The sequence below is a fragment of the Buchnera sp. (in: enterobacteria) genome (assembly GCF_056343165.1).
In genome coordinates this window covers 1-57,671 of sequence record NZ_JBWHTS010000002.1, presented here as the reverse complement: position 1 = coordinate 57,671, position 57,671 = coordinate 1, and the positions used below count along the sequence as shown (strand labels likewise).

The 57,671-nt window shown below is 25.4% G+C and carries 58 protein-coding genes and 3 tRNA genes (1 of these 61 running past the window's edge); 37 read left to right on the top strand and 24 right to left on the bottom strand.

Annotated elements, in window-relative coordinates; all coding sequences use genetic code 11:
* Positions 1-849: the 3' portion of a 6-phosphofructokinase gene (gene pfkA, locus ACTP5B_RS01930; RefSeq protein ID WP_464829519.1), read on the top strand. The gene continues 114 nt to the left of window position 1, outside the view; 849 of the gene's 963 nt are visible here — the last part of the coding sequence; its start codon lies beyond the left edge, outside the window; it ends in the stop codon at positions 847-849.
* 67 nt (positions 850-916) lie between these two features.
* Positions 917-1,708: an MIP/aquaporin family protein gene (locus ACTP5B_RS01925; RefSeq protein ID WP_464829517.1), complete on the top strand. Its 792-nt coding sequence runs from the start codon at positions 917-919 to the stop codon at positions 1,706-1,708.
* 10 nt (positions 1,709-1,718) lie between these two features.
* On the opposite strand, the gene tpiA is transcribed toward ACTP5B_RS01925, so the two are convergent.
* The 8 genes from tpiA to serS all read right to left on the bottom strand — a co-directional run bounded on the left by tpiA (position 1,719) and on the right by serS (position 9,234).
* Entirely contained in the window at positions 1,719-2,483 is a 765-nt protein-coding gene (gene tpiA, locus ACTP5B_RS01920; protein WP_464829515.1) for a triose-phosphate isomerase, read from the bottom strand.
* 105 nt (positions 2,484-2,588) lie between these two features.
* Complete coding sequence (gene ihfB, locus ACTP5B_RS01915; RefSeq protein WP_464829513.1) at positions 2,589-2,873, bottom strand: integration host factor subunit beta; 285 nt, start codon at positions 2,871-2,873, stop codon at positions 2,589-2,591.
* Between the two features lie 94 nt (positions 2,874-2,967).
* Positions 2,968-4,641, bottom strand: a complete 1,674-nt coding sequence (gene rpsA / locus ACTP5B_RS01910) for a 30S ribosomal protein S1 (RefSeq protein ID WP_464829511.1) — start codon at positions 4,639-4,641, stop codon at positions 2,968-2,970.
* Between the two features lie 129 nt (positions 4,642-4,770).
* Positions 4,771-5,157, bottom strand: a complete 387-nt coding sequence (locus ACTP5B_RS01905; protein ID WP_464829624.1) for a (d)CMP kinase — start codon at positions 5,155-5,157, stop codon at positions 4,771-4,773.
* Between the two features lie 8 nt (positions 5,158-5,165).
* Complete coding sequence (locus ACTP5B_RS01900) at positions 5,166-5,426, bottom strand: (d)CMP kinase (protein WP_464829509.1); 261 nt, start codon at positions 5,424-5,426, stop codon at positions 5,166-5,168.
* A 52-nt stretch (positions 5,427-5,478) separates the two neighbouring features.
* A complete protein-coding gene (aroA, locus tag ACTP5B_RS01895) occupies positions 5,479-6,762 on the bottom strand; it encodes a 3-phosphoshikimate 1-carboxyvinyltransferase (RefSeq protein ID WP_464829507.1) in 1,284 nt (427 codons plus the stop codon).
* A 65-nt stretch (positions 6,763-6,827) separates the two neighbouring features.
* The gene (gene serC, locus ACTP5B_RS01890; protein WP_464829505.1) at positions 6,828-7,913 is read right to left on the bottom strand and encodes a phosphoserine transaminase; all 1,086 of its coding nucleotides are present in this window, start codon (positions 7,911-7,913) and stop codon (positions 6,828-6,830) included.
* A gap of 37 nt (positions 7,914-7,950) precedes the next feature.
* A complete protein-coding gene (gene serS, locus ACTP5B_RS01885) occupies positions 7,951-9,234 on the bottom strand; it encodes a serine--tRNA ligase (protein ID WP_464829503.1) in 1,284 nt (427 codons plus the stop codon).
* Positions 9,235-9,588: 354 nt separating this feature from the next.
* Between serS and trxB the strand changes: the two genes are divergently transcribed.
* The 3 genes from trxB (at position 9,589) to aspS (ending at position 12,794) form a co-directional block, all read left to right on the top strand.
* Positions 9,589-10,548: a thioredoxin-disulfide reductase gene (gene trxB, locus ACTP5B_RS01880; protein WP_464829501.1), complete on the top strand. Its 960-nt coding sequence runs from the start codon at positions 9,589-9,591 to the stop codon at positions 10,546-10,548.
* Positions 10,549-10,649: 101 nt separating this feature from the next.
* Positions 10,650-10,868: a translation initiation factor IF-1 gene (infA, locus tag ACTP5B_RS01875; RefSeq protein WP_158338428.1), complete on the top strand. Its 219-nt coding sequence runs from the start codon at positions 10,650-10,652 to the stop codon at positions 10,866-10,868.
* A gap of 159 nt (positions 10,869-11,027) precedes the next feature.
* Positions 11,028-12,794: an aspartate--tRNA ligase gene (gene aspS / locus ACTP5B_RS01870; protein ID WP_464829499.1), complete on the top strand. Its 1,767-nt coding sequence runs from the start codon at positions 11,028-11,030 to the stop codon at positions 12,792-12,794.
* A gap of 5 nt (positions 12,795-12,799) precedes the next feature.
* Here the strand turns inward: aspS and znuB are convergent, their stop codons facing one another.
* The 3 genes from znuB to pyk all read right to left on the bottom strand — a co-directional run bounded on the left by znuB (position 12,800) and on the right by pyk (position 16,641).
* The gene (gene znuB, locus ACTP5B_RS01865) at positions 12,800-13,594 is read right to left on the bottom strand and encodes a zinc ABC transporter permease subunit ZnuB (protein ID WP_464829498.1); all 795 of its coding nucleotides are present in this window, start codon (positions 13,592-13,594) and stop codon (positions 12,800-12,802) included.
* Between the two features lie 33 nt (positions 13,595-13,627).
* Positions 13,628-14,344: a zinc ABC transporter ATP-binding protein ZnuC gene (gene znuC, locus ACTP5B_RS01860; protein ID WP_464829622.1), complete on the bottom strand. Its 717-nt coding sequence runs from the start codon at positions 14,342-14,344 to the stop codon at positions 13,628-13,630.
* Between the two features lie 854 nt (positions 14,345-15,198).
* A complete protein-coding gene (gene pyk / locus ACTP5B_RS01855) occupies positions 15,199-16,641 on the bottom strand; it encodes a pyruvate kinase (RefSeq protein WP_464829496.1) in 1,443 nt (480 codons plus the stop codon).
* A gap of 303 nt (positions 16,642-16,944) precedes the next feature.
* On the opposite strand from pyk, the gene zwf reads away from it, so the two are divergent.
* From zwf to tsaB, 5 genes are all read left to right on the top strand, one after another.
* Positions 16,945-18,420 carry a glucose-6-phosphate dehydrogenase gene (gene zwf, locus ACTP5B_RS01850; protein ID WP_464829494.1) on the top strand — a complete coding sequence of 492 codons (1,476 nt, stop codon included), beginning with the start codon at positions 16,945-16,947 and terminating at the stop codon, positions 18,418-18,420.
* A gap of 199 nt (positions 18,421-18,619) precedes the next feature.
* A complete protein-coding gene (htpX, locus tag ACTP5B_RS01845; RefSeq protein ID WP_464829492.1) occupies positions 18,620-19,498 on the top strand; it encodes a protease HtpX in 879 nt (292 codons plus the stop codon).
* Between the two features lie 339 nt (positions 19,499-19,837).
* Positions 19,838-20,047, top strand: coding sequence for a transcription antiterminator/RNA stability regulator CspE (gene cspE / locus ACTP5B_RS01840; protein WP_464829491.1), 210 nt, complete (start codon positions 19,838-19,840; stop codon positions 20,045-20,047).
* Between the two features lie 266 nt (positions 20,048-20,313).
* Positions 20,314-21,894, top strand: a complete 1,581-nt coding sequence (locus ACTP5B_RS01835) for a TerC family protein (RefSeq protein ID WP_464829489.1) — start codon at positions 20,314-20,316, stop codon at positions 21,892-21,894.
* A gap of 64 nt (positions 21,895-21,958) precedes the next feature.
* Entirely contained in the window at positions 21,959-22,624 is a 666-nt protein-coding gene (gene tsaB, locus ACTP5B_RS01830; RefSeq protein ID WP_464829487.1) for a tRNA (adenosine(37)-N6)-threonylcarbamoyltransferase complex dimerization subunit type 1 TsaB, read from the top strand.
* A 139-nt stretch (positions 22,625-22,763) separates the two neighbouring features.
* On the opposite strand, the gene minE is transcribed toward tsaB, so the two are convergent.
* The 3 genes from minE to minC are packed head-to-tail and all read right to left on the bottom strand — an operon-like array spanning position 22,764 to position 24,559.
* Positions 22,764-23,015 (bottom strand): cell division topological specificity factor MinE, encoded by a 252-nt coding sequence (gene minE, locus ACTP5B_RS01825; protein WP_464829485.1) that lies wholly within the window; start codon positions 23,013-23,015, stop codon positions 22,764-22,766.
* A gap of 2 nt (positions 23,016-23,017) precedes the next feature.
* Positions 23,018-23,830: a septum site-determining protein MinD gene (minD, locus tag ACTP5B_RS01820; RefSeq protein WP_464829483.1), complete on the bottom strand. Its 813-nt coding sequence runs from the start codon at positions 23,828-23,830 to the stop codon at positions 23,018-23,020.
* A gap of 27 nt (positions 23,831-23,857) precedes the next feature.
* Positions 23,858-24,559 carry a septum site-determining protein MinC gene (gene minC, locus ACTP5B_RS01815; RefSeq protein WP_464829481.1) on the bottom strand — a complete coding sequence of 234 codons (702 nt, stop codon included), beginning with the start codon at positions 24,557-24,559 and terminating at the stop codon, positions 23,858-23,860.
* Between the two features lie 280 nt (positions 24,560-24,839).
* Here minC and ACTP5B_RS01810 point away from each other — a divergent pair, with 280 nt between their 5' ends.
* Together ACTP5B_RS01810 and rsmC are read left to right on the top strand one after the other, a co-directional pair.
* On the top strand, positions 24,840-25,046 hold the full coding sequence (locus ACTP5B_RS01810; protein ID WP_464829479.1) for a hypothetical protein: 207 nt from the start codon (positions 24,840-24,842) through the stop codon (positions 25,044-25,046).
* A complete protein-coding gene (rsmC, locus tag ACTP5B_RS01805) occupies positions 24,980-25,852 on the top strand; it encodes a 16S rRNA (guanine(1207)-N(2))-methyltransferase RsmC (protein ID WP_464829620.1) in 873 nt (290 codons plus the stop codon). Before ACTP5B_RS01810 ends, rsmC begins: the two co-directional genes overlap by 67 nt.
* 23 nt (positions 25,853-25,875) lie before the next feature.
* Here rsmC and ACTP5B_RS01800 read toward each other — a convergent pair.
* Positions 25,876-25,959: transfer RNA gene (locus ACTP5B_RS01800), tRNA-Leu, on the bottom strand.
* A gap of 9 nt (positions 25,960-25,968) precedes the next feature.
* Positions 25,969-26,039, bottom strand: a tRNA-Cys gene (locus tag ACTP5B_RS01795).
* 176 nt (positions 26,040-26,215) lie between these two features.
* On the opposite strand from ACTP5B_RS01795, the gene ACTP5B_RS01790 reads away from it, so the two are divergent.
* Positions 26,216-26,300 (top strand) — tRNA-Ser (locus ACTP5B_RS01790).
* A 61-nt stretch (positions 26,301-26,361) separates the two neighbouring features.
* On the opposite strand, the gene ACTP5B_RS01785 is transcribed toward ACTP5B_RS01790, so the two are convergent.
* Positions 26,362-27,408 (bottom strand): OmpA family protein, encoded by a 1,047-nt coding sequence (locus tag ACTP5B_RS01785; RefSeq protein ID WP_464829477.1) that lies wholly within the window; start codon positions 27,406-27,408, stop codon positions 26,362-26,364.
* Between the two features lie 118 nt (positions 27,409-27,526).
* Positions 27,527-29,068, bottom strand: coding sequence for a murein biosynthesis integral membrane protein MurJ (gene murJ / locus ACTP5B_RS01780; RefSeq protein ID WP_464829476.1), 1,542 nt, complete (start codon positions 29,066-29,068; stop codon positions 27,527-27,529).
* A gap of 282 nt (positions 29,069-29,350) precedes the next feature.
* Here murJ and pyrC point away from each other — a divergent pair, with 282 nt between their 5' ends.
* Positions 29,351-30,409 carry a dihydroorotase gene (pyrC, locus tag ACTP5B_RS01775; RefSeq protein ID WP_464829474.1) on the top strand — a complete coding sequence of 353 codons (1,059 nt, stop codon included), beginning with the start codon at positions 29,351-29,353 and terminating at the stop codon, positions 30,407-30,409.
* Positions 30,410-30,423: 14 nt separating this feature from the next.
* Here pyrC and flgN read toward each other — a convergent pair whose 3' ends face one another.
* Positions 30,424-30,840 (bottom strand): flagellar export chaperone FlgN, encoded by a 417-nt coding sequence (gene flgN / locus ACTP5B_RS01770; protein ID WP_464829472.1) that lies wholly within the window; start codon positions 30,838-30,840, stop codon positions 30,424-30,426.
* Between the two features lie 87 nt (positions 30,841-30,927).
* Complete coding sequence (flgA, locus tag ACTP5B_RS01765; RefSeq protein ID WP_464829470.1) at positions 30,928-31,608, bottom strand: flagellar basal body P-ring formation chaperone FlgA; 681 nt, start codon at positions 31,606-31,608, stop codon at positions 30,928-30,930.
* 272 nt (positions 31,609-31,880) lie between these two features.
* On the opposite strand from flgA, the gene flgB reads away from it, so the two are divergent.
* The 10 genes from flgB to ACTP5B_RS01715 all read left to right on the top strand — a co-directional run bounded on the left by flgB (position 31,881) and on the right by ACTP5B_RS01715 (position 40,389).
* Positions 31,881-32,282, top strand: a complete 402-nt coding sequence (flgB, locus tag ACTP5B_RS01760; RefSeq protein ID WP_464829469.1) for a flagellar basal body rod protein FlgB — start codon at positions 31,881-31,883, stop codon at positions 32,280-32,282.
* Positions 32,283-32,290: 8 nt separating this feature from the next.
* Positions 32,291-32,701, top strand: a complete 411-nt coding sequence (flgC, locus tag ACTP5B_RS01755; RefSeq protein ID WP_464829468.1) for a flagellar basal body rod protein FlgC — start codon at positions 32,291-32,293, stop codon at positions 32,699-32,701.
* Positions 32,702-32,710: 9 nt separating this feature from the next.
* Complete coding sequence (locus ACTP5B_RS01750) at positions 32,711-33,400, top strand: flagellar hook assembly protein FlgD (protein ID WP_464829466.1); 690 nt, start codon at positions 32,711-32,713, stop codon at positions 33,398-33,400.
* Between the two features lie 32 nt (positions 33,401-33,432).
* Positions 33,433-34,659 (top strand): flagellar hook protein FlgE, encoded by a 1,227-nt coding sequence (locus ACTP5B_RS01745; protein ID WP_464829465.1) that lies wholly within the window; start codon positions 33,433-33,435, stop codon positions 34,657-34,659.
* Between the two features lie 27 nt (positions 34,660-34,686).
* Positions 34,687-35,424 carry a flagellar basal-body rod protein FlgF gene (gene flgF, locus ACTP5B_RS01740; protein WP_464829463.1) on the top strand — a complete coding sequence of 246 codons (738 nt, stop codon included), beginning with the start codon at positions 34,687-34,689 and terminating at the stop codon, positions 35,422-35,424.
* Between the two features lie 19 nt (positions 35,425-35,443).
* Positions 35,444-36,226 (top strand): flagellar basal-body rod protein FlgG, encoded by a 783-nt coding sequence (gene flgG / locus ACTP5B_RS01735; protein ID WP_464829462.1) that lies wholly within the window; start codon positions 35,444-35,446, stop codon positions 36,224-36,226.
* 88 nt (positions 36,227-36,314) lie between these two features.
* Positions 36,315-37,031: a flagellar basal body L-ring protein FlgH gene (locus tag ACTP5B_RS01730; RefSeq protein ID WP_464829460.1), complete on the top strand. Its 717-nt coding sequence runs from the start codon at positions 36,315-36,317 to the stop codon at positions 37,029-37,031.
* Between the two features lie 198 nt (positions 37,032-37,229).
* On the top strand, positions 37,230-38,348 hold the full coding sequence (locus tag ACTP5B_RS01725) for a flagellar basal body P-ring protein FlgI (protein WP_464829459.1): 1,119 nt from the start codon (positions 37,230-37,232) through the stop codon (positions 38,346-38,348).
* Positions 38,348-38,647 (top strand): rod-binding protein, encoded by a 300-nt coding sequence (locus ACTP5B_RS01720; RefSeq protein ID WP_464829458.1) that lies wholly within the window; start codon positions 38,348-38,350, stop codon positions 38,645-38,647. Before ACTP5B_RS01725 ends, ACTP5B_RS01720 begins: the two co-directional genes overlap by 1 nt.
* A gap of 110 nt (positions 38,648-38,757) precedes the next feature.
* Complete coding sequence (locus ACTP5B_RS01715) at positions 38,758-40,389, top strand: FlgK family flagellar hook-associated protein (protein WP_464829456.1); 1,632 nt, start codon at positions 38,758-38,760, stop codon at positions 40,387-40,389.
* A 92-nt stretch (positions 40,390-40,481) separates the two neighbouring features.
* Here ACTP5B_RS01715 and rne read toward each other — a convergent pair whose 3' ends face one another.
* Entirely contained in the window at positions 40,482-43,283 is a 2,802-nt protein-coding gene (gene rne / locus ACTP5B_RS01710; RefSeq protein ID WP_464829454.1) for a ribonuclease E, read from the bottom strand.
* Positions 43,284-43,626: 343 nt separating this feature from the next.
* Here rne and rluC point away from each other — a divergent pair, with 343 nt between their 5' ends.
* The 12 genes from rluC to ACTP5B_RS01650 all read left to right on the top strand — a co-directional run bounded on the left by rluC (position 43,627) and on the right by ACTP5B_RS01650 (position 52,238).
* Positions 43,627-44,571 carry a 23S rRNA pseudouridine(955/2504/2580) synthase RluC gene (gene rluC, locus ACTP5B_RS01705; protein WP_464829453.1) on the top strand — a complete coding sequence of 315 codons (945 nt, stop codon included), beginning with the start codon at positions 43,627-43,629 and terminating at the stop codon, positions 44,569-44,571.
* 75 nt (positions 44,572-44,646) lie between these two features.
* Positions 44,647-44,811, top strand: a complete 165-nt coding sequence (gene rpmF / locus ACTP5B_RS01700; RefSeq protein ID WP_464829451.1) for a 50S ribosomal protein L32 — start codon at positions 44,647-44,649, stop codon at positions 44,809-44,811.
* 362 nt (positions 44,812-45,173) lie between these two features.
* Positions 45,174-45,662, top strand: a complete 489-nt coding sequence (locus ACTP5B_RS01695; RefSeq protein ID WP_464829450.1) for an ACP S-malonyltransferase — start codon at positions 45,174-45,176, stop codon at positions 45,660-45,662.
* Positions 45,659-46,132, top strand: coding sequence for an ACP S-malonyltransferase (locus tag ACTP5B_RS01690; protein WP_464829448.1), 474 nt, complete (start codon positions 45,659-45,661; stop codon positions 46,130-46,132). The genes ACTP5B_RS01695 and ACTP5B_RS01690 overlap by 4 nt, the downstream gene beginning before the upstream one ends.
* On the top strand, positions 46,119-46,853 hold the full coding sequence (fabG, locus tag ACTP5B_RS01685) for a 3-oxoacyl-[acyl-carrier-protein] reductase (RefSeq protein WP_464829446.1): 735 nt from the start codon (positions 46,119-46,121) through the stop codon (positions 46,851-46,853). The genes ACTP5B_RS01690 and fabG overlap by 14 nt, the downstream gene beginning before the upstream one ends.
* 87 nt (positions 46,854-46,940) lie before the next feature.
* Entirely contained in the window at positions 46,941-47,183 is a 243-nt protein-coding gene (gene acpP / locus ACTP5B_RS01680) for an acyl carrier protein (RefSeq protein ID WP_464829444.1), read from the top strand.
* A gap of 114 nt (positions 47,184-47,297) precedes the next feature.
* The gene (tmk, locus tag ACTP5B_RS01675) at positions 47,298-47,936 is read left to right on the top strand and encodes a dTMP kinase (RefSeq protein ID WP_464829442.1); all 639 of its coding nucleotides are present in this window, start codon (positions 47,298-47,300) and stop codon (positions 47,934-47,936) included.
* Positions 47,937-47,982: 46 nt separating this feature from the next.
* Positions 47,983-48,915: a DNA polymerase III subunit delta' C-terminal domain-containing protein gene (locus ACTP5B_RS01670; RefSeq protein ID WP_464829618.1), complete on the top strand. Its 933-nt coding sequence runs from the start codon at positions 47,983-47,985 to the stop codon at positions 48,913-48,915.
* 26 nt (positions 48,916-48,941) lie between these two features.
* Positions 48,942-49,736 (top strand): TatD family hydrolase, encoded by a 795-nt coding sequence (locus tag ACTP5B_RS01665; RefSeq protein ID WP_464829440.1) that lies wholly within the window; start codon positions 48,942-48,944, stop codon positions 49,734-49,736.
* Positions 49,737-49,831: 95 nt separating this feature from the next.
* A complete protein-coding gene (gene ptsG, locus ACTP5B_RS01660; protein WP_464829438.1) occupies positions 49,832-51,265 on the top strand; it encodes a PTS glucose transporter subunit IIBC in 1,434 nt (477 codons plus the stop codon).
* An 18-nt stretch (positions 51,266-51,283) separates the two neighbouring features.
* On the top strand, positions 51,284-51,628 hold the full coding sequence (locus ACTP5B_RS01655; RefSeq protein ID WP_464829437.1) for a histidine triad nucleotide-binding protein: 345 nt from the start codon (positions 51,284-51,286) through the stop codon (positions 51,626-51,628).
* Between the two features lie 58 nt (positions 51,629-51,686).
* Entirely contained in the window at positions 51,687-52,238 is a 552-nt protein-coding gene (locus ACTP5B_RS01650; RefSeq protein ID WP_464829436.1) for a hypothetical protein, read from the top strand.
* A 259-nt stretch (positions 52,239-52,497) separates the two neighbouring features.
* Here the strand turns inward: ACTP5B_RS01650 and ACTP5B_RS01645 are convergent, their stop codons facing one another.
* The 3 genes from ACTP5B_RS01645 to pncB form a co-directional block, all read right to left on the bottom strand.
* Complete coding sequence (locus ACTP5B_RS01645) at positions 52,498-53,643, bottom strand: porin (RefSeq protein WP_464829434.1); 1,146 nt, start codon at positions 53,641-53,643, stop codon at positions 52,498-52,500.
* Positions 53,644-53,782: 139 nt separating this feature from the next.
* Positions 53,783-55,183 carry an asparagine--tRNA ligase gene (gene asnS / locus ACTP5B_RS01640; protein ID WP_464829433.1) on the bottom strand — a complete coding sequence of 467 codons (1,401 nt, stop codon included), beginning with the start codon at positions 55,181-55,183 and terminating at the stop codon, positions 53,783-53,785.
* A gap of 177 nt (positions 55,184-55,360) precedes the next feature.
* Positions 55,361-56,560, bottom strand: coding sequence for a nicotinate phosphoribosyltransferase (gene pncB, locus ACTP5B_RS01635; RefSeq protein WP_464829431.1), 1,200 nt, complete (start codon positions 56,558-56,560; stop codon positions 55,361-55,363).
* A 260-nt stretch (positions 56,561-56,820) separates the two neighbouring features.
* Here pncB and pyrD point away from each other — a divergent pair.
* The coding region (pyrD, locus tag ACTP5B_RS01630) for a quinone-dependent dihydroorotate dehydrogenase (RefSeq protein WP_464829430.1) at positions 56,821-57,671 on the top strand (851 nt) is incomplete at its 3' end.

Below are 57,671 nucleotides of genomic sequence, written 5' to 3'. Positions count from 1 at the left end.
TATGATGGATATTTAGGTTTATACGAAAATCGAATGGTAAAACTCGATAGATATAGTGTATCTGACATGATTAATAGAGGTGGAACATTTTTGGGATCTGCTAGATTTTCTCGTTTTTGTAAAAATGAAATACGTTCTATTGCAGTACAAAATATAAAAAAAAGACAAATAGATGCTCTTATTGTGATTGGAGGAGACGGATCTTATATAGGAGCTCAAAAATTAACAGAAATGGGTATTCCGTGTATCAGCATTCCAGGAACTATAGATAACGACGTTTCAGGTACTGATTATACTATAGGTTATTTTACAGCTTTACAAACAGTAGTTGAAGCTATTGATCGATTACGTGATACCTCTTCTTCTCATCAACGCATTTCTATTGTAGAAGTAATGGGGAGATATTGTGGAGATTTGACATTAGCTGCTGCTATTGCAGGTGGATGTGAGTTTATTGTATTGCCAGAAATTGATTATAAAAAAGAAGAATTACTTATTGAAATTCAGGCGGGGATCGCTAGAGGTAAAAAACATGCTATTGTCGCAATAACAGAATATATTTGTGATGTGGAAAAATTGGCACAATACATTGAAAAAAAAACAAATCGAGAAACTAGAGCCACAATCCTTGGACATATTCAAAGAGGTGGCGCACCTGTAGTATATGATCGTATATTAGCTTCAAGAATGGGTGCATATTCAGTTGAATTATTAATAAAAGGATATCAGGGGAAATGTGTTGGAATACAAAATGATAAGATGGTTTTTAATGATATACAAAATGCATTAAAAAACATGAAACGTGCTTTTAAAAAAGATTGGTTACTTACTGCTAAAAAATTATATTAATATAAAATTAGTGCCGGTTTTTTACCGGCGCTCTATTTTTTAAATACAAAAATATGGGTTTTTAAAAATGAACATTGATAGGAAAAAAAATATTATAAAAAAATGTTTTTTTGAATTTTTCGGAACGGGTTTAGCTATATTTTTTGGTATAGGATGTTTAGCCGCTTCAAAATTAACTAATATTCATTTAAACCAATTTGAAATTAGTTGTATTTGGGGTTTTGGAGTTGCTATATCAATGTATTTTAGTTCCTCAGTATCTGGAGCTCATTTAAACCCAGCTATTACTATTTTCTTTTGGCTGTCTTCTAACTTTAGCAAAAAAAAAGTATTGCCTTATATCATATCTCAGATATTTGGTACTTTTTTTTTTACAATGTTAATATATTATCTTTATAATAATTTGTTAGTTTCATTTGAAAGTGCAAATAATATCATCCGAGGAACAGAAGAAAGTCTTAATTCAGCTTCTATTTTTTGTGTTTATCCCAATTATCATAATAGTTTTATTTGTGATTTTACAATAGAAATGTTTTCAACTTCACTATTCATGATAATTTTATTAGAGTTTAACAATAGAAATAATAATTACTTTTTGCATAATAAATCTATAGTGCCTATTTTAATAGGATTGTTAATATGTATGATTAATTTAATTATAAATCCCTTGAGTAATATAAGTTTAAATCCTGCACGAGATTTAGGTCCTAAAATATTTCTAAGTTTAAATGGATGGGGTCTTTTATCTTTTACTGGAGGTAATAATAATGTTTTATATTGTTTAATTCCTATAATAGGTCCAATTCTAGGTGCTTATCTAGGTGGTCGAATGCATAAACTATTAATTAACAATAGTTAATTGTTTAAATTTAAATAATATAATTAGCTATTTTTATAATTTTTAAAAATTCTTCAGGACTCAAAGATGAGTTTCCAATTAATAAACCATTAATATCAGGTTGTTCAATAAATCTTTTTGCATTAACCTGATTAATAGATCCACCATATTGAACTCTTATATCTTCTATATCAATTTGATCATATTTTTCAATATAATTTTTTATAAATTTATGTGTTAATTGAACCTCTTCTGGATTAGCTGATAAACCTGTTCCAATAGCCCAAATGGGTTCATAAGCAATTATTGTATTTTTAAAAGCTGACTTTCCTATTTTTTTAAATATCAAATCTAATTGTTCTGTAATAACTTTTTGAGTTTGACCATTTTTTTTATCTATTGCTGTTTCGCCTATACACAAAATAGGTATTAAGTTTAATTCTTTAATCAAATGAAACTTTTTTGCGATAATATAATTGCTTTCATGATGTAGCAAACGTCTTTCAGAATGTCCAATGATAACATATTTTACTCCTATATCTTGCAGCATTAAAATAGATGTTTCACCAGTAAAAGCTCCTTCTAAATTAATATCTACATTTTGCGCGCTAAGAAAAATATTTTTTTTATTTATTTCTTTATATACTCTTTCTAAATATATAGTAGGAGGAGCAATAATAATAATGTTTTTTTCTAAATTAATTGATGAATTCAGTTTGAAATTTTTAAAAAAACTAGAAATCATTTTTTTGTTTTTATTCAATTTCCAATTAGCGACAATAAAGAATTTTTTCATTTATAACCTTAAAAAAAATATTATGTTTTTAAATTATAGAAACTAAGCTTTTTATAAAAAATTATATATAAACTTAGTTTCTATTGTGAAAAATATTAAAAGATATTACTTACACATATTAGCTCGATCTCGTAATTTTTTCCCTGGTTTAAAATAAGGAACATATTTTTCATTTAATTTAACGGTTCTTCCAGTTTTTGGATTTCGACCAATCCGAGAAGAACGATAATGTAAAGAAAAACTGCCAAATCCTCGAATTTCAATCCTTTGTCCCTTTGCTAACGATGAAGTCATATGTTCTAGCATTTCTTTCGTGGCACGCTCTATCATTTTGTGTGAAATATGAATTTTCTGTTTAGCAATTCTTTCGAACAATTCTGACTTAGTCATAAATCCTCTACATTTGTAAACATGAAAAATTTATTTATTTTTTTATATTTGAGGAATAGTTATATTAATCGAAAACATTTCTTATAAAAATTAATTATTCAGTATTTTTAGCTGCTTTAAAAGCTTCTGTCATAACGTTAGAAAAAGCATCATCATTTATTTTATTATTAGCAGAAGTGGTTGAATCTTTTTTTTCATTTTCATCTATATGTATTAAAAGGTAAATTATTCTATTTTTTCGATCAAAACTAGATAATTTAACTAAAATTTCATCTTCTATTTTTAATTTGTTTATTGTTTTTTCAGAATGTACACGAGAAATATCAGATAATTTTATAGTTCCTTCTAAGTTTTCTGGTAATTTTACAACAATATTTTTTTTATCTATAGATTTAATTTTTCCCGTAATAATTGTACCTTTTTTATGATTACTAATATATACGTTGAAAGGATCTTCTTCTAATTGTTTAATCCCTAAAGATATGCGTTCTCGCTCAGCATCTACTTGAAGAACTACAGCGGATATTTCATCATTTTTTTTATATTTCTTAACTGCTTCTTCACCTGGTGTTATCCAAGAGATATCAGATAGATGAACTAATCCGTCAATACCTCCATTTAAACCAATAAAAATACCAAAATCTGTAATAGATTTTATTTTTCCAACAACACGAACACCTTTTTTATGAGTTTCAGAAAACTCTTTCCATGGATTAATTTTGCATTGTTTTAAACCAAGAGAAATACGACGACGTTCTTCATCTATATCTAAAACCATAACTTCAACTACATCATTAACAATAACAACTTTTGATGGATGAATATTTTTGTTAGTCCAGTCCATTTCCGATACATGTACAAGACCTTCTACTCCTTCTTCAATTTCTACAAAACAACCGTAATCGGTTAAATTTGTCACGCGTCCACGTAATTTAGTTTCTTCTGGATAACGTTTGGAAATTGCTATCCATGGATCTTCACCTAATTGTTTTAATCCTAGTGATACACGTGTTCTTTCTCTATCAAATTTTAAAATTTTAATTTGAATTTCATCACCTACACTTACTATTTCACTTGGATGTTTAACTCTTTTCCAAGCCATATCAGTAATATGCAAAAGACCGTCTACACCACCTAAATCTACAAAAGCTCCATAATCTGTTAAATTTTTTACAATACCCTTAACATGCATCCCTTCCTGTAAATTTTCTAATAATTGATCTCTTTCAGCACTATTTTCAGATTCGATTACAGCACGACGCGAAACAACAACATTATTACGTTTTTGATCTAATTTTATTACTTTAAACTCTAATTCTTTTCCTTCGAGATGTATTGTATCTCGTACCGGACGAACATCTACTAAAGATCCTGGTAAAAATGCACGTATATCATTTAATTCGACAGTAAAACCACCCTTAACTTTACCATTAATAATTCCAATAACTGTTTCTGATTTTTCATGAGCTTGCTCTAATATCAACCATGCTTCATGGCGTTTTGCTTTTTCACGAGATAAAAGTGTTTCCCCAAATCCATCTTCAATAGCATCTAAAGCAACATCAATTTGATCGCCGACATTAATATCTAAAATACCTTGAGAATTTTTAAATTGTTCAGCAGGAATCGCAGATTCAGATTTAAGACCTGCATCAACTAAAACTATGTCTTTTTCTATAGAAACGATAGTACCGCGAATAATTGAACCAGGACGGGTTTTAATTTCTTTTAACGATTCTTCAAATAATTGAGCAAAAGATTCATTCATATTGATAATTTTAAAAAATTTTTATTAAACATTCATTTTAACTTCATGCTAAAATGAGTTTGTTTGATGTATCTTATAATAATCCTTATTAAAGAGTTTAGTTTTTAAAATATTGAATTAATTTTTTATTTATATTTTTATTCTCTGAGTAATATATTCCATTAAAGTTTTCACTACTTCTGATAAACTCATATAAGTAGAATCTAATATTATAGCATTTTTTGCTATGCATAAAGGAGAAATTAATCGATTTTGATCGCGTTCATCACGATTCTTCATTTGTCTAAACAATTTTTGAAAATTAATGTCATGACCATTTTTTTTTAATTCTAAAATCCTTCTATTTGTGCGAACTTCTAAATCAGCATCTAAAAAAAACTTAAGTATAGCATCTGGAAACACTACTGTACCCATATCACGTCCTTCTGCTATTAAACCAGGCCAACATTTCATTAATCTTTGTTTTTTCAATAAAATTTTTCTGATACGAGGATAAGTTGATAATTGCGAAGAAATATTGCTAATTATTTCAAGATTTTTTGATTCATAAAAACAATTAATAGTTTTTTTTTAATTAATGAATAATCTAAATTCTCTAATAATTTAACGATATTTTTCTCAAAAATAGAAACATTTTTATTTAATGCTAGAAATGCTACTAATCGATAAATTTTTCCTGATTCTAAAAGTGACCAATTTAATTTATTTGCTATTATTTTCGAAATTGTACTTTTACCGACACCACTAGGACCATCAATAGTAATAACAGGGATTTTATTTATCATGTTTTGTCTTTAAGATATAAAAAATTTTATTAAAGAATTTTTATTAAGTTTATCAAAAATTGCTGATAGATAAAAAATCTTTAAAATAAGATGGAAAAGTTTTTGAAATACAATTTGGATTAAGTATATTTACACCTATTTCGGACAAAGATATGAGCGAAAAACACATAGCCATACGATGATCGTTATAAGTTTCAATGTCAGAATATTTAAAAAAAATAGGAGGAGAAATTGATAAAAAATCTCTTCCCTCTTCAACTATAGCACCAACTTTCCTCAACTCTATAGTCATAGCAGATAAACGATCAGTTTCCTTGACTCGCCAATTATATATATTCCTAATAATTGTAGTACCTTTCGAAAACAGCGCTACAATTGCTACTGTCATTGCTGCATCAGGAATATGATTCATATCCAAATCTATTGCATTTAATTCATTACGCGTGCAAGTGATAGAATAGTCTTCCCAATGAATTATGGCTCCCATTTTTTCTAAAATATTTGCAAAATCTATATCACCTTGGATGCTTTTTTTTCCAACACCAGTCACTTTTACTGACCCCCCTTTAATAGCAGCGGCAGCTAAAAAATACGAAGCTGAAGAAGCATCTCCTTCAATCATATAGTTTCCAGGTGTTTTATATTCTTGTTGACCTTTTATATAAAATATATTATAAGAATCATGTTTAATATTAACTCCAAAAGATCTGATTAAATTAAGTGTGATTTCAATGTACGGTTTAGAAACTAAATTTCCTTTGATAAAAATAGTTGTGTTTTTTGGAGCAAGCGGAGCACTCATTAACAATGACGTTAAAAATTGACTGGAAATATTGCCATTTAAAAAAATTGACCCTCCCATAAAACCGCCTTTAGTGCGTACAGGAGGATATCCTTGATTTTTTTCGTATTCTATAACAGCCCCTCCTTGTTTTAAAGCATCAACAAGATGTTCAATAGGTCTTTCATGCATTCTGTTATCTCCACTTAATAAAATATTATTATTGTGTAAAGATAATATAGCAAGAAGAGGTCGCATAGCAGTTCCTGCATTTCCTAGATATAACGAAATTGATTTATTTATATAAAATGCTTGGTTAATCCCTTTAACATGACATGTTTTTCTATCATTAGACAAATCATATTTAACACCTAATTTTTTTAAAGCATGTAACATATATTGAGTATCATGACTATCTAATAAATTAGTTAAACATGTTGTACCTTTAGCTATTGAAGAAAGTAATAAAACCCGATTTGAAATACTTTTTGAACCTGGTAAACAAACAGTTCCATTAATATAAGATATTGGTTTTAAATCAAATGAATTTTGCATGATCAATATACGCTCTATTTAATTGAAATTAAAATAGTATTTTAAAAAATAAAACTATAGATAATTTATCCATATCGATTTTCAAAATATGACATAAATCTAATTAAAGATCTAATACCTTCTAATGGCATAGCATTGTAAATAGATGCACGCATACCACCTACCAAACTGTGTCCTCTTAAATAATTTAAACCTAATGCAGAAGCTTCTTCTAAAAAAATTGGATCTAATTTAGAATTAGTCAAATGAAACACAACATTCATTTGCGATCTATTTTTTTTATCTACTTTATTTATGTAAAAACTACTATTATCTATTTTTTCATATAACAAATCTGATTTTTTTTTATTTAATTTTTCGATTTTTTTTAAACCACCCTGTTTTTTTAACCATTTAAAAACTAATCCTGATAAATACCAAGCAAATGTAGGAGGTGTGTTAAACATAGATCTATGTTCTGATAATATCTGATAATCTAAAATAGAAGGGGATATACCAGATGAATATCCTATAAGTGTATCTCGAATAATAATTATTGTTATACCCGAAGGACCAATATTTTTTTGAGCTCCTGCATAAATAAGATCATAATTTTCAATATTAATTGAACGTGATAAGATAAAAGAAGAAAAGTCTCCCACAATAATTTTTTTTTCAAAATCTGGTTCTTCATAAATAGATAATCCATCTATTGTTTCATTGGGACAATAATGAACATATGCTGAGTTTTTATTGATATTCCATTTACTCATTGGTAAAAGAGATTCTTTTTCATTAAAAGTATTTCGAATCAATATAGATTGAGGGACGCAATATTTTTTAGCTTCTATAAATGCACAATTTGACCAATAACCACTATTTATATAATCTGCTGTTTGTAATTTTTTTAGCAAATTCATAGGAATAGCGGAAAATTGTCCTCTAGCACCACCTTGACAAAATAATACTTTAAAATAATTAGGTATATTCAACAAATCTCTTAAATCTTGTTCAGCTTCTAAAGCTACTTGCATAAAATTCTCGCTACGATGACTAATTTCCATTATAGAAGAACCTGATTTTTTCCAATTTTGAAGCTCTTCTTTAGCTTGACAAAGAACCTCTTTCGGAATCATAGCTGGACCAGCGCTAAAGTTATACACTTCATTCATTATTTCACCAATTATATTTTTAAAATATAATAATCAATTAGTTTATAAATTTTAATCCCTGCATATATTTTTCTTGAAGAATTTTAGGGATTTCTACACGACCATCAGAATGTTGATAATTTTCTAAAATGGCTGCTAATGTTCTACCTATTGCCAAACCCGAACCATTTAATGTGTGCACAAAAAAATTTTTTTGTTCAGATTTTTTTTTATATCGAGTTTTCATTCGACGAGATTGGAAATCATTCATATTAGAACAAGAAGAAACTTCTCTGTATTTTTTTTGAGAAGGAAACCAAACTTCTAAATCATAAGTTTTTGCAGCTGCAAAACCCATTTCGCCAGTACATAAAAGAATTTTTCTATACGGCAAATCTAAAAGTTTTAAAACTTGTTCAGCATGGTTAGTTAATTTTTCAAGTGCTTCCATAGATTTTTCTGGTGCTACAATTTGTACTAATTCCACTTTGTCAAATTGATGTAATCGAATTAATCCTTTAGTATCACGTCCATAAGAAGATGCTTCTGATCGAAAACAAGGAGTATGAGCAGTAAACATAATAGGTAAATCTTTTTCATCTATAATTTGATTAGAAACCAAATTAGTTAAAGGAACTTCTCCAGTAGGAATTAATATATATTTTTTTTTATCTGAAAAATTTATATGAAATAAATCTTGACTGAATTTTGGTAATTGTCCTGTTCCATATAAAGCTTTAGGGTGAACTAAATACGGGACATAAATTTCTACGTAACCATGATTTACAGTATGCAAATCTAACATAAATTGACTAAGAGCACGATGTAAAAGAGCAATTTTCCCTTTCATAACAACAAACCGCGATCCTGACATTTGTACAGAAGATTTCCAGTCTAATTCATTAAATTTCTTTCCTATTTCTATATGATCTTGAACTATAAAATCGTGCCGTCTTTTTTGACCCCAATATTTTATCTCTTTATTATCAATTGATGTCTTTCCTACTGGGACGTCATCAGAAGGAACATTGGGTATACACATAGAAAAATGATATATTTTTTCTTTTAAAGAATTGAGTTCGATTTTAGAAGCGTTTAAATTTTTACTTGACTGTATAACCTTATTTTTTAATGATTGATTTTCATTTTGAATAATCTTAGCTTCTCTAACCATATTTGATAAAGAATTATGATTAAATTGTAAATTCTCAGTTTCAATCTGTAATTTTTTTCTTTTTTCTTCCATGGCAGATATTGCAAAAACATCTAATTTATAATTTTTTTTTAATAGTTTTTTAGCTGTTGAATGCAATTTATTTCTTAATAAATAAGGGTCTAACATAGCGTGTTTTGCTCTTGTAAATTATCAATAAAAATTATTAATTTAATATAACTATAAAATATTTTATCAATTAATAAAAAACAGTAAAAATTAATTTTTTATTAAAACATATATTTTTTAATTAAATCATGCAATTAATATATTCAAAATTAATTTATATCGTAAACATGAACATAATAGTATTTATATTAAAATTTTTATAAAAAATAAAGTTACTTATTTTAATTTGATTAAATAAAATTTTTTTATTTTTATACAAAAAAATAATTGAGTCAGTAATATATGAAAACTATAATATTTATTATGTTCTCAATCAACTTAATTAAAGATATATTTATTCTAAGGATATTGAAAATGAATGATATCAAACATAGTAAAATAATTATTTTAGGCTCTGGACCTGCAGGATATACTGCAGCTATATATTCCTCTAGAGCTAATTTAAACCCTTCTTTAATTACGGGATTAAACCCAGGAGGGCAATTAATGAATACCAGCGAAATCGAAAATTGGCCCGGAGATGCTAATAGAATAAGTGGCTCAGAATTGATGAAACGGATGCATAAACATGCTGTTCAACTCAATACTAAAGTGATCTCTGATAATATAATTTCCGTTGATTTTAAAAAACAACCATTTTATTTAGAAGGCGAAAACAATAAATATAGCGCTGATTCAGTGATTATTGCTACAGGAGCAAATCCTCGCTATTTAGGATTAAAATCAGAGGATATTTTTAAAGGAAAGGGTGTTTCAACATGTGCAGTATGTGATGGTTTCTTTTATAAGAATAAAGAAGTTGCAGTTGTAGGTGGAGGAAATACTGCTATAGAAGAAACATTGTATTTATCTAATTTTGTCAAAAAAGTTTATTTAATACATCGTGGAATTAATTTTAGAGCTGAAAAAATTTTATTAGATAGATTAATAAAAAAAATAAAAAATCAAAAAGTAATAATTTATTTGAATTCTACTGTGAAAGACATATTAGGAAATTCTTCTGGAGTTACTAGTTTATTAATTCAGCAAAAAAACTTAAAAGAAAAAAAAGAATTGAAAATCTATCTTGCCGGATTATTTATTGCAATCGGATATACTCCTAATACAAGTATATTCATGAATAAATTAAAAATGAAAGATGGTTATATTGAAGTAATGCGTCAAACGCATGGAAATTATACCCAAACGAGTGTTCCTGGTATTTTTGCTGCAGGAGACGTAATAGATCATGTTTATAGACAAGCGATTACATCATCCGCCAGTGGTTGTATGGCTGCATTAGATAGCGAACGTTATCTTAATTCGTTAGCGTAAAAAACAATTTTACTAAAACCATTAAATACTAGTCAAAATGACTAGTATCTGATATAATTTTTTAACTAATATAAATAATATTAATCAAATATGAGAAAAAAATGTCTAAAGAAGAAAATATCGAAATGCAAGGAGTTGTAATAGATACTTTACCTAATACTATGTTTCGCGTTGAACTGGAAAACAAACATATCATTACCGCACATATTTCAGGAAAAATGAGAAAAAATTACATTAGAATATTAACAGGAGACAAAGTTACTGTAGAATTAACACCTTATGACTTAACTAAAGGAAGAATTATTTTTAGAAGTCGTTAAACATAGTTTAAAAAATAAATTTATAAAAAATATAAAAATCAATTATTTTCTAATATAGCGGTCATTTCCTAGAAACTTATCTGTTTAAAAAATCTTATAAAAATAAAATATAATAAATTTTTTTATTATTAAAAAATAAATAAATTTTAAAGAGAGTTTATGCGTACTAAATATTGCGGAAATCTTGGAATTATTCATTTAAATAAAACAGTAAAATTATGTGGTTGGGTACATAAAATAAGAAATTTTAATCAATTTATTTTTATTGATTTAAGAGATTGTACTGGTCTCGTTCAGATTATTTTTGAATCAGAAAATCATAAAATTTTTCAACAAGCTTTAAATTTAAGAAATGAATTTTGCATTCAAGTTTCTGGTACAGTTCAAAAAAGAGATCAAAAAAATAAAAATTTAAAAATGAAAACGGGAGAAATAGAAATATTAGCAAATATATTAAAAATTTTAAATCCTTCAAAACCATTACCGTTGAACTACACAGAAAAAAACAATGATGAATCAAGATTAAAATATCGATATTTAGATCTGCGTTCCTTAAATATTTTAGAAAACCTAAAAGTAAGAAATGAAATAACTTATTTAATAAGAACTTTCATGAAAAAAAATAATTTTTTAGATATTGAAACCCCTATACTTACAAAATCTACACCAGAAGGTGCTAGAGACTATTTAATACCTAGTCGAAATCATTATGGGAAATTTTATGCATTGCCTCAATCGCCTCAACTGTTTAAACAAATGCTAATGATTTCTGGTGTAGATAGATACTATCAAATAGCAAAATGTTTTCGTGACGAAGATTTACGTTCAGATCGACAACCTGAATTTACACAAATTGATATTGAAGTATCTTTTATGAGTGCTCAAAAAGTTTGTAATTTTATAGAAAAACTTATAATAAAAATTTGGTCGAAAATAATAAATTTTAATTTAAACAAGTTTCCCAAAATATCTTTTGATCAATCAATGAAAAAATACGGATCAGATAAACCTGATTTACGAAATCCTATCGAAATAATTGACGTATCTAATATTTTTAAACATGAAAAATTTATATTATTTTTTAATTTAGACACCAGTAAAAATAATCGTATAGCATTATTATGCATTCCGAACGGTTCTGATATTAGTCGAAAAAAAATTGATATTTATACTAAATATATAAAAAAATTTAATGCGAAAAAATTATTTTACATAAAAATAATTGAAAATAATATTCAATTCATAAATGTTTATAGTTCTATCAAAAAAATTTTAGATGAAATTATTTTAAAAAAAATAATAAAGAAGAGCAAAGCTAAAAATGGAGATATACTATTTTTAATGGCCGATCAAGAAGACATTGTTAATAAATCTCTTGGTATGTTGCGTTTAAAATTAGGCATTGATCTTAATATTACTGAAAAAAATAGCTGGAAACCGGTATGGATAGTCAATTTTCCTATGTTTAGCAAGGACATATTAGGTAATTTTTCTGCTGTTCATCATCCATTTACCTCGATGAAAAATTTAGATATAAAAAAATTAAAAAATTCACCTGAATTAGCTGTTTCAGATAGTTATGATCTCGTAATAAATGGCTATGAAATTGGTGGAGGTTCAGTACGTATTCATGATGTCAGTTTACAGGAAAAAATATTTGATATTATTGGAATAAAAAAATCAGTACAATATGAAAAATTTGGATTTTTAATGGAAGGATTGAAATACGGTGCTCCGCCACATGCAGGGATAGCTTTAGGATTAGATAGAATAGTTATGCTTCTAACTAACAGTAAAAATATCAGAGATGTGATTGCTTTCCCGAAAACTACATCGGCTACCTGTTTAATGACTGGTTCTCCTGGTAGAGTAGAAAATTCAATACTAAAAGAATTATCTATAAAAATTTTAAAAAATAAGTTTTAATATTTTCACACTTTATAAAAATATTTTTTTATATTGCTCAACAAACATAATACAGAAGAAAATAAAACAATGAATGGACTAGATGGTGTATTATAAAAAACAGATAAAAATATTCCTCCTGTAACCGATAAAATGCTTACTATGATAGCAATAATAACCATTTTTTCCGGAGATCCTGAAAAATGTTGTGCAGTTGCAGGTGGAATAATAAGTAAAGATGTAATTAGTAGTGCACCGACAAATTTAATAGCTATAGAAATAGTAAAAGCAGTCATTAACATGATGGTTAAACGAGCATAAAAGACATTTATACCGTCTATTTGAGCTAATTCCTCATTAATAGTTGCAGATAAAATAACATTCCATCGAAAAAGTAAAATAATAAGTATTATTATACTGCTTATTGAAATCACGATTAAATCGTATTCTGTGACAGATAATAAATCACCAAACAAATAATTTGTAATGTTTATGTTTTTATTAGTAGACATTAAGCTGATAAAAACCATTCCTAAAGATAGTGAACTATGTGATATTATAGTCAGTATAGTTTCTAATGAAACAGGCAATAATTTTTCTAACCACGCCAAAACAATTGCAATTAAAATCATAATAAAAAAAAGAGAATAGAACGAATTAATATTAAATGCAATAGATACCGCTATACCCAGCAAAGAAGAATGTGATAAAGTATCGCCAAAAGATGACATACGACGCCAAACTATAAATGAACCTAATGGACCAGTCGTTAAAGCCAGTATAACACCTGCTAACCATCCAGGAAAAATTAATTCAAACATAAAAACCACTCTTGTAATTACATGAATTTATATTTAAAAATTATGCGTATGATTGTGATTATGATAATAAATTGCTAATTCTTGTACACGTTTAGATCCGAATATAGAAATAAATTCTAAATTATTACAAACAGTTTCTGGTGTTCCAGAACAACAAATATGATTATTTAAACAAATTACATCATCTGTCTTGGCCATAACAAAATTTAAATCATGAGAAACTATTAAAATAGAACATTTTAACTCGTATCGAATTTCATTAATTAATTTATATAAAGCTAATTGACCCATCATATCAACTCCTTGAGTGGGTTCATCTAAAACTAATAAATTAGGATTTTTTAATAGCGCCTTAGCTAAAAGAATTCGCTGCATTTCTCCACCAGATAACTTTTGCAACTGGCAAAATCTCAAGGATTCTGCTTTTACACGTTTTAATATTTCTGATATTTTAAAATGATTGGTTCTTTGCGAAAGTTTTATAAATCGTTCTACCGTAATAGGTAATAAAGTATTAATATTCAATTTTTGCGGCACATAACCAATAGATAAATTATATGAACGCATGACTGTGCCTGAACTCGGTTTTATTAATCCTAAAATTACACGTACTAAAGTAGATTTGCCAGCCCCATTAGGACCAATTAAAGTAAGAACACGATTAGGAATCAAAGAAAATGATATATTAGTAAGAATAGAACGATTAGATAAATTTACACAAACATTTTTTAGTTTTATAAATTCAACCATAGTTTTATAAGTTATTTTTTTTAAAGCAATATTATAAAGCATATCTTTAAAGATGAAAATTAATATTATGATAAAAAATATTATAATGATTATTTAAAAACATGATTATAATAAATCATTGATAAAATATTATTTTTAAAGTTTTAACATGATTTATATGTTATACAAAAAAATTTTATTTTATTAAATTCTAAGATAAAATTTTACTTATTAAAAATATTTCATTCTCTCAAAATGAATTTAAAAATATTTTAAATATTCTCAATAATATATGACTGATATTTCCTATAAATAAAATATTTTTACTTAAATACAAAATTTAATTTTTTGTGTAAAACTTAATTGAAAAATTTTTTATATCTTTTATCTTTAATTATAAAAAAAAATATTAAATAGTATATATTTTAAAAAATTTACAATCAATAGTTACTTGACTGTGATCTTTTACTCTAATTATTCAAATATTAGTATAAATTGTAAATTTAAAAATCTTGAAAATGATCTTATGTATTAAAAATAATTATCGGTTATAAAATTAATCATTTATTTTTTAATTTTTATATTTTGAATTCATCATTTTAGTCAGTCTTAAAAATAACAAAATGTTTATTTTTTATCTTATTATTAAGAAAAATGAATTTAATTCAATATTTTAAAAATATTAAAGATATTATTTTAAGTCAGATAATCAGATTACAACGAGAAAATAACTGTTTTTAGATTATCTTGATCAAACTATTAGTTTAGTCCTTTGAAATAAATTATAAAAAAATTAATAAATCATTTTATCAATCCTAAAAAAAATAAAAATCATGAAAAAAGTTTTTTGTAAAATATTCAATGTCAAAAAAAAATTATATAACTTTTAAAATTCTACTAGTATTAGTTTTTCCTACTTTTCCCATAACATCACCTTGAGTTATAATGACTAGCTCTCCACTAGATAAAAATCCTTTATCACGCAAAAGAATAATTGCTTCATTAGCAGATTGAAAACCGCTATTTTTACTATTAAAATATACAGGAGTAACGCCTCTATAAAGAGCTGCTAAATTTAAAGTTTTTTTATTTTTTGACAAGGCAAAAATGGGTAATCCCGATGTAATTCTAGATGTCATGAGTGCAGTTTTACCTGATTCTGTCATCGTTATAATTGCCGTGATTCCTTTTAAATGATTAGCAACATACATTGCTGACATAGCAATAGATTCTTCAATATCATTAAATTTTGCATTAAGACGATGTCTAGAAACATTAATACTGGGTACTTTTTCAGCACCTTTGCAAATCTTAGCCATTTTGATAACAGTTTCAGATGGATATTTACCAGATGCTGTTTCAGCTGAAAGCATGACTGCATCGCTACCATCTAAGACAGCATTAGCTACATCCATCACTTCTGCACGAGTAGGCAATGGATTTTCAATCATAGATTCCATCATCTGTGTTGCAGTAATTACTATTCTATTTAATTGTCTAGCAGTTCTAATTAATTTTTTTTGAATACCTGCTAATTCAGAATCCCCAATTTCTACACCCAAATCACCTCTTGCTATCATAATCGCATCTGATGATAATACGATATCTTCTATAGTGTTTTGATTTATTACGGCTTCAGCCCGCTCTATTTTTGCGATAATTTTAGCATTGCTTCCAGATTTTTTAGCTAATTTTCTTGCTTTTTTTAAGTCATCGCTGCATCTAGGAAAAGATACAGCTAAATAGTCTACATCAATTTCAGCAGCAAGAATTATATCTTTTTTGTCTTTTTCAGTTAATGCCTTTGCAGATAGACCGCCTCCTAATTTATTAATACCTTTGTTATTAGAAAGAATTCCACCTATAATAACTTTTGTTAATATCTCGTAATGATTTGATTTTATAACTTTTAACTGTATTCTTCCATCATCTAATAACAATACATCTCCTACTTTTAAATCATATGGCAATTCTTTGTAATCAATACCTACTCGTTCTTTAGTTCCATTGTTTTCTCCTAAGTTAGAATCTAGTATAAAAAAATCACCAATATTTAAAAAAATATTATTATTTTCAAATTTAGAAATGCGAATTTTAGGACCTTGTAAATCGCCTAGCAGTGCAATATGATAGTTTAAATTTCTCATTATTTCTCTTGCTTTATTTGCTCTTAATTTGTGCTCTTTTTCTGAACCATGAGAAAAATTAAATCTAAGAACATTTGCTCCAGAACGAATAATTTTTTCTAGATTATTATTAATATCTGTAGAAGGTCCTAAAGTAGCTACAATTTTTGTTCTTCTTAAACGATTTAACATAAAAATACACCTTTTAAAAAATTTTTAAAAAAATTTAAACTTTAATTTAAATATTAGTAAATGTGAAATATTTATTTCTATTTATTAAGTTATTCAGTAAAATTAATTAAAATAATTTAATTATAGATAATATATTACAAAAATAAAAAATCTTAAAATAATATATTTTAAAAAAAAATAATATATTTTAAAAATTTTTATGCATATCTTAAAAAATTATAAAACTTTTATAACAATACTATTGTTAAAATTATTGCATTAAAAATTAAAATTTTATATGTAAATTTTTAAAAAGAGAAGATTATGATCATAGAAAACAATCAAGCTTGCGATTTAGTGATTTTTGGAGCCAAAGGAGATTTAACAAAAAGAAAATTGTTACCTGCTTTATATAAATTAGAGAAATCTAAAAAAATACATCAATGCACACGCATAATTGCTGCTGGACGTGCTGATTGGAGCAAAGAAGATTATATTAAAAACTTTAAAATAGAAATAAAAAATTTTTTAAACGAAAAAATTGATAATTCAATCTGGAATCAACTCAGTTCACGCATATTTTTTTGTAATATTGATGTTGATAAAAAATTACATTTTTTTAGATTAAAAGAAATACTACATGAAAAAAAAAATATAATTATTTATTATTGCGCAGTTCCTCCTAATACACTAAATTCTATATTTATAGGTTTAGCAAATGCAAATTTAAATCAGATCTCATCTCGTATAATTTTAGAAAAACCATTGGGAATTTCTTTAAAAACATCAACAATAATTAACGATCAAATTTCTAAATATTTTTTAGAATCGCAAATTTTTCGTATTGATCATTATTTAGGTAAAGAATCCATATTGAATCTTCTCGCTTTACGATTTGCTAATTCTTTTTTTTTCCACAATTGGAATAAAAAAACGATTGATCATATTCAAATTACTGTATCCGAAGAAATAGGAATAGAAGGTAGATGGAATTATTTTGATGCAATGGGTCAAATGAGAGATATGGTGCAAAATCATATTTTGCAAATATTAACTATTCTTGCAATGGATCAACCTAAAAACATGAATTCTGAAAGTATTCGAGATGAAAAAGTTAAAATACTCCGTACTCTAAATCCTATTAATATTGATAATGTAAATGAAAAAACTATTCGAGGGCAATATTCTTCTGGATTTATTGGAAAAAAACGAGTACCTTCTTATTTAGAAGAGAAAGGTGCAAATAAAAATAGTCAAACTGAAACATTTATTGCTATAAAAGTTGAACTTAATCATGAAAAATGGTCTGGCGTTCCATTTTATATAAGAACAGGAAAACGCTTAGCTCATAAATATTCTGAAATAGTAGTTTTTTTTAAAAAAATGCCTATAAACTTATTTCAAACTGCAGAATCAGAACGATTACAAAGTAAATTAATTATACGTTTAGAACCAAATGCAAATATTAAATTTGATTTTATGAATAAAACACCGGGATTAACGCAAGAATATAAGTTAGAGCTTTCTCAATTAATATCTAATAATCTCTATCAAAAACATTCTAAAAATTTAATTGATGCTTACGAAAGATTATTATTCGAAAGCATGAGAGGTACACAATCGTTATTCGTATGCCGAAATGAAGTAGAAGAAGCATGGAAATGGATAGATCCAATTATAAATGGATGGGAAAAAAATAAAAATAATACTCCTCAATTATATGCATCTGGGACTTGGGGGCCTAAAAATGCAGATTTACTTGTTTCTTATGATAATCGTTATTGGTATGAATTTAATTAAAAAAATCTTAAAAAATTTATCGATCTTGACTTAATTAAGATAACTATGGTAGCTTAAAATTAATTTTTTAATATTTTTATAAATAAAGAAACGAAATAAAAAAATTTATATATTTTGATGTGAAAATTTGATATGAAAATATTTCATCTTAAAAATTTATGTAAACATCCATTTTGCTAATCGAGGAAGATAATATCTTATGATACGTATTATTCTTTTCTTATTAACTAATTTAGCAGTTATGTTAATATTTGGTTTGATTCTAATTTTAACCGGTATTCAGTCTAACAATATTTACAGTTTATTAATTACGTCAGGATTATTTGGTTTCAGTGGTTCTGTTTTATCATTAATTCTATCAAAATGGATTGCTTTGCGATCTGTTAATGGTGAGATTATAACCCATGCTCGAAATGAAATAGAAAATTGGCTTATTAATACTGTTCGTAAACAATCTATTCAAAAAGGCATTATTATGCCCCAAATCGCAGTATACCATGCAGCTGATATTAATGCATTTGCAACTGGTGCACGTCGAAATTCTGCTTTAATTGCTGTCTCTACAGGATTATTAGAAAATATGACTCATCATGAAGCCGAAGCAGTAATTGCTCATGAAATCAGTCATATTGCAAATGGTGATATGATCACTATGACTTTAGTTCAAGGTGTTGTTAATACTTTTGTTATTTTTATATCCCGTATTTTATCGCAAATCATAAGTAATGTTATATCAAGTAATCGGAATGAAAATAATACAGAAGAAAAACATCCAATTATATATTTTTTAATTTCTACTTTTTTAGAGTTAATGTTTGGTATTTTAGCTAGTATTATTACAATGTGGTTTTCTAGACATCGTGAATTTTATGCTGATGCTAGTTCCGCAAAAATGGTGGGTCGTGAAAAAATGATTTCAGCTTTAAATCGTTTAAAAACAAGTCATGAACCTCAAGAACCTGATAGTATGATTGCATTTTGCATCAATGGTAAATCCAAATCTTTTTTAAAATTGTTTGCATCTCATCCTTCTCTAGAAAAAAGAATACAAGCATTACATAATAAAGAATACATGTAAAAATACAAAGTTCTCTTAATAGAAATATTTTTTCATATTTCTATTAAGAAAATTGAAAATATATAAAACTATTTTTTCAAATTAATTTAAACTTGTATTTTTTATATGAAAATGATATTATATAAAAATATTAAGTTTTTTGTTATTAATTAAATTTTTTTAGGTAAAAATAAGTTACAATCCTGTTATGCATAGAATATTAAATTTAAAAAATTTAGATTCAAGACGTTGATAAAGCTTCTCTTGACAAATCTTAAATTCATGCCGCATACAGTAATGTTTCTGTTTTTTAATAAATTAGCAAAAGACTTACAAATATTTTTAAGGAAAAGTCACAAAATGGCTAAGATTAAAGGTCAAGTTAAGTGGTTCAATGAATCTAAAGGATTTGGTTTTATCACACCATCAGATGGAAGCAAAGATGTTTTTGTTCATTTTTCTTCAATTCAAAGCAATGGATTTAAAACATTAACTGAAGGACAAAATGTTGAATTTGAAATTCAAGATGGACAAAAAGGCCCTGCAGCAGTAAATGTTTATTCTATATAAAATAAAACGCATGAATTAATAAAAAAATTTTAAAAGCCCTCTGTCAAAAAATCAGAGGACTTCGTTTTAGATCAAAATAACACGGTTGTATAAAAATATTTTTTAACCTCTAAAATTTATAATTCAATATAATTTTAAATAAATATTAACTTCATCAATTAGTTCTTCAAAATATATTCATTCACATGACCTGTTTTTATCAAAAATATTTTTAATCTTCTAGATGTAATAAATCGATACATCCTATTTTTTTATGGAGTTTTCTGATGGAGTTTTTTTTAGACCCGTCAACTTGGGCCGGCTTATTAACGCTAGTTATACTAGAAGTGGTATTAGGAATTGATAATTTGATATTTGTAGCAATTTTATCAGAAAAATTGCCTCCTAATCAAAGAGATAAAGCACGTTTGATCGGATTAGGATTAGCATTGTTAATGCGTTTAGCATTACTATCATTAATATCTTGGATTGTAACACTTAATTCACCTATTATTCATAATAAATTTTTTTCATTATCAATACGTGATATCATTCTTTTATTTGGTGGTTTTTTTTTACTATTTAAAACTACAATGGAATTACACGAGAGATTAGAAAATAATCAGCATGAAAACTCAGAAAATAAAAATTATGCAGGTTTTTGGGCTGTAGTAATTCAAATAGTAGTTTTAGATGCAGTTTTCTCTTTAGATGCAATAATAACAGCTGTGGGCATGGTAAATCAATTATTAATTATGATGATAGCAGTTATATTAGCAACACTGCTCATGTTGTTCGCATCAAAAGCATTGACTAACTTTATTAATCTTCATCAAACAGTAGTAGTACTTTGTCTTAGCTTTTTATTAATGATTGGTTTTAGCTTAGTGACAGAAGCATTAAGATTTTGTATTCCAAAAGGGTATTTATATGCTGCAATAGGATTTTCAATCCTAATCGAAATTTTTAATCAAATAGCACGTCACAATTTTATGAAAAATCAATCTCGAAGACCTATGAGACAAAGAGCAGCTGAAGCTATCCTGCGTTTAATGGTAGGAGAACAAAATAAAAAAGAAAAAATAAAAAAAATCGAAAAAAATAATAAAAAAAATACTTCTGTTCAATCTTCAAAAGAAATGGAAACATTTAAAGACGAAGAAAAATACATGATTAACGGTGTACTTACATTAGCTGGACGATCTATTAGAAGCATCATGACTCCACGAAGCAATATTTCATGGGTAAATACAGAAAAAAGTACTGAAGAAATTCGAATACAATTACTAGATACACCACATAGTTTATTCCCTGTATGTAAAGGAGAACTAGATGAAATCATCGGTATCGTACGTGCTAAAGAATTATTAGTAGCCATTGAAAAGAAAATAGATGTATCTACGTTTGCTAAAAAAATATTACCTATTATTATACCCGATACACTAGATCCTATCAAACTGCTTGGTGTACTTCGTCGTGCTCAAGGCAGTTTTGTAATTGTAAGTAATGAATTTGGAGTAGTTCAAGGGTTAATTACTCCCTTAGATGTTTTAGAAGCTATAGCAGGAGAATTCCCAGATGCTGATGAAACACCTGATATCATAAAAGAAAATAATAGCTGGTTAGTTAAAGGTGAAACCGATTTGCATTCATTGCAACAATTACTAAATACTGAAGAATTAATCAAAGAAAACAATTATGCTTCTTTAGGAGGGTTGTTAATTGCTCAAAAGGGTCAACTACCCCTTCCAGGAGAAATAATTTATATTTATCCTTTTCACTTTCATATTGTTAAAGCAACAGAGTATCGAATTGATTTAGTAAGAATTATTAAAAATCAAGATGAAAATCTTGATATATTTAAATGATTTTTGCGATCACTTAAAAAGTTATACAATTTTTTAATAAAAAAACTAATTTTTTGAGAAAAGTATGTCTAATATAATTCTAGCAATTGAAAGCTCAACTGATTGTTGTTCAGTTGCTATATACAAAAAAAATTACATTTATTCTTTATTAGAGAAATGTGAAAAAAAACATGCTATACAAATATTACCAATGGTTCAAAAGATATTATTTCAAACAGAAACAAAATTTAAAGAATTAGATTATGTTTCTTTTTCGAAGGGACCAGGAAATTTTACAAGTATACGTATTGCGGCAAGTATTGCGCAAAGCTTATCTCTCAGCTTGCAAATCCCTGTAATTGGAATTTCTACTTTAAAAATTATGGCTGAAAAAGCATGGCGAAAATATAAACAAAAAAAAATCATAGTAGCAATCAACGCAAAAAAGACAGAAGTATATTGGGCTGAATACATTAGAAACGACAAATCTATTTGGATAGGAGAATATAGTGAATCTTTGCTAAAAAAAAAATTCATTGCTAATAAAATTAACAATTTAAAAAATCAATGGGCTTTTGTTAGTAACAAATGTCAATTGATTGAATTTAAAAATTTTTTACATATAAACAAAAATTATATTTTTCTTCCTAACGCAAAAGATATCATTCCCTTCGCTCTATTAAAAATAAAAAATAAAAAATATTTCTCATCGCAAGAGAATAATATTAATTATTTATATAATAAATTTTAAAAAAATATTTTTTTATATAAAATATAACAATCAATGCTGAAATATTAATTATACTTCAGTATTGATTGAATCAAATTAGTAAAAAATTTTTACATACAAATTTACATTGTTTTATTTAGAAAAAATATTTTTTAATAACTTAATCAGGTAAAACAATGTTTAATTCCAATATAGAAATATCTTGATTTTTTTGTTCTAACTGAACAGTTATCATATTTGGTTCTATGTTTACATATTTACAAATTACAGATAATATTTCGCGTTTTAATTGCGGGAAATAATCTGGTTCATTATTATATTTTCTTTGTTCTGCAACAATAATTTGCAATCTCTCTTTTGCAATATTAGCAGTATTTTTGTTCCGGGATAAAAAAAAATCCAATAAAGCCATACCTATCTCCCGAATAAACGTTGTAAAAAACTTTTTTTTTCTTCTTTAATAAAGCGAAATTGATGTTTTTCACCTAACAGACGATTTACAGTGTCACTATAAGCAAGTCCTGCATTTGAATTAATATCTAATATTATAGATTCGCCTTGATTAGACGCACGAAGAACAGATGTATCTTCAGGTATCACACCTATTATGGGTATTTGAAGAATATCTAAAACATCTTTCATGCTTAACATTTCTCCTTTTTCGACACGTCTAGGATTATAACGAGTTAATAAAAGATACTCTTTAATAGGAGTTATATTTTGTTCAGCTCTTTTTGATTTAGATGAAATTATTCCTAAAATTCGATCGGAATCTCGTACTGAAGAAACTTCAGGATTAGTAGTAATAATAGCTTCATCTGCAAAATATATTGCTAAAATAGCACCTGTTTCAATTCCTGCCGGTGAATCACAAATAATAAAGTCAAATTCTTTTTTTATAAGTTCTGTTAAAATCTTTTCAACTCCGATAAGTGTTAAAGCATCTTTATCTCGAGTTTGTGATGCAGGGAGGATAAATAGATTATTTGTTCTTTTATCTTTAATAATAGCTTGATTAAGCGTCGCATCACCTTGAATCACATTAATAAAATCATATACTACTCTACGTTCACATCCCATAATTAAATCTAAATTTCGCAATCCTATATCAAAATCTATAACAATCGTTTTTTTACCTCTTTGCGCTAATCCAGTTGCAATAGCTGCGCTTGAAGTAGTTTTACCTACACCCCCCTTCCCCGAAGTTACTACAATAATCCGTGACATATATAAAATATCCTTAAAAAAACACACTTAACTGAGAGAATTGATAGTTAAAAATTTATTTTTTAAGTAAATTTGAGCTGATTTTCCAATAAATTCAGTAGGTATCTGGTCTGATAACCAATATTCTCCAGATATAGAAACTAATTCTGCGAACAATCCAGTGCAAAATATTTTTCTTGATGTATCTCCATTAGCACCTGCAAGAACTCGGCCTCGAACTGTACCGTAAATATGAATGTTTCCGTCTGCTACTAATTCAGCACCAGCACTGACATTATTAATAACTATTAAATCGGCATGTTTAGCATAAATTTTCTGACCTGAACGTACAGGTATATCAACAATATGAGTTTTTTCTACTCTTTTAATTATTTCTTTTTTTTTGTTTTTTATGGAATTTATACAAAAATTAAATTTATTCTTTTTTCTTTCCGATAAAATAGGTAATCCTGAATCAATAATATTTTTTTTTAATATATTATCTTGACAACCACTTACTCCTACAACAAAAAAACCATGAGAAATAACAATTTCCTGTATTTTCTTCCAATTTACTGTATTACATAATTTTGATACATTAATAACGATAGGTGCATGCTTAAAAAATTTTGGACATTCTTGAGTTTTTTTATATAATGATTGATTAATCAAATCTATATTCTGATTATTTAAATAGAGTACTAACAGTGTAAAATTACCACTTTTAAGTTCGATAGATTTTTTTTGCATATTTATTATTGCTCAATAATATTGACTTATATGCACATAAATTTATATTTACATATAAATTTTATTTTTATTTTTTTATAAAAATTAAAAAAATTTTATATAATTAAATTATAATATAAATACTATATAATATAAATACTATATGATAACAATTTCTATTTTTAATATAAAAATTTTAATATAAAAATAAAAGATATATAAAAAAATATTATTAAAAATAAATCTTAATAAATACAGTTATAAAGTATATCCATTAAATTTTATAAGGAACAATATTATTTTGTTACTATCCAAAAACAGTCAACTTATATTACGTCACAGTCAAATTTTTCAAACAAAAAAAGTTTTTTTTTCAGGAAATATACAAGATAATTTTCCGTTATATTTAAAAACTATTATAACTAAAATAAATATACAAAAATACAATATTTATATCAATTTAAAAAAAAAAATATTAAAAATATCAATATTTACAATAAATTATTAGTTTCTAAGGAAATGATCAAAAATTGTAATACGATAATTTATTATTGGCCAAAAGACAAATCTGAAGCAAAATTTCAATTAATGAATATCATTTCGCATATGCCTATTAATAGTGAAATATTTATTGTAGGAAAAAATTCTAGCGGAGTCAAAAGTGCTCTATTAATTTTTAATAAATGGATGAAATTAACTAAAATAGATAATGCAAAACATTCTATTTTAATTTCAGGTTTTACTAAAGAAAAAATAATTTTTATATTAGAAGATTTTTTTAAAACACATACATGGAAGAAATTAATTATAAAATCACTACCAGGTGTTTTTGGTCACAAAAAGATAGATCTAGGTAGCGAATTGCTTGCCTCTACTTTTTCTGATCAGATAACTGGAAAGGTATTAGATTTGGGCTGTGGAACAGGATTTTTATCAGCAGCGCTATTACATTCTTCACCTAATGCAACGTTAACATTAGCCGATAATAATCTATCTGCATTAAGATCTAGCAAATGCACATTTGATTATAATAACTTAAAAGGAGAGATAATACGCAGTGATTTATATTCTAATATTTTTAAAAAATTTGATTTAATTATTTCTAATCCACCTTTTCATTATGACTTAAAAATTAATTTTAATATAATAGAAAAAATAATATTTTTTTCTAGAAATTATTTAAAAAGTCAAGGAGAATTAAGGTTTGTAACAAATAGTTATATTAATCAGGAAATATTATTAAAAAAAATTTTTAAAAAATATTTTATACTAAAGGAAACAAGTAAATATAAAGTGTATCAAGCTTTTATGTAAATATTTTCTAATTTTTTATTTTATACCCGGAGCGGGACTTGAACCCGCAAAGCTATAAAGCCGAGGGATTTTAAGTCCCTTGTGTTTACCAATTTCACCATCCGGGCATAATTTAGAGGCGTATCCCGGAATCGAACCGGGCTATACGGATTTGCAATCCGCTACATATCCAATCTGTCAACACGCCTTTAACATTATTATAAAAAAAAAAAATAAAAATTACAAATAAAAAATAAATTATTTTGAATAAATTTCCCTATATAAAAAAATAAAATAAAATTACCTTTGCAATAAATAATATAATGATTTATTATAAAGTTAATATTTTGTTAAAATTATTTTTTATATTTCTATATTTCTATCGGAGAGGTGGCCGAGCGGTTTAAGGCAGCGGTCTTGAAAACCGCCGACGAGAAATCGTCCGAGAGTTCGAATCTCTCTCTCTCCGAAAATTAAAAAATTACAGAATTTTATAAAAAAATTTTAAAAATTTGATTTTTAAATAAAATTTATTGAATATCAGATAATACTTCAATTTCTACACGACGATCCGGGGCTAAACAACTAACTAGTAAAGGTTTATTTTTTATATCTTTACATACTTGATTAGTTAATGGATATAAATTTGATAAACCCTTCACAATTATCTTATCTCTAGAAAAACCGCGAGACGTTAAATAATTTTTAATACTATAAGCACGATCTTCAGATAATTTTTGATTATATTCTTCGCCACCTATTTTATCAGAATGTCCTAAGAGGATAATAGAGATATTTTTTAATTTCATATCTTTTATATCATCCTCTAATTTATTCAGTTTATCGTAAGAAATAGGTTTTAATTCTGTACTATTAAAGGGAAAGTTTATATTTTCATTCAACACACTATATTGTGTATTTAATAATTCAGGATTATCAGATGAAAAAATATCACTTATATTCGATTTTCCAAACTTCCATCCAATAGATAAAACTGCATCTCCAAGAGAAGGCTTGATAGATGAATGCAATATGTTTTTAACGCTGTTTTTCCAATTATAATCTAATCTAGTAATCAATTTTCCATCGAAAACATATTCTGCACCTAAAGACAAGCTAGCAAATAATGAACTGTCTTCAGTAAAAAGATTTTTAAAAGTGTTTTTAGAAACTAGATCATCCCATAGAACTATTCCTCCTAATCTGGTATATAAATGAAAATCATCTGTTATTGGATACGATAATTTAGTCGCTAATTGCACGCTATTAGATTGCATGTGTTCTTTTTTTTGTTGCAACATCAAATGTGGGAAAAAACCATTAGTATTATTTTCTATTTCGAAACCAAGGTATGGATTGAATTCATATCCTAAAAATAATCCAACAATCGGAGCACTAAAATTTTCCATTAGGAAATCATTTTTGCTTGATTGCAGATTATTAATATCATATTTTAATGGATTAAAATGTGACCATCCCAGTTTTGTACCTAGATACCATCCATTTTGTTCTTCAGCTTGAACAGAGGTAACTAAGCTTGCTAATAAAAATACGATAGCAAGAGCTCGTTTTTTCATTTGAAACTCCATTGTTTTTAGATCAATTATTAAGAAACATGAAAAATATTATATAATAAATATTATATTAATCATATATTAATGATGATATATCATTGATATATGATTGATAACATATTTATATTGAAGAATTTTTATAAGAAAAATTTAATAGACATATCCCTAAAATATTTAACATGAATAAATATGTAATCCCTGAAACCAATAAAATAAAAATTAAACGAATAATTTTATTAAAAAATGAACCAATATCCCAAATCGGCATCATATTTAATATAAAAAATAAAATTAAAATCATTACTAATGTTGATAATATGATATTAATCAAAAAAATTAATTCGCTATATTTAAAATATATAATTTTTTTTTGATATAACTTCCAATAAAGCAATAAAAAATTTATCCAACCAGATATACTCATAGACAAAGCAAGACCAGCATGTTGAAAATAAAAAATTAAAATTGGATTCATTAATTGATTTAAAAAAAGTGTTAATAAAGAAATCTTCACAGGAATATTTATTTCTTCACAAGCATAAAAAGCAGAAGAAAGAATCTTCACTAAGATAAAAGAAATTAAACCAAAAGAATATAATTTTAATACTTTTGCTGTCATTAAAACATCAAAATTTGTAAATTTACCATATTGGAAAAGAACTGTAATTATCGGTTTTGCAAGAAAAAAAAGTATTGCCGAACTTGGTAAAGATAAAATTAAACTAATACGGAAACCCCAATTGAGTAATTTTTTATATTCTGATTTTATTTTATTCTTATAGTGTTTTGCAAGAGATGTAAATAAAATTGTACTTAATGAAACTCCTAATATACCTACTGGAAATTCTGTCAACCGATCAGCATAATATATCCAAGATATTGATCCAGAATGAAGTAATGAACTAAAAATAGTATTAATCATCAAAGAAAATTGGTTAGCAGAAGCTCCTAAGATAGCACTTCCCATTTTTTTTAAAATTTTTATGAGACCAATATTATTCCAATTAAAATGAGGAATCACCAACATATTTATTTTATATAAAAATGGAAGTTGATAAAAAAATTGAATAAAACCACCTATAATAACTGCCCACGCCAAAGACATAATATGAGGATCAAAAACAGAACTAAAAAAAATAGAAAAAATGATAATACTAATATTTAAAAATATTGGACAAAAAGCCGGAACAGAAAAATAGTTCCAACTATTTAAAATAGACGAGAATAATGAAGATAAAGAGATTAAAAAAATATAAGGGAACATTATTTTTAATAAATTTGCAGATAATGTTAATTTTTCAGGTAGTTTTGAAAAACCCGGCGCACTTATTGTAATTATCGATTGAGAAAAAAACATTCCTAAAATAGTTAATAAAAATGAAAAAAAAATAATAAAACCAAAAACAGAAGAAATAAAATCTTGTGTGTTTTTCTTATTTTTTTTAGCTTTATATTCCATCAAAACAGGTACAAAAGCTTGAGAAAATAGACCATCGGAAAAAATACGACGTAATAAGTTAGGAATTTTAAAAGATATAAAAAAAGCGTCAGTAAAAATAGAGGCGCCAAAAATACTGGCAATTAAAACATCTCGAATAAAACCTAATATACGAGATATTAAAGTCATTAAACTTACTGACATTAAGGATTTTAAAAGATTCATTCAAACTAACCTATAACTATAAAAATTTAATTCTTTTAGAAAAACAGAATTAAAAATTACTTTTAATTTGCAATATTAATTAAACTAAAATATGTAATATGATCAATTTTACAACTAATTTAATTGATTTTTAATAAAAATTTTTTATACTTAAATTATTTTAAAAAAAACTCTAAAATTTTAAAAAATAATTCTAAAAAATAAACGTGCTAAATATTAAACTAAAACAGTTAAAATCGTTTAAAAAACTACAACTAAATACAACTACATAGAAAAAGAAAAATGTCTAAATTTATCAAAAAAATAAAAATTACAAAACCTGATGATTGGCACGTGCATTTAAGAGACAATGAAATTTTAAAAAAAGTTATTAAATATACTGGCAAATTTTATAAACGAGCTATAATTATGCCAAATCTTGATGATCCTATTACAAATTGTTTGAAAAGTATTGCTTACCGGAATAAAATTTTAAAATCAATGCATGTAAACTACAAATTTCAACCACTAATGACTTGTTATTTAAATAGTTTTACAATGCCTGAAGAATTAGCATTGGGCTTCTTTAAAAAAATATTTATAGCAGCCAAATTTTATCCTAATTGTTCTACAACTAATTCAAAAACAGGTATAAAAAAAATTAGTGATATGACTTCTGTTTTAGAGTGTATGGAAAAAATAGGAATGCCATTACTGATTCATGGTGAAGAGGTTAGTCAAAATATAGATATCTATGATAGAGAAGCACAATTTATAGAAAAAACATTAGATCCTTTAAGAAAAAAATTTCCTAAATTAAAGATAGTTTTAGAACATATCACAACTCAAGAATCTATAGAATATGTTAAAAAAAATGATTTTAATTATCTATCTGCAACTATTACACCACATCATTTAATGCTAAATCGAAATGATATGTTTTATGGTGGAATTAAACCAAATCTTTATTGTCTACCCATTTTAAAAAAAAACATACATCAAATGGCACTAAGAAAAGCAATTGCTGATGGAGATAAACATTTTTTTTTAGGAAGCGACACAGCGCCACATCTTAATCAAGATAAATTTAATATCCTTGGAGGATGTGCAGGAATATTTAATGCTCCATCTTCTTTATTGTCTTATGTTAAAGTTTTTGAGGAAATGAATGCTTTAAAACATCTGCAATCTTTTTGTTCTGAAAACGGACCTAAATTTTATAATATGCCTATAAACAAAGAAACTATAACAATTGTAAAAAAACCATTTAAAATTATAAAAAAAATAAAAGTAGGAGGAGATAAAATCATTCCGTTTTTATCAGGTGAAACATTAAGTTGGTCTCTTGAAAAAAAAATATAATTTATTTGATTTGATTAAATCATTATATTTCCGTTAAAATTATAAGTAATAGATTTTTTATGTGATGCATAGACTTCCAAAAAACGTTGGTTTAAATAAAAATGTTTATTTATGAGAATTTTATTATTAAAATTCAATTTGCGTAGTAAAAAACATTTTTTTACAATTTTATTCCAGCATTCGTTTAATTCATTATCGTTTGTAAAAGGTAAAAAAAAACCGTATTTTTTTTCTAGATATAATTTATCTTGATTTAATTTTATAAATTTCTTAAATAATATTGTTTTTTTTTCGATCAAATCTGACATATCTACTATTTTAGTACAATTTTTAGGATTGGATAAATTATAATGTTCTTGTTTTAATATAACTTCTAAAGAAGTTACAATACTTTCTATTATTTTTATTTTATCTATTATTAATTTTTTCATATATTTAAAAAAATTTATTATTTTTTAAAAAATATAGTTAATATATTTACACAAAGATGCGATTACATCAATAAAAAAATATTTTTTTTACAAAGAAACTACAACTTCACCGTTTTTATTAATGATTCCACTGATAATTTTACCGTTTTTCATTTTAATGCGTATAGTTTGATTTTTAGAACCATTACTTAACGCTTTTGCCTTACAAGAAATTGTAAAATTATTACCATGGATAATAACAGTAACCTGCTGATTTACTGTAACTAACCAAAGTGGTCGTGTCATAAAAGACGTTATGGGTTGAAGTGGAAAAAAATCACGTAAATTTATTCTGTTTACGACATCTTTTTTCTTGCGATAAATATTATAAGGTAATATATCTAAACGCCCTATTAAAATTTTTAAATCTGATTCTTTAATTTTTGTACCTCTGGGGATTGTTCTATTTGCTGTAATGTACTCACCCTCAGCTTGAATTTCTACTTTTAAATAATAACGTTTTTGATTACAAGTTAAAAGAATGTCAATTAAACCTAGAGTACGAGAATTACTTAAAAAAGAAAAAACAGGTTTTTTACAATATATATTTTTTTTTAATGGAGTACGTACTATGATACTGATATCATCTTCATGATACGGATATTCTTTTTTAAAAAAAACATTTAATTGTTCAGTTAAATCAAAAGAACTAAATTCTTTCGCATGTGAACTGACAGGATAAACTATAAACGATAAAAATAATAAAAAAAAATAAATCATGATCTTCATTATTATCATTTTCCTTAATTTAAATTAATTAAATGATTTGTAAATTTTTTAAATATTGTATTTTAAGAACATTTTCTTGATAGAAAATAGAGAATAAAGGTATTATATAAATATATTTTATATTTACATTTTTAATGATTGATTAAAATTTTTTTATAAAAAAATAGATATTCTCAAAAAATAAAATAAAATGTTTTTATTACTAACTATTTTCTTATAAAATAATTTTTATACATATAGTTTAAAAGACATATAGTTAAAAAGGAAAAATTATGTTTGATAAAATAAATCAAATTTTTGATTTTAATCAGCAAGCATTAGATCTTTTTGCTAAAAGACAAGAGATATTGTCTGCTAATATTGCTAATGCTGATACACCTGGGTACAAATCAATAGATATTAATTTTAAAAATGAACTCAATAAAATACTAGATAAACAAAACACAAGTATATTTTTAAAAAAAACTTCTCCTTATCATTTAAATGCCAAACGTGATAACTTTCTTTCGCTAAAAACTATACCTGTAATTACAAATCAAAATAAACAAGATGGAAATACAGTCGACATGGATAGAGAAAGAATCGAGTTTATAAAAAATAGTTTAAAATATCAATCAAGTTTAGCATTCATAAAGAATGAAATTAAGAATATGATGCTTGTTTTAAAAGGATAATATAAATTATGTCTCTTCTAAACATATTGAATATTGCAGGTTCAGCAATGAATGCTCAATCACAAAAAATAAACGTCATAGCTAGCAACTTAGCTAATATGGATAGCACAATATATAAAAATGGAAAATTTTATCCATATATTGCAAAAAAAATATTTTTTGAATTAGATGCTTCAAATAATTCAAAAATAGGCGGAGTGAAAATATCTGGTATAGTAGATGATCCCAGTCCTATGAAAACGGTATACGATCCAAGTAATCCTCTAGCTAATAATAAAGGTTATGTTTTAACATCAAATGTAAATCCTATTACAGAAATCGTAAATAACATCTCAGCTGCAAGAAGTTATCAAGCAAATATAGAGGTATTAAAAACAGTCAAAAATATGATAATAAAAACTTTGACAATTAGTGAATAAGGAGAAAAAATGCATTCGATAAGCATTGATTCAACTAATTTTGATTTACCGTTAAGTGATAAATTCAAAAAAAGCAATATTAATGAGTTACAAAATAATAATCCATTGGATTTGCAAAAAAACTTTTTAAATATATTAGTTACACAAATTAAAAATCAAGATCCAACTGATCCTATTAAAAACTCTGATCTAACATCACAGTTAGCTCAAATTAACACATCCAATGGAATTGAAAGATTGAATATTGCCGCAATGCAATTTGCAAACCAAATGAATAAAAATCATAGTATTCAATTATCTTCATTAATTGGGCATCATATTATAACACCTAACGACAAAATAACACACACTAAAGACACTTCAACAAAATTCGGAGTAGCATTATTTAATAATGCAACTTCAGTAACAATAAAAATAACAGATAAAAATAATAAGGTTTTACATGTAAAAACAATAAAAGACAAAGAAGCTGGTACATATACTTTTTCATGGGATGGAAAAGATTCAGACAATAAAAGTGTAATGACTGGAACATACAACATATCAGTTGTAGCTAAAAATAAAGATGAAAATGTTATTGCTCAAAGTTTGAGTGAAGCAGTAGTAAAGAGTATTATAATATCTCCCAATGGTCCTATTCTTGATTTAGGAGCAGCAGGAAAAACAACATCTTTAAATATTTGTGAAATTCTTAAATAAAAAATATTTTATTCATGCTAAGGAGTAAATTTATGTCTAGTATGGGAGCTATGAACGGTTTATTAATTAACAGTGATCATATAGATATTATATCTGGAAATATCGCTAATGCATCTACGATAGGATATAAATCCAGAAACCCTATTTTTTTTGATATTTTCTCACATTCATTTTATTCAACTACTATTGATGGATATGGTGTTGGAATTTCAAATGTTATACAAAACTTTAACAACGGAACATTAATCGAAACCGGAAGAGATTTAGATTTAGGAATTTCACAGGCAGGTTTTTTCCGAGTTTTAGATACTGAAGGTCATATACATTACACAAGAGATGGTCAATTCTTAATCGATAAAAATCACAATATTGTTAACATGCAAGGAATGTATTTAACCGGACAAAATAAATCTTATTCAAATGATATTTCTAATAACACATCCAACTTAGAACCTATTAATTTAAAAAATGCTCGTATTTTAAAAGAAAAATCTACTTCTAAAATAAAATTAAAAACTATTTTAAACAGTGATTCCGATATAACTGCTAAATTAAATAGTCCTGATAATGAATTTTCTTTGACAGAAGATTACATTACTCGTGTTAGTACTTATAACAAAGACGGGAAAAAAGAACAAATTGTTATTTCCTTTAATAAAAAAGGTAAAAATATATGGAAAGTAAATGTAAAATCAGAAAATCCTAATGATCAAAATGGTATAAATAATAATTTTGACTTAAGATTTGATGAGAATGGAGAATTAGTTTCTAGAAAAATATTTACTATTCCATCAAACAATCCTGAAAAACATGAAAATATCACACTTGATTTGACAGGTACTACCGAACAAGCAAATCCTAATAATGTATTTGAAGAATGTTCTCAAGATGGATATGCACAAGGTATTCTACAAACATTTAATATAGCTTCAAATGGTGAAATTATTGGGGTGTATTCAAATCAGCAAACACAAACGATAGGTCAGATATTATTATCAAAATTTGTTAATCCTGAAAAATTACAACCTGAAACTGGTAATGTATGGTCTGCTACTCCAGAATCAGGCGAAGAAACAATAGGTATTGCTAGTAGTGATGAAGGTTTTGGAAGTTTAAATCAAAAAATGTTAGAAACATCAAATGTTGATTTAAATCAAGAATTAATAAACATGATCATTGCGCAACGTAACTATCAATCAAATGCTCAATCTTTTAAAACAGAAGATAAAATAATTAACACATTAATAAATTTACGATAATCTAAAATATATGAGATTTAAAATATAATGGAAAATTCGATATATAATTCTATGATTGCTGCTAATCAATTATTAGAAAAACAAAGTATTATTTCTAATAATTTAGCAAATATTTCCACTACTGGTTTTAAAGAAAAATTTATTTTGGCAATACAAGACCAGAATATAAAAAATTTATATAATACGTACAATAAAATTACACAAGAATATCATAATATCGCTTCAGGAACATTGAATAACACAGGAAGAAGTTTAGACTTATTTGTTAAAAATGATGGCTGGTTAACAGTTAAAGATATCAATGGTCAAGAAGCATATACAAAAAATGGTCATTTAAAGATAAGTTTAAATAAAAAGCTAACTATTCAAGGTAATGAAATCGTAGGAAATAACTGTGATATAGAAATACCAAATAATAAAAATTTAAAAATATTATCTAATGGAATTATTATCTCAATAACAAAAAATAATAAAAATGTTATTGAAAAAAAAATAGGAGCATTAAAATTAGTACACTTGCCTTTGCAAGATCTTGTACAAAAAGAAAATGGATTGTTTTATGTAAAAAAAAATAATCATCTTATCAATCATAGTAATAATGTGCGTGTGCAATCAGGAATGTTAGAAGAAAGCAATGTAAATCCTTCTAAAAATATGATAGAAATGATATCAAACGCTAGACAGTTTGAAATGCAAATGAAAATGATATCCATGTGCGATCAAAATGCAGAATATGCAAATCAGCTAATTAATATTAATAATTAATAATAAATAGGATAAAAATATGATTCCTTCTTTGTGGATTGCTAAAACTGGTCTTGATGCTCAACAAATTAATATGAATGTCATTTCTAATAACTTGGCAAATGTAAGTACTAATGGATTTAAACGATCTAGAGCAGTTTTCGAAGAATTAATGTATCAAACGATACGAGAAGCTGGTACAAACTCATCCAGTGAAACAACTTTGCCATCAGGATTGCAATTAGGTACAGGTGTGAGACCTGTTTCTACTGAAAGAATTCATAGGCAAGGTAATCTTTCACAAACCAACACACCAAAAGATCTGGCTATTAACGGGCCAGGATTTTTCCAAGTGCAATTACCAGATGGAAATACAGCGTATACAAGAGATGGTTCTTTTCAATTGGATCAAAACAGTCAATTAGTAACAAATAGTGGCTATCCTATTTTGCCAGAAACAATTATTCCTTCTGGTTCTGAAAACATTAATATAGCAAGAGATGGAATTGTTAGCGTCGCTGTTCAAGGGCAAACGCAACCAGTTTTAATTGGTCAATTAAATTTAGTCAATTTTATTAATAGTTCAGGTTTAGAAAGTTTAGGAGAGAATTTATATCAAGAAACTCAAGCATCAGGACCACCGATTGAAAGTGCTCCAGGTTTAAATGGTACAGGATTATTATATCAAGGATATGTCGAAACTTCGAATGTCAATGTAGCTGAAGAACTAGTTAATATGATCCAAACTCAAAGAGCTTATGAAATAAATAGTAAATCGATTAGTACATCAGATCAAATGCTACAAAAATTATCGCAATTGTAATAATTACATTTTTACAATATTTTATGAAAGTATATTCGAGACAACTATATATTATAATTATATGTCTATTATTAAAGGTAACTTTTTCGTGATAAAGTTATTTGTTTGTCAAAAAAAATACTATTTAACTGCCATTGTATTATTAACACTTCAGAGTTGTGCTAATTTTGAATATAAACCTTTAATAGAAGGTAACACAACTGCTATAGCACCTAATATATGGCCTAGAGTAATAAATGGTTCTTTGTTTCAGGAAAAAATACCTTTGAATTATGGATATCAACCATTATTTGAAGATCACCGCCCACACAATGTTGGTGATATCATAACTGTTGTATTACAAGAAAACATAAGCGCTAGTAATAGTTCTTTTTCAGATATGAGTAAAAATGGAAATACTAACTTAGGAATCAAGATTACACCGGGACAATTAAATCCTATTTTAGGTCTCAATTTGAAAGATAATGCAGCGAATTTAGATAGTGTAGGAAAAAATAACTTTTCCGGTAGAGGTAGTAATTCAGCTAAAAATAAATTTACTGGCTTGATTACCGTTACTGTTCAAAAAGTACTTCCAAATGGAAATTTAAGGGTTATCGGAGAAAAACAAGTTGCTATTAATGAGGGTGCAGAATTCATTCGTTTTTCAGGTGTGATAAATCCTAACAATATTAATAAGAACAATTTAATTGCATCTACTCAAATTGCCGACGCTCGTATTGAATATATAAGTCATGGTCGTACTCATGACGTTCAAAAAATGGGTTGGCTACAAAAATTGTTATTAAAAATTTCTCCTATGTAAATACATATTATGAAATAAAACGATTTAAAAAAACTGTTTAAAAATTACATTCCTCATCAATAATGTAATAAAAACTCATAAAGAACGTTTTTTGTTCTTTATGAGAAAAAATCAATTTTATATCATGATGATATTTTTCAAAAATAAAATATTTATACATTATAACAATTTTCAAAAGTACATTTATAAAGGTTTTTTATGTCTAAAAAAATATTATTATTTATGAAATTAATTATTTTTGTTTTTGTAATTTTTTCGTCACCTTTACATGCTGAAAAAGTACGTGATTTGACGAGTATTCAAGGCATTCGAGATAACCCGCTCATTGGATACGGTTTAATTGTAGGTTTAGATGGAACCGGTGATCAATCAACACAAGTTCCATTTACAAATCAATCATTAAATAATATGTTAACACAATTAGGTGTTAATATTCCTTCAGATGCTAATATGCATCTTAGAAATGTAGCAGCAGTAATGGTGACAGCGAATTTACCACCATTTAGTCATGCAGGTGAAAAAATAGATATAATGGTTTCATCGATGGGTAATGCTAAGAGTTTAAAGGGCGGAACACTGTTAATGACTCCTTTAAAAGGCACTGACAATCAAATTTACGCTATTGCACAAGGTAATATATTAGTATCTACAAAAAATGATCCAAAACACAAAAATCATTATCTTTATTCAAATCAAGTCAATTCTGGAAGAATTAATCACGGTGCAACAATCGAACGTGAAGTAAATAATAATTTTGGAAAACAAAAAACAATTAACTTACAGTTAAATCAAGAAAATTTTAGTACAGCACAGCGTATTAGCGATATGATTAACATGAAATATCCAGATACAGCTACACCCATTGATTCCAAAACGGTGCAACTGAATACTTCAGCTAACAACGATGTACAAGTGCATATGCTGTCGAATATACAAGACATAGATATTTCATTGCCTTCTGAAGAAGCTAAGGTTGTAATTAATTCTCGTACTGGTTCTATTGTTATTAATCAATCAGTAAAATTAGGATCATGTGTAGTTTCTAATGGAAATATGTCTATAATTTTACATCAGATTAAAAATCAAAAAAGAGACCTTTATTTTTTAAAATCATTTAGTGAAACTGAAAAAAAAGAGAAATCTTTAGAAAATATAGTAAATAAAAATTATATGGATGAAATTTATAATAATAAAGAGAATTTAAATAATATAGTTGGAGCTTTAAACGCATTAGGCACTAAACCTGATGAATTAATGTCTATCTTGCAATTAATGAAAAGTGCTGGTTGTCTTAACGCCAAATTGGAAATTATTTAATGAATGATAACTTATTACTCTTTAACACATTAGATTATAATGTACAATTTATTAATGAACTCAAGTACCAAGTACGTATGAATCCTAAAAAATATGAATTACAAACAGCTAGAGGAGTTGAAGGTTTATTTATTCAATTGTTACTTAAAAACATGAGAAATTCTTTGCCAAAAGATAGTTTGTTTGATAACAATCAAAGTCGTCTTTATACCGATATTTATGATCAACAATTATCTGAAGAAATTAGTAAAAAGGGCATTGGATTAACTAATTTTATTTTGAAGCAAATCCAAACATAAAATGTATTATGTAATAAAATTACAGTTAAATATTTTTTAAAAATACTATTTTTTAGTAGAAAAATATTTTAAATTAAAACTAATTTCTTAATTTTAAATAAGGATAAAAAATGGGTTCAATATTCAATACTGCTATTGCTGGCATTAATGCAATGAAAATTATGATGAATAATACTGCCAATAAAGTTAACAATCCTGATGAAAAAAATCCAGGAAAACGTGTTATTTTAGAAAATACAGTTCAAAATTCAAATACAAAAACTGCAGTAAAAGTAAAAGAAATATACGATGATTATAATGATTTTATTACAGAAGAAAAACGAAAAACTGATATACAAGTGCAAAACGAACAAACTAAAATTGAACAATTATTAAAACTAGAAGATTTGTTATGTGAAAAATCAAATGTTTTTAATAATCTAATTAATGATTTATATCAACAAATAGAAAAAGATATCGTAATAGGAGGACAAAATTTAATTAATGAAAATATCAAAAACAAATTAAGTAATATAGTATTTGCAATAAAAGATTTTGATCAAAGATTAAAAATTCTAGAAAAAGACATTAAAGATTCAGTAATAAATAACATAAATAAAGTCAATTCTTTAATTGATAAAATTCATGATATCACTATAAATATTCGTTATTTTCCTATTTTAAGGCTTCCCAATAGAATGGATAGTCTTCTTGAAAAAAGAGATAAATTAGTAGATGAACTAAATAATTTAATCGGTGTAAAAGTTGTCAAAGATCATGATAATTACAGCCTTATCTTAAATAATGGAATATCAATTATAGAGAATAATAAAAAACAAAATTTAATTCCACTAACATCTAAATCAGATGATAAATATATTAGTGTAGGATATTTTGATAGTGATAAAAAAATAGTTAAAAAAATAGAAGACATGATTCCCAGTGCTACTTTAGGAGCTTTGCTTAAATTTCGCAAGGAAGAATTAACAAATGCAAGAAATAAAATTGGACAATTAACCGTTAATTTTGCTGATAGTATAAACTCATATCATACATTAGGATATGATATGTTTGGGAACGTTGGTAAACAAATTTTTAAAATCAGCAATCCAGAAGTAATATCCAGTTTAGGTAATTATTCATCTCCTGAGATATCTGTCAAATGGGTTGCTACAAACAATGCAAAAGATACTGATTATCTTGTAATTTTTCAAAATGACAATTGGACAGTAACAAGAATATCAGATCGCACTATTATTGAACCTGATGTACATATCAAAAACAATCAATTATTAATTACCTTTGATGGAATTGAACTAGCAATAAAAGGTCAAAATGCTGATGGTAATATGTACATGGTCAAGCCATATTCTAAAACATTTGACGAATTAAAATTATTAGTTGATCAAAATGAACCATTTGCATTTTCATCAACAGATAATGTAGATTATCCAAATAGAAATAACGCCATGATTATGAATAAATTCTATCGGGACTTGCTAGTTGAAAATAAGGAAACACTAGATCAATCTTATCAAAGATTTTCTAAATCTATTGCACACAAATGTAATGCATTAGAAGAAGAATTACCTTTTAAAAAAAATATGATTAATATCCTTCGAGATAAAAAAATATCTATGTCTAACAACATTGAAAAAAATTATCAAGATTTAAATTATCAACAAGAATGTTATCTTGCGAATGTGAAAGTTTTACAAACAGCAGAAAATATTTTTAATGAAATAGTTGAACGTTATAGTTAATCTAACTAAAATACCCATAAAAAATAAAAACTTACTTTTATAGTAAGTTTTTATTTTTTATCTAATTAAACAATTTAATAAATAAAAATATTTTATTTAGGTTTTGAAGTACGTGAATTGGAAAAATTTGTTGCAGAATGTGCTCCTGCAGAATTTTTTCTTTTTAAACTTAACTTCATCATTAAAAAATTAAAATTAAATACTTTTTCTTTTTTATTTAAAGATGATTTTTCAGAAATTTTTGTTACAGGTGCACTTGATTGATATCTTTTGTTTTCTCTAATATATATTTTTTTATACAAAAGATCTTTCTCACCTGCAATTAAAAGATCTTTTTTCTCATTCTTTTTCCAAGATTCAGGTTTTATAATTTCTGTAATTTGAATCTTGTTTTTTATATTTTTTTTAAAAAAAGGAGTTTTATTTTTTGTTTTCTTAGTTATAAAAAAATTATTTTTCTTATTTATATTGTTTTTTTCAAAAATAGAAGTTATATATAATTTTTTCTTTCTTATTATTTTTTTCTGTTTTTTTATTTTATCTAACGTAAATATTGTATTTTTGATAAAAAATTTGCCTGATGCTAATTCTAATGCAACCCCTGCAGATAATATTAACATTCGAGATCGAATAGGATAACAACCTGAAAAATTATTTTTTAAAGTGCTATTTTTAAAAATTTTAGGATTATTTGATAATTCATAATCAAGAGGATTATTTTTAACGATATTAATCATATTATATCTATTCATAACAATGTTTTTAATAAAAATATTGTGAGCTGTTTTTTTTTGTATTAAATCACTTTTTTTTATTTTATTTTTTTTATTTTTTACATTATTGACAAAATTATCTATTTTAGAGATATCTAATTTTTTTTTATTTAAATTTTGTAAATTATTTTTATCATCAAAATAATTAGTTTTTTTGGGAAAGATATTATAGTTTTTTTTAACTAATTTAAAATTTTTATTTTTCAAAGTTGTATTATCAATATTTTTGTTAAAAAATTCAGATAAAACTACAGTTTTTTTCTTATTAGAATTTATCTTATCTAAAGAATAATATTTTTTTTTTAAAAAAATATTATTTTTATTTTGAAAAGCATTTTTTTTAAGAATTGTGCTTATAATTAAAATGTATTTAATTAAAAAAGAATTTTTTAACCAATCTATGATTTTAAATATAAATTTATTTTTATTCGATAATATTTTAAAAAAAATATTATAATATTTTTTCTTTTTTAAAATGTTTTTTTGTTCTCTTTTTAATTTATGATAAATATCATTAGATAAATTAAAATCAGTAAATTCTATTTTCGATTTTTGTTTTTTTTTCAAAATATTTTCTTTTAGAAAATTTGCAATTTTACTTTTACGAATATTAGAGAAACCATAACTTGTAAAGTTTATACTTTCACCTTTTCTAATTCTAGAAACAGAATAATGTGGCGTTTTCATTTTTTTGCTAGGCACAATAATAGTTTTTCCACCAGCTTGACGTTTTTCAATAGCATGTACCGCATCTCTTTTTTCATTCAATAAATAACAAGCTATTTCTACAGGTACTATAGCACGTACTTCATATGTATTTTCTTTTAAAGCTTCTTCTTCAATTAAGCGTAAAATAGATAAAGATAAAGACTCATTATCTCTAATAGTTCCTGTTCCTGTACATCTGGGACATATATGATGACTAGATTCCCCTAAAGATGAACTTAATCTTTGTCTAGACATTTCTAACAAACCAAATCTAGAAATTTGACCAATTTGAATCCGCGCCCTATCATCACGTGCAATTTCACGCAATCTATTTTCAATAGCTCGTTGATGACTAACAGTTGACATATCTATAAAATCAATTACTATCAAACCTCCTAAATCGCGTAATCGTAATTGACGAGAAATTTCATCTACTGCCTCCAAATTAGTATTAAATGCTGTAGATGCAATATCTATTCCGCCTGTAGAACGAGAAGAATTAATATCAATAGCGGTTAAAGCTTCAGTGCTATCTACCATAATTGAACCACCAGAAGGCAATCTAACTTTTCTTTGAAAAGCAGAATCAATTTGCGTTTCAATTTGAAAATGACTAAATAATGGAATATCTCCACTATATAACTTGATTTTATTAGCAAAATCAGGACGTCCTAAAAAGGTAATATGTTTTCGTGCTAAATCTAATATTTTGGGATTATCAATTAAAATCTCTCCAATATCTTGACGTAAATAGTCTCTAAAAGCACGAAAAATAATGTTACTTTCTTGGTGAATCAAAAATGGTGCAGTTCGGCTTTTTGCTATTATTTGAATTGTATTCCAATGCTGTAACCTAAGAGATAAATCCCATCTTAATGATTCTATAGATTTTCCAGAGCCCGCAGTGCGAATAATTAAACTCATGTTTTCAGGTAATTTTAATAACGCTAGAAACTCTTTTAATACTGTTCTATCATTTCCCTCAATTCTTCTTGATATACCACTAGATTTAGGATTATTTGGCATAAGAACTAAATAACTTCCCGCTAAACTAATGAAAGTAGTTAATGCTGCTCCTTTAGTTCCTCGTTCTTCTTTGCTTATTTGAACAATAACTTCTTGACCTTCTTGTAAAAAATCTTTTGTGTTAAAGTTTAAATTACAAGTATTTTTTTCTAAAAAACAGTTTTTAGAAATTTCTTTAAATGGCAAAAAACCATTTTTTTCTTCACCATAATCTACAAATACAGCTTCTAAACTAGGCTCTATACGAGTAATCCTTCCTTTATATATATTTGATTTTTTTTGTTCTGACCCAGAATTTTCTATATCAAGATCATATAAACGTTGACCATCAACAAGAGCTACACGCAACTCTTCCTGCTGAGTTGCATTGATTAACATTCTTTTCATTATAACCTTTTCTCTCTTATTTTTATAAATAAGTAAATACATCAACAGGAAATATAAATCATTAAAAATTAATTTTTATGATTATATTATGATATTTATTTCAAATACTTATAAAAATAAATTTTTTGTAAAATTTTAAAATTTAAATAAATTTTAAAATGTAAATATAATAAATTATTATATATAAACACATGTAAAATATTGTTAATAATCATATAAAATATGATATAAAAATTTTTTATATTATATATATTGATAAGAAATTTATTTCATATATTTATGAAAATAATTATATTATAATAAATAAAAATTAAAAAAATTACTTAAAATAGAGATTTTTTTAATGAAACATAAAATGCTACCTATATCTATTATATACATTAATAAAGATATGTTAGATCAACGAATAGATAATTTTATGCACCGAAAGTTTAAAAATATACCTAAAAGTATGATCTATCGTATTATCAGGACAGGAAAAGTTCGGGTTAATAAAAAAAGAATCAAACCACATTATAAATTAAAAATCGGGGATATGCTGAAAATTCCACCAATAAAAATTGAATGTAATCCAAAAAATGTATTCTTCCCTTTAAATCAGGCCGAAATTTTATTAAATAGTATTTTATATGAAGATAATCATTTATTAATTATTAATAAACCTTCAGGAATTGCAGTTCATGGTGGAAGCGGATTAAATTTTGGAATTATAGAATATTTTCGAAAATTACGTCCATTAAATAAATTTCTTGAACTTGTACATCGTATTGATCGAGAAACATCAGGTGTTTTAATTTTAGCAAAAAAACGTACATCTTTAACATCATTACACCAGCAATTAAGAGAAAAAAAAATTAAAAAAGAATACATAGCATTAGTTCATGGATTATGGCCTATTAATGTAAAAAAAATTTCAGAGCCTTTATTAAAAGTTCAATTAAAGAACAAAAAAAAAATAGTGTTAATTAATTCAAAAGGTAAACCTTCAGAAACTTATTTTGAAGTTAAAAAACAATTTTCTTCCTCAACATTATTATCAATTACCCCGAAAACTGGTCGAACACATCAAATTCGTGCACATGCTTTGTATGCAGGACATCCCATATTGTTCGATAAACGTTACGGAAAAAGTAATTTAGATGCAAGCATAAAAAATGATAAAAATATTAATAGACTTTTACTTCATTCGTCTGGAATACATTTTATTCATCCAAAAAATGGCAATAAAACTTATATAAAAGCACCGTTAGATATAGATTTTAAAAATTATTTAAATAATATGATTTAACTTATTTTAAAAAATTAATGTTTAAAATATTATTTTATTAAATTGTTCTTCAATATACTAAATAGAGAAAATATCATGGCAGTTCAAAAAAATAAACCTACTCGTTCTAAAAGAGGAATGAGACGTTCTCATGACTCTTTAATAGCACCAACTTTATCTGTAGACAAATTTTCTGGAGAAACACATATTCGACACCATATTACTAAAAACGGTTATTATAAAGGCAAAAAAGTTATTTAAAAAAATATATTTAAATAAAATAGCACTTTTAAAAGTGCTATTTTATAAAATAAATAGTATAAATATTAAATTTATTTAACTTATCAAAATATTTTATTTGATCAATAAAATTATTTATTAAAAATTTATTTTTTAAAAATAATATATATTTATGTTAAAAAAAAATTACAATTTAATATAAAAAATATATCAAACATTAACATTATAATTTTTATTCAAAACGTTTTAAAACATTAAACATATTTAATATTTATAAAAAATATATAATAAAAAATATTCGTATGAAATGATATTAATAAATAGATATAAAAATACTTAATAAGTATATTATAAGATTGTATTTTAAAAATAAGGTGATCATAATGACTTTGTTTGCAATGCTATTTCCAGGACAAGGTTCTCAATATGTTGGTATGTTATCTTCATTTTTCTATAAAACTAATCATATTTTTCAAAAAACTTTTAATGAAGCATCAGATCACCTACATTTTGATTTGTTTAAATTAATAAAAGAAGGACCTTCATTAAAATTAAATCAGAGTAAATATGCACAGGTAGCAATATTAACTTCATCAGTTTCAATCTATCGTTTTTGGAAAAATAAAAATGGAGCGGTTCCATCATTCATGTTAGGTCATAGCCTTGGTGAATATTCCGCATTGGTATGCTCGGATTCAATGAGATTTTCTGATGCATTGAAAATTGCTTTCTTGCGCGGTGAACTTATGCAGAAAATAAATATAAATAGACCTACTTTAATGCAAGCAATTATCGGTATAGATCAAAATAAAGTAGACACTGTGTGTTCAGAAATATCAAAAAAAAAAAAATTGTTTCCTTGGCAAGTGTGAACTCCCATAATCAAATTGTAATTTCAGGAGATGCATCTGCTGTAAGCGAAGCTAGTTTAATTTTTAAAAAATTAGGTGCTAAATATATATTTACACTTAATATTAATATACCTGCACATTCTAAATTAATGCAATCCGTATCTTATAAGCTAAAAAAAATTTTAAAAATTGTTACAATAAAACCACCAAAAGTCCCAATTATTAATAATGTTGATATCAAATCTGAAGTTAATCATAAAAAAATCAAAAACGCATTAGTTAGACAGATCTATAGCACTGTACGATGGAAAGAGATTATCGATTTTATAAAACTTAAAAAAAATTTTATAATGTTAGAAATAGGTCCTAATAAAATATTATCTAATTTAAATAAAGAAGATAAAAATATTATTTCATTTAGTACAAATAATTTAAAAAATTTTTTACTAGCTTTTAAAAAAATCAATAAAAAAAATAATGAAAAAAAATAAAAAAACTGCGTTAATAACAGGTGCAAATCGTGGAATAGGAAAAGCAATTGCAAAAAAACTCATAAAAAATGGAATTCAAGTAATTGGAACATCAACTACTGAAAATGGAGTAAAAAAAATTAATGGCTATTTAAAAAAAAATGGATTTGGTCTTATTTTGAACCTAAAAGATACTAATTCTATTACAGAAAAAATAAAATATATTTATAAAAAAAAATACTCTATTGACATATTAATTAATAACGCTGGTATTAAAGAAGATAATTTGCTAGTAAAAATGCAAAATCAAGAATGGGAAGATGTAATAAAAATTAATTTATCATCCATTTTTTATCTTATCAGATCTATTATTGGATCGATGATTCAAAAAAGACAAGGTAGAATTATCACTATTGGTTCGGTAATTGCTGATATAGGTAACAAAGGACAAAGTAATTATAGTGCTTCTAAATCAGGACTAGTGGGATTTCACAAATCATTAGCATTAGAAGTAGCATCGAAAGGTATTACCGTTAATATTGTTGCACCAGGTTTAATCGAAACTGATCTTACTAAGACATTAAATTTAACACAGTATAAAAATTTTTTATCTAATATACCGATGAAAAGAATAGGAAGACCAGAAGAAATAGCTGATGCTGTGATTTTTTTAGCTTCAAAACAAGCATCATATATAACTGGTCATACATTACATGTAAATGGTGGTATGTATATGATATAATATAAATTATTATTTTAAATATTTAAAATCATGTATTTTAAATAGTTAAAATATCAATTAATTTTGAAAATTAAGGAAATAATAAAAATGAAAAGTATTGAAGAACGTATAAAAAAAATTGTTATTGAAAAATTGAATATAAAAGAAGAAGATATTTTTAATAATGCATCGTTTATAGATGATCTGGGTGCGGATTCGCTTGATACAGTAGAACTAATTATGGCTTTAGAAGAAGAATTTAATATTGAAATATCAGACGAAGAAGCAGAAAAAATTAATACAATACAGCAATCTATTGATTTTATTAATAACTATTGTTCAATAAAATAAATAACTATTATATTTTTTACAAGATAAAAATAGAATATTTTTATAATTTTTAAAAATATAAATTTAATATAAACTAAACATTTTTGAAATTAGAGAGTAAATATTTTAAAAATAATGATAAAAAATAAATTTATTGTAATTGAAGGTCTAGAAGGTGCAGGTAAAACTCATGCATGTTTATGTGTTAAAAACATATTAAAAAAATATAGTATTAAAAATATACTATTAGTACGTCAACCTGGCAGTACACCTATTGCTGAAGATATAAGAAAATTAATAAAAAAAAAATTTAACACTGACAATCTTATTAAAGAAACTGAATTATTATTAATGTATGCAGCAAGAATACAACTAGTTGAAAAAAAAATAAAACCTGCACTAAAAAATGGAATGTGGGTTATTTCTGATCGTCATGATTTATCTTCACTAGCTTATCAAGGTGGAGGTTTAGGTATTAAAAAAACAATCATTTCTCAATTAAAATCTTTATTTTTACATAATTTTATTCCAGATTTAACTGTTTATTTAGATGTATCTCCAAAAATTGGTTTAGAAAGAGCATTAAAAAGAAATTCATTAGATTTAATTGAAAGCAGATCTTTAAAGTTTTTTAATAAAACTAGAAAATGTTATTTAAAAAATATCAAATTAGATAAAAAAACTATAATAATTAATGCTAATTTGAATATTAAAAAAGTAACTCAAGATATCACAAAAAAAATATTAAATTGGCTCAATGAACAAGTTATATGAAATTATATCCCTGGTTAATACAACCGTATAATAATATTATACAGCAATATCAAAAAAAAAAGCTCATCATGCGATTTTAATCAAAACGCAAAGAGGCATAGGAGTATCATTATTAATTAGGTTTATTAGTAAGTGGCTATTGTGTCTCAAACCGACAGGAATAAATTCCTGTAATAAATGTTACAGTTGTAAATTGATATCATCAAATACTCATCCAGATTTGCATCAGTTTAAAATTGAAAAAAATAATTTTTTTAGTATAGAAAATATAAGAGATATTAACCAAAAAATATTTAAATGCCCTCAACAAGGCGGATCTAAAGTCATCTTTTTATCAGATACTGAAAAACTAACAGAATCAGCAATAAATGCTTTTTTAAAAACGTTAGAAGAACCACCTAAAAAGACTTGGTTTTTTCTTGTCAATTATAAAAATTTAAATTTACATTCCACACTAAATAGCCGTTGTATTATCTATAAATTATTTACTCCAACAGAAAAAGATAGTTTAGAATGGTTAGAAAAAGAAAATATAAAAAAAAATAGATCATATTTAACAGCACTACGTATAAATCAAGGCTCTCCTTTATCTGCAAAAAAATTTATTAATAGTGAAATATGGCTAGAAAGAATAAATTTTTATGAATGTTTATACAATTCTATCAAAAATAAAAACTTATTAAAAATATTACCATTATTAAAAGAAAAAAATAGTACATTGAAAATTGATTGGATATGTTTTGTATTATTTGATGCTATTAAATTTAATTTTCATGAAAAAAAGAACTTAATCAATTCTGATCAAATAAAAATAATCAAATGGTTTTCTTGTAATTATAAAAACATCATTTTAGATATTAGCATTCGTAACTGGATGCACTGTAAAAATAGATTACTAAGCATACCTGGAATCAATTATGAATTATTGTTATTGGATCAATTACTTAGATGGGAAAAAATATTAGATTGTACATTATAAAATAAATTTTTATACGAGATAAAATTATGTTCTTCATTGACTCACATTGTCATCTTGATAGATTAAATTATAATTCATTACATAAAAATATAGATGATATATTAAAAAAATCTTATGCAAATGATGTAAAAAAATTTTTAACAGTTTCAACTTCTATAAATAATTTTTATACAATAAAAGAATTATTTAAAAAATATAAATTTATTTTTTATTCTTGTGGTATACATCCCTTAAATTGCAAAAAAACATTCGATGATTTTCATACATTAGAAAATTTATCGAATAAAATAAAAGAATTATCTTCTATAAAACGTGTAATAGCAATAGGTGAAACTGGTTTAGATTATTATTATTCATCTGACAATAAAAAAATACAACAAGATTTTTTCCGTGAACATATTAGAATTGCAGTAAAATTAAAAAAACCAATTATAGTACATTCACGAAATTCCATAGATGATACTATAAAAATATTAAAAGAAGAAAATGCAAATAAATGTACAGGAATATTACATTCTTTCACTGGGGATTCTAGTTCTGCATTTAAATTATTAGACATAGGTTTTTATCTTTCTTTTTCTGGATTAATTACTTTTAAAAATTCTGAAGAAATTTGTAAAACAATTAAAAAAATACCACTAGACCGTCTATTAATAGAAACAGATTCACCATATTTATCGCCATCTCCCTATCGAGGAAAAGAAAACGAACCCGCACATTTAATTTACATAGCAAAAAAAATTTCCTCTTTAAAAAAAATAGAAATAAATGCGCTTGCAAAAATCACAACAAATAATTTTCATACACTATTTCATTTATAATATTGTAATTAATCAAAATAATATTTTTCAGAAAATATAATATTTATTATTTATAATTGTTCTTAAAATTTTTATATACAATAAGGAATTTTCATATGTTTAAAAATGTGTTTGCAAACCTTCAAAAAGTTGGTAAATCACTTATGTTACCTGTTTCTGTATTACCTATTGCAGGGATACTTCTAGGCGTAGGATCTGCACGTTTTAGTTTATTACCAGATATTCTTTCTCAAATTATGGCTCAAACAGGAGGTTCTGTTTTTAGCAACATGCCATTAATTTTTGCAATTGGGGTGGCGCTAGGTTTTACTAAGAACGATGGTGTTGCAGCATTAGCTGCAGTTGTATCTTATAGCATTTTAATTCAGACATTAACTGCAGTTGAACCAATTATTTTACATACAACTATTGATGTTATAAAAAATCAACATCTTTCTGACACTGGTATATTAGGCGGAATTATCGCAGGTACAATTTCAGCTTATATGTTTAATAGATTTTATCGTATTCAATTACCTGAATATTTAGGTTTTTTCTCCGGAAAAAGATTTGTTCCTATTATTTCAGGATTATCTGCTATATTGATCGGAATATTATTATCTGTTATCTGGCCTCCAATTGGTCATGGAATTCAAATTTTTTCTGAATGGGCTGCATATCAAAATCCAATTCTTGCTTTCGCTCTATATGGATTAGTAGAAAGAGCACTCGTGCCATTTGGATTACATCATATCTGGAATGTTCCATTTCAAATGCAAATTGGAGAATACACTAATTCTATAGGACAAGTTTTTCACGGAGATATTGCAAGATATATGGCTGGTGATTCTACAGCCGGAAATTTATCAGGAGGTTTTATTTTTAAAATGTATGGTCTACCCGGTGCAGCTTTAGCAATTTGGCATGCAGCTAAAAAAGAAAATAAAAATAAAATCGGTAGTATTATGATTTCAGCGGCATTAACAGCTTTTTTAACTGGTATTACTGAACCAATTGAATTTTCATTCATTATTGTTGCTCCAGTACTGTATATTGTTCATTCCTTATTAGCAGGTCTATCTTTCCCATTATGTATTTTTTTAAATATGCGTGCAGGTACTAGTTTTTCACATGGTTTGATAGACTTTATAATATTGAGTGGAAATAGTAACCACATATTGCTTTTCCCAATTATTGGAATATTTTATGGATTATTATATTATATTTCATTTTATTTGTTAATTGTCAATTTCAATTTCAAAACACCAGGACGAGAAGATATAAAAAACAATATATTAGAAAAAAATAATAATGAAATTGCACCATATATTATTAATGCATTAGGCGGAAAAAACAACATTAAAAATCTAGATGCTTGTATTACTAGATTGAGAATTACAGTTCTAGAAATTTCAAAAGTCAATCAAAAAGATTTAAAAAATATTGGTGCTGCAGGAATGATAATTTCAGGTTCAGGGATACAAATTGTTTTTGGAACTAGATCTGAAAATATTAAAACAGAAATGGATGAATATATCAAGAAAACATAAAAATAAGGAATTTAAATTATGCAAGACGGTCTAATTTTTAAGAACATTATTAAGAAAAAAATACCAGCAGATATTGTTTATCAAGATGAAAAAGTCACTGCTTTTAAAGATATAAAACCAAAAGCACCTGTACATATATTAATTATACCAAATATTTTTATTGGATCATCAAATGATATTAATAAAAAAAATCAATCGATTATAGCGCATATGTTTTATATTGCTGTCAATATTGCAAAACAAAAAAATATTAGTCAAAAAGGATATCGAATTATTATTAATTGTAATGAAAATGGCGGTCAAGAGATCAATTATCTTCATATGCATTTATTAGGAGGGAGGAAACTCAAATCTTTTTCATGATTATTTTTTATTTTAAAATTCTTAAAATTGCATAATTTTTATAATATAAGGGTTAAATTTGAACAAATATTTATTATTTATAATGTTTGTTGTTTTTTTGATAAGTAGTTGTTCTTTTCATAATAAAATAGAAAAAAATATTATAAAAACAAAAAATTCAAGTTTTTTAACACCGCAATTAAATTTTATTCCCTTAAAATTTGATTCAGCTATAGAAAATATTATTTTAGAAATATTAAAATCTAATAATATAATTACTCTAAAAAAAACATTATTTTTTATCGATGTATTAGAAAATAATACAAGCATATTTATGGATACAGAAAAATTAACAAATTTAATAAAAAAAAAGTTTTCCCAAAAAAATAAAAAAATTTTTTTTGTTGAAAAAGAAATAATTAAAAAAATCAAAAAAAAATTAGGTATTTTAAATACAAAAAAAACATTAGATACTAGTACGGCACTTCTTTTATCTCGTAATAATAATATAAAATATTATCTTCGGGGTTCTATTTCTGGTAAAAATGAACCTTTTCTATTGAAAATAGAATTAATTCTAGTAAAAACAGGAGAGATAGTATTTATAAAACAACAAAAATTTTTTCAATAAAATAAAAAAACATGTTTAATCTGTTATTACACAGATATTACAGAATTCGCTATTAAAAAATATTTTATATAAGAAAAATATTTTATTTTTATTAAGAGTAGCCCTTTCTACTGAAATTTATATTATTCAATAATTAATGATTTTTTTAAATATAAAAATAGATTTCTCTATTTATACAACAGTAGAAAGTTCTAACTCTTAAATATTATTAATAAATTTAAATTATTTTCCAAATAAATATGTATACATTTTAACAAAATTAGAAGTGGTAAACTATTCCTGCACCAATAGTGTTATCCGCTATAACATTATTTGTCTTCATAAAATTATCATTCTTTAATAAATTAATTTTATAATTCATATATGTAGAAATATTTTTATTAAACTCATAACGAGTAGCAATATTAATTTGTTTCGCTAACTCTAAATCTTGATTACTGGATGAGTTTTTAATATTTGTATTTTGTCCTTTAGAATCCAAATAACTCAAAGAAGGATGAAATCCAGAATGAAAGTTATATTCTGCAATGGCTTCAATATTTTGTGTTCTATTGATATATGGTTGTTCGTCATTAGGTAAATTATTTTGACTAATAATATTATGGGCTGGTGTTAAATTATGTCCTTCACCATAAAAAGCTGCAATATATATATCATTAGCGTCATATTTAAAACCTAAACCATATGCTCCTACAGAAGGAAGTGTTTCATTTTGATTAATTTTATTGAATGCAGATCTTTGAGAAGAAAAAAAAGAACCAATAGCAGTAAGTCCAACATTACTTTCATATTTTAAAGAAGCACCCCAACCAGAACCATTTTGCTGACGTTCTTCTATATTTTTAGATTGATCTTGATATTGCAAGACAAAACTAACTCCGTCAACTAAACCAAAAATATTGCTATTTTTATAAGTAAGTAGACTGTTACTTCTGCCTATCATATAGTTATCATTATAAGAAAATACACTATTTTGATTAATATATGGCGTATGATGAGTTAATGATTGTACATCATGAAAAACACCATAATTACGACCATAATCTATCGAACCCCAATTTCCGTATTTGAAACCAGCATATCCCAAACGTATAGCATTAGATTGTTGTTTATTTAATAATTCTTCTGGTAAAGAAAGATTAGCTCTATATTCAATAGTAGCATAACTTATAAGTTCATCTGTAATATTCATTTCTCCTGAAAGACCTAAAATAGCATTTGTATCATCGTTATGAGATGTAATTTTAGTCGATAAGAAACTATGAGATAATTCATGATGAGGATTAATACTACCATATAATTCAAGTTTATTACCATTTTTATTAAATATCTCTAAAGCATTCACTCCATTACTAGCAGCTAATAAAATTGGTATTATAATTGCCAAAGATTTATGATTTGTCATAATTTTTTACATTACCTTTTAGTAAAAATAATTTAAATCAAGCATGAATATATTATTAGATAATATTGCTTTTTTGCATTCTGTATTCGTATGTAAATACTCAAATAAAAAAATTATTCAGTAAATATTGCATGTATAGTTAAAACTGCGCATTATTAACAGTGCGTGGAAATGGAATAAGATCTCTTATATTTTTCACTCCAGTAACATAAGAAATCAATCGTTCAAAACCCATCCCAAAACCTGAATGCGGGACCGTACCATATCGACGAAGATCTCGATACCACCAATAATCTTCTTTTTTTAATCCCAATTCTAATAAACGTTCATCTAAAATCGAAATGCGTTCTTCACGTTGAGAACCACCTATTAGTTCTCCAATATTAGGAACTAATAAATCTATTGCAGCAACTGTTTTTTTATCATCATTTAATCTCATATAAAAAGCTTTTAGTTCTTTAGGATAATTTTTTATTATTATTGGTATTTTAAAATACTTCTCTACAAGAAAACGTTCATGTTCAGAAGATAAGTCAATACCAAAAGAAACAGGTTGATTAAATTGAATTTTAGAGTTAATCAAAATATTCACAGCATCTATATAATTTATACGTATAAAATCTACTGATAATAATCCTTCTAAACGACTAACTATATTATGATCAATATAAATTTTGAGAAAATTAATATCAGACATACAACTCTTTAAAAGAGATTTACAAACATATTTTAACATATATTCAGCAAAATCTGATATATCATTTAAATCTGAAAAAGCTGACTCTACTTCTAGCATCCAAAATTCCGCTAAATGACGACTAGTATTAGAATTTTCAGCTCGAAAAGTAGGACCAAAGGTATAAACTTTAGATAAAGAAGAGGCATATGTTTCTAAATTCAATTGTCCCGAAACAGTTAAAAAAGATTCTTGTCCAAAAAAATCTTTTTTAAAATCAACGGATCCATCTTTATTTTTAGGAATATCATTCATGCTCAATGTCGAAACACGAAACATTTCTCCAGTACCTTCTGTATTTAAACTAGTTATAATAGGTGTAGGAACCCAGTAATAATTCTTTTTATAAAAAAAATGATGCAACGATTGAAATATATGATTTCTTATTCGAGTTATCACACCTATTAAATTTGTCCTAGATCTTAAATGTGCTACTCCCCTCAAATATTCTATACTATGTTTTTTAGCAGATATTGGATAAGTTTCTGGATTTTCAATCCAGCCTAAAACTTTGATTTTTTTTAACTTAATTTCATATTTTTGTTTATCTCCAATTGATAATATCAATATTCCAGTAAGCATAACAGAACATCCGATTGTCAAATGCAATATTTCTTCATAATAATTACATAAATTGTTATTTGCAATCACCTGTATCGAATCAATACATGAACCATCATAGACAGTAATAAAAGAAAAGCCAGATTTTGAGCTTCTGCGACTCCGCACCCATCCGCATACAGTAATAAAACTATTTACCATAATATCATCTTTATATATATCTGATATTGATACTGTATTCATAAAATCTGTCCTTTTATATTATTACTTATTTTGAAAAAATAAAATTTTATAGAAATAAATTTTTGAAAAACATTTTTATATTTTATCAATATTAGTATTGATTCACAAATTTTAAAAAATACTTTAAAAAATATTTATATATTTGCATGTTAATAAAACAAATAAACAATTTTTATTTTATCTATTTTTTAGCTGTACATTAAATACTTCACATAAATGTTTTAAGAAATTATGATCTAAACAAAATGTTTTTCCTGGGCTATCAGATATTTTAGCAACAGGTTTCCCATTGCATTCTACTAGCTTAATAACAATATTTAATGGTTTTATGTATGGAATATCACAAGTCAATTTCGTTCCTATCCCAAAAATCACATTAATTCTTTTATTAAATTTTTTATATAAAGATATAATATTATTAAAATTCAAATTATCAGAAAACAACAATGTTTTAGTGCAGGGATCAATTCCTAGTTTCTCATAATGATTAAGAGCTTTTTCAGCCCATTTGACAGGATCTCCTGAATCATGTCTAATACCTTGATAAGAAGAAGTAAAATATAAATTAAAATCTCGTAAAAAAGCGTCCATATTAATTGAATCTGTAAGAGCAATACTTAAATCATTCTTATATTGATATAACCATGTTTTCAATGCCAAAATCTGACTTTTTTTTAAATTTTTTACAATTTGCTGATGTGCTTGAAACCATTCATGAGCTTGTGTTCCTACTGGTTTTATTTTTAATATACGAGCTATATGGTAATTGCTAGAACCAATTAAAAAAGGAAAGCTACTTTTTAATCTTTTAATAACAGCATATTGTACATCATAAGAAAATCTTCTTCTTGTGCCAAAATCAACAATCTTCAAACGAGATAAATCTATATATTTCGTATCATCAGAAAATTTTATTAATTTGCTATCTAAATATTGCAAAGCAGATTTAAAAGTAATTTCTGGAGAAAAATTTCCATGAAAAACCTCGCTAATTAAAGCTAAAATCGGAACTTCCCATAGTATAACTTCCTTCCATAGTCCACTTATACGAATATGTAATTGACCATGATAATTTTTTATTTTTACTTGTGAAACATTATAACGAAATTTTCTTAACCAATGTAAATATTCTTTCTTAAAAAATGGAAAAGAACTAATATAGGCATATTCTTCATGACTCAAAGACAAAGAACTCATCATGCTAATTTGTTCTAATAAAATATTTGAATAACAACCTAGAAAATTATCTTCTCGACAAATAAATTCTGCAACTACATTTACATTTGAATAGTGATAAAAAACAGCTTGTTGCATATGAAGTTTATATGCATCAGTATCAAGCAATGTTTTCACTATTGGATAATCATATTGTTTCATAGTATTTTTGCTTTTTTATTCTACTATTTTTATATATTTTTTGTATACCATAACTATATGCAACAATCATAAAGAAAACTGAAATTAATAAAATAGAAAAATAAATATTTTTAAGTTCTTTTTTAAAAATATAACATAAATAAAAAAGTTATCAATTTTTCAAAAAATAATATATATAATAAAATTATTTTATTTATTTTTTTAGTAAAATTTTTTATTCTATTTTTTAGAATTTTATTCTATATAAAAAAGGGATTATAATGTTTTATTATTTCATTCGTAAACTGTTATTTTTAATAGAACCGGAAAAAGCTCATTTTTTAACACTAAAATATCTAAATACAAAAAATATTAAAATATTTAATTTTTTCTATCAAACTAGAATACCATCAAAAAAAATTAAATGCATGGGTCTAACTTTCAAAAATAAACTTGGCGCTGCAGCAGGAATAGATAAAAATGGAGAATATATAAATTCTTTATCAAAATTAGGATTCGGTTTTATTGAAGTGGGTACTGTTACTCCTTTACCTCAAATTGGAAATCCAAAGCCTAGAATTTTTCGAATAATTCCTACGGAAGCTATAATTAATAGAATGGGATTTAATAATTTAGGAATAGATAATTTGATCTATAATATAAAAAAATCTAATTTTAAGGGCATAATAGGTGTTAATATTGGAAAAAATAAAAATACCAGTATTGAAGATTCAGTTAATGATTATTTGATATGTATAGAAAAAATATATTGTTATGCAAGCTATATTGCAGTAAATATTTCATCACCTAATACTATAAATTTAAGAAAATTACAATACGGAGTTCTTTTAGAAAATTTGTTATACAAAATAAAAAAAAAACAAAAAGAACTTCATGAAAAACACCTAAAATATGTTCCTATAGCAATTAAAATTTCACCAGATCTATCAATGAAAGAAATAATTTATATTTCCAAACAATTGATCAAACATAGAATAGATGCAGTAATTGCAACTAATACAACGCTGGACCACTCATTAGTATCTGGATTAAAAAATAGTTTAGAAAAAGGAGGATTGAGTGGATTACCTTTACAAAAGAAAAGCACTGATATAATTTCAATATTATCAAA

Excerpts from the sequence above, each read along its gene's own strand:
- ACTP5B_RS01925 (WP_464829517.1), top strand. The coding sequence starts at position 917 with ATGAACATTGATAGGAAAAAAAATATTATAAAAAAATGTTTTTTTGAA.
- tpiA (WP_464829515.1), bottom strand. The coding sequence starts at position 2,483 with ATGAAAAAATTCTTTATTGTCGCTAATTGGAAATTGAATAAAAACAAA.
- ihfB (WP_464829513.1), bottom strand. The coding sequence starts at position 2,873 with ATGACTAAGTCAGAATTGTTCGAAAGAATTGCTAAACAGAAAATTCAT.
- rpsA (WP_464829511.1), bottom strand. The coding sequence starts at position 4,641 with ATGAATGAATCTTTTGCTCAATTATTTGAAGAATCGTTAAAAGAAATT.
- ACTP5B_RS01900 (WP_464829509.1), bottom strand. The coding sequence starts at position 5,426 with ATGATAAATAAAATCCCTGTTATTACTATTGATGGTCCTAGTGGTGTC.
- aroA (WP_464829507.1), bottom strand. The coding sequence starts at position 6,762 with ATGCAAAATTCATTTGATTTAAAACCAATATCTTATATTAATGGAACT.
- serC (WP_464829505.1), bottom strand. The coding sequence starts at position 7,913 with ATGAATGAAGTGTATAACTTTAGCGCTGGTCCAGCTATGATTCCGAAA.
- serS (WP_464829503.1), bottom strand. The coding sequence starts at position 9,234 with ATGTTAGACCCTTATTTATTAAGAAATAAATTGCATTCAACAGCTAAA.
- trxB (WP_464829501.1), top strand. The coding sequence starts at position 9,589 with ATGAATGATATCAAACATAGTAAAATAATTATTTTAGGCTCTGGACCT.
- infA (WP_158338428.1), top strand. The coding sequence starts at position 10,650 with ATGTCTAAAGAAGAAAATATCGAAATGCAAGGAGTTGTAATAGATACT.
- aspS (WP_464829499.1), top strand. The coding sequence starts at position 11,028 with ATGCGTACTAAATATTGCGGAAATCTTGGAATTATTCATTTAAATAAA.
- znuB (WP_464829498.1), bottom strand. The coding sequence starts at position 13,594 with ATGTTTGAATTAATTTTTCCTGGATGGTTAGCAGGTGTTATACTGGCT.
- znuC (WP_464829622.1), bottom strand. The coding sequence starts at position 14,344 with ATGGTTGAATTTATAAAACTAAAAAATGTTTGTGTAAATTTATCTAAT.
- pyk (WP_464829496.1), bottom strand. The coding sequence starts at position 16,641 with ATGTTAAATCGTTTAAGAAGAACAAAAATTGTAGCTACTTTAGGACCT.
- zwf (WP_464829494.1), top strand. The coding sequence starts at position 16,945 with ATGATCATAGAAAACAATCAAGCTTGCGATTTAGTGATTTTTGGAGCC.
- htpX (WP_464829492.1), top strand. The coding sequence starts at position 18,620 with ATGATACGTATTATTCTTTTCTTATTAACTAATTTAGCAGTTATGTTA.
- cspE (WP_464829491.1), top strand. The coding sequence starts at position 19,838 with ATGGCTAAGATTAAAGGTCAAGTTAAGTGGTTCAATGAATCTAAAGGA.
- ACTP5B_RS01835 (WP_464829489.1), top strand. The coding sequence starts at position 20,314 with ATGGAGTTTTTTTTAGACCCGTCAACTTGGGCCGGCTTATTAACGCTA.
- tsaB (WP_464829487.1), top strand. The coding sequence starts at position 21,959 with ATGTCTAATATAATTCTAGCAATTGAAAGCTCAACTGATTGTTGTTCA.
- minE (WP_464829485.1), bottom strand. The coding sequence starts at position 23,015 with ATGGCTTTATTGGATTTTTTTTTATCCCGGAACAAAAATACTGCTAAT.
- minD (WP_464829483.1), bottom strand. The coding sequence starts at position 23,830 with ATGTCACGGATTATTGTAGTAACTTCGGGGAAGGGGGGTGTAGGTAAA.
- minC (WP_464829481.1), bottom strand. The coding sequence starts at position 24,559 with ATGCAAAAAAAATCTATCGAACTTAAAAGTGGTAATTTTACACTGTTA.
- ACTP5B_RS01785 (WP_464829477.1), bottom strand. The coding sequence starts at position 27,408 with ATGAAAAAACGAGCTCTTGCTATCGTATTTTTATTAGCAAGCTTAGTT.
- murJ (WP_464829476.1), bottom strand. The coding sequence starts at position 29,068 with ATGAATCTTTTAAAATCCTTAATGTCAGTAAGTTTAATGACTTTAATA.
- pyrC (WP_464829474.1), top strand. The coding sequence starts at position 29,351 with ATGTCTAAATTTATCAAAAAAATAAAAATTACAAAACCTGATGATTGG.
- flgN (WP_464829472.1), bottom strand. The coding sequence starts at position 30,840 with ATGAAAAAATTAATAATAGATAAAATAAAAATAATAGAAAGTATTGTA.
- flgA (WP_464829470.1), bottom strand. The coding sequence starts at position 31,608 with ATGAAGATCATGATTTATTTTTTTTTATTATTTTTATCGTTTATAGTT.
- flgB (WP_464829469.1), top strand. The coding sequence starts at position 31,881 with ATGTTTGATAAAATAAATCAAATTTTTGATTTTAATCAGCAAGCATTA.
- flgC (WP_464829468.1), top strand. The coding sequence starts at position 32,291 with ATGTCTCTTCTAAACATATTGAATATTGCAGGTTCAGCAATGAATGCT.
- ACTP5B_RS01750 (WP_464829466.1), top strand. The coding sequence starts at position 32,711 with ATGCATTCGATAAGCATTGATTCAACTAATTTTGATTTACCGTTAAGT.
- ACTP5B_RS01745 (WP_464829465.1), top strand. The coding sequence starts at position 33,433 with ATGTCTAGTATGGGAGCTATGAACGGTTTATTAATTAACAGTGATCAT.
- flgF (WP_464829463.1), top strand. The coding sequence starts at position 34,687 with ATGGAAAATTCGATATATAATTCTATGATTGCTGCTAATCAATTATTA.
- flgG (WP_464829462.1), top strand. The coding sequence starts at position 35,444 with ATGATTCCTTCTTTGTGGATTGCTAAAACTGGTCTTGATGCTCAACAA.
- ACTP5B_RS01725 (WP_464829459.1), top strand. The coding sequence starts at position 37,230 with ATGTCTAAAAAAATATTATTATTTATGAAATTAATTATTTTTGTTTTT.
- ACTP5B_RS01720 (WP_464829458.1), top strand. The coding sequence starts at position 38,348 with ATGAATGATAACTTATTACTCTTTAACACATTAGATTATAATGTACAA.
- ACTP5B_RS01715 (WP_464829456.1), top strand. The coding sequence starts at position 38,758 with ATGGGTTCAATATTCAATACTGCTATTGCTGGCATTAATGCAATGAAA.
- rne (WP_464829454.1), bottom strand. The coding sequence starts at position 43,283 with ATGAAAAGAATGTTAATCAATGCAACTCAGCAGGAAGAGTTGCGTGTA.
- rluC (WP_464829453.1), top strand. The coding sequence starts at position 43,627 with ATGAAACATAAAATGCTACCTATATCTATTATATACATTAATAAAGAT.
- rpmF (WP_464829451.1), top strand. The coding sequence starts at position 44,647 with ATGGCAGTTCAAAAAAATAAACCTACTCGTTCTAAAAGAGGAATGAGA.
- ACTP5B_RS01695 (WP_464829450.1), top strand. The coding sequence starts at position 45,174 with ATGACTTTGTTTGCAATGCTATTTCCAGGACAAGGTTCTCAATATGTT.
- fabG (WP_464829446.1), top strand. The coding sequence starts at position 46,119 with ATGAAAAAAAATAAAAAAACTGCGTTAATAACAGGTGCAAATCGTGGA.
- acpP (WP_464829444.1), top strand. The coding sequence starts at position 46,941 with ATGAAAAGTATTGAAGAACGTATAAAAAAAATTGTTATTGAAAAATTG.
- tmk (WP_464829442.1), top strand. The coding sequence starts at position 47,298 with ATGATAAAAAATAAATTTATTGTAATTGAAGGTCTAGAAGGTGCAGGT.
- ACTP5B_RS01665 (WP_464829440.1), top strand. The coding sequence starts at position 48,942 with ATGTTCTTCATTGACTCACATTGTCATCTTGATAGATTAAATTATAAT.
- ptsG (WP_464829438.1), top strand. The coding sequence starts at position 49,832 with ATGTTTAAAAATGTGTTTGCAAACCTTCAAAAAGTTGGTAAATCACTT.
- ACTP5B_RS01655 (WP_464829437.1), top strand. The coding sequence starts at position 51,284 with ATGCAAGACGGTCTAATTTTTAAGAACATTATTAAGAAAAAAATACCA.
- ACTP5B_RS01645 (WP_464829434.1), bottom strand. The coding sequence starts at position 53,643 with ATGACAAATCATAAATCTTTGGCAATTATAATACCAATTTTATTAGCT.
- asnS (WP_464829433.1), bottom strand. The coding sequence starts at position 55,183 with ATGAATACAGTATCAATATCAGATATATATAAAGATGATATTATGGTA.
- pncB (WP_464829431.1), bottom strand. The coding sequence starts at position 56,560 with ATGAAACAATATGATTATCCAATAGTGAAAACATTGCTTGATACTGAT.